The sequence below is a fragment of the Desulfobaculum senezii genome, assembly GCF_054657395.1.
Map to the genome: position 1 here is coordinate 1 of NZ_BAAHYU010000007.1, position 57671 is coordinate 57671.

Annotated in this window: 48 protein-coding genes and 3 pseudogenes; 12 read left to right on the forward strand and 39 right to left on the reverse strand. The window is 51.8% G+C overall.

Annotation, left to right across the window (positions count from 1 at the left end; all coding sequences use genetic code 11):
- Positions 1 to 647, forward strand: a 647-nt coding sequence (locus ACYQ2T_RS17745) for an integrase core domain-containing protein (protein ID WP_459902176.1), incomplete at its 5' end; no start/stop codon positions are given.
- Positions 648 to 685: 38 nt separating this feature from the next.
- Here ACYQ2T_RS17745 and ACYQ2T_RS17750 read toward each other — a convergent pair.
- The 6 genes and pseudogenes from ACYQ2T_RS17750 to ACYQ2T_RS17775 all read right to left on the reverse strand — a co-directional run.
- A pseudogene (locus tag ACYQ2T_RS17750) lies at positions 686 to 957 on the reverse strand (IS3 family transposase); the annotation flags it as partial.
- A gap of 65 nt (positions 958 to 1022) precedes the next feature.
- Positions 1023 to 2141 (reverse strand): PI-PLC domain-containing protein, encoded by a 1119-nt coding sequence (locus ACYQ2T_RS17755; RefSeq protein WP_459902177.1) that lies wholly within the window; start codon positions 2139 to 2141, stop codon positions 1023 to 1025.
- Between the two features lie 297 nt (positions 2142 to 2438).
- Positions 2439 to 3576, reverse strand: a protein-coding gene (locus ACYQ2T_RS17760) for an IS3 family transposase (protein ID WP_459902178.1) whose coding sequence is annotated in 2 segments (ribosomal slippage) — positions 2439 to 3318 and positions 3317 to 3576 — 1140 coding nt in all. Because the reading frame shifts where the segments join, the coding sequence is not laid out codon by codon here.
- Between the two features lie 14 nt (positions 3577 to 3590).
- Complete coding sequence (locus ACYQ2T_RS17765) at positions 3591 to 5165, reverse strand: LTA synthase family protein (protein ID WP_459902179.1); 1575 nt, start codon at positions 5163 to 5165, stop codon at positions 3591 to 3593.
- 334 nt (positions 5166 to 5499) lie between these two features.
- A complete protein-coding gene (locus ACYQ2T_RS17770) occupies positions 5500 to 5964 on the reverse strand; it encodes a transposase family protein (protein ID WP_459902236.1) in 465 nt (154 codons plus the stop codon).
- 373 nt (positions 5965 to 6337) lie between these two features.
- On the reverse strand, positions 6338 to 7843 hold the full coding sequence (locus ACYQ2T_RS17775) for a sigma-54 interaction domain-containing protein (protein ID WP_459902180.1): 1506 nt from the start codon (positions 7841 to 7843) through the stop codon (positions 6338 to 6340).
- 298 nt (positions 7844 to 8141) lie between these two features.
- Here ACYQ2T_RS17775 and ACYQ2T_RS17780 point away from each other — a divergent pair, with 298 nt between their 5' ends.
- The 4 genes from ACYQ2T_RS17780 (at position 8142) to ACYQ2T_RS17795 (ending at position 12450) form a co-directional block, all read left to right on the forward strand.
- A complete protein-coding gene (locus tag ACYQ2T_RS17780; protein ID WP_459902181.1) occupies positions 8142 to 10586 on the forward strand; it encodes a glycyl radical protein in 2445 nt (814 codons plus the stop codon).
- A gap of 150 nt (positions 10587 to 10736) precedes the next feature.
- Positions 10737 to 11630, forward strand: coding sequence for a glycyl-radical enzyme activating protein (locus ACYQ2T_RS17785; protein WP_459902182.1), 894 nt, complete (start codon positions 10737 to 10739; stop codon positions 11628 to 11630).
- A gap of 162 nt (positions 11631 to 11792) precedes the next feature.
- Entirely contained in the window at positions 11793 to 11960 is a 168-nt protein-coding gene (locus ACYQ2T_RS17790; RefSeq protein ID WP_459902183.1) for a hypothetical protein, read from the forward strand.
- A gap of 196 nt (positions 11961 to 12156) precedes the next feature.
- Positions 12157 to 12450: an ErpA-related iron-sulfur cluster insertion protein gene (locus tag ACYQ2T_RS17795; protein ID WP_459902184.1), complete on the forward strand. Its 294-nt coding sequence runs from the start codon at positions 12157 to 12159 to the stop codon at positions 12448 to 12450.
- Positions 12451 to 12617: 167 nt separating this feature from the next.
- On the opposite strand, the gene ACYQ2T_RS17800 is transcribed toward ACYQ2T_RS17795, so the two are convergent.
- Positions 12618 to 13373 (reverse strand): class I SAM-dependent methyltransferase, encoded by a 756-nt coding sequence (locus tag ACYQ2T_RS17800; protein WP_459902185.1) that lies wholly within the window; start codon positions 13371 to 13373, stop codon positions 12618 to 12620.
- A gap of 278 nt (positions 13374 to 13651) precedes the next feature.
- On the opposite strand from ACYQ2T_RS17800, the gene ACYQ2T_RS17805 reads away from it, so the two are divergent.
- From ACYQ2T_RS17805 to ACYQ2T_RS17820, 4 genes are all read left to right on the forward strand, one after another.
- Positions 13652 to 14791: an ABC transporter substrate-binding protein gene (locus ACYQ2T_RS17805; protein WP_459902186.1), complete on the forward strand. Its 1140-nt coding sequence runs from the start codon at positions 13652 to 13654 to the stop codon at positions 14789 to 14791.
- The gene (locus ACYQ2T_RS17810; protein WP_459902187.1) at positions 14788 to 15129 is read left to right on the forward strand and encodes a hypothetical protein; all 342 of its coding nucleotides are present in this window, start codon (positions 14788 to 14790) and stop codon (positions 15127 to 15129) included. Before ACYQ2T_RS17805 ends, ACYQ2T_RS17810 begins: the two co-directional genes overlap by 4 nt.
- Positions 15130 to 15195: 66 nt before the next feature.
- Complete coding sequence (locus tag ACYQ2T_RS17815; RefSeq protein ID WP_459897733.1) at positions 15196 to 16431, forward strand: ISL3 family transposase; 1236 nt, start codon at positions 15196 to 15198, stop codon at positions 16429 to 16431.
- On the forward strand, positions 16428 to 18329 hold the full coding sequence (locus tag ACYQ2T_RS17820; protein WP_459902188.1) for a sensor histidine kinase: 1902 nt from the start codon (positions 16428 to 16430) through the stop codon (positions 18327 to 18329). The genes ACYQ2T_RS17815 and ACYQ2T_RS17820 overlap by 4 nt, the downstream gene beginning before the upstream one ends.
- Positions 18330 to 18354: 25 nt before the next feature.
- Here the strand turns inward: ACYQ2T_RS17820 and ACYQ2T_RS17825 are convergent, their stop codons facing one another.
- The 17 genes and pseudogenes from ACYQ2T_RS17825 to ACYQ2T_RS17905 form a co-directional block, all read right to left on the reverse strand.
- Entirely contained in the window at positions 18355 to 20052 is a 1698-nt protein-coding gene (locus tag ACYQ2T_RS17825) for a glycosyltransferase family 2 protein (RefSeq protein ID WP_459902189.1), read from the reverse strand.
- Between the two features lie 324 nt (positions 20053 to 20376).
- Positions 20377 to 21239: pseudogene (locus ACYQ2T_RS17830) on the reverse strand (IS3 family transposase); the annotation flags it as partial.
- Positions 21240 to 21282: 43 nt separating this feature from the next.
- Positions 21283 to 22343, reverse strand: a pseudogene (locus ACYQ2T_RS17835) (IS3 family transposase).
- A 41-nt stretch (positions 22344 to 22384) separates the two neighbouring features.
- Complete coding sequence (locus tag ACYQ2T_RS17840) at positions 22385 to 23239, reverse strand: glycosyltransferase family 2 protein (protein ID WP_459902190.1); 855 nt, start codon at positions 23237 to 23239, stop codon at positions 22385 to 22387.
- Positions 23240 to 23690: 451 nt separating this feature from the next.
- A complete protein-coding gene (locus ACYQ2T_RS17845) occupies positions 23691 to 24710 on the reverse strand; it encodes an IS481 family transposase (RefSeq protein WP_459898083.1) in 1020 nt (339 codons plus the stop codon).
- A gap of 83 nt (positions 24711 to 24793) precedes the next feature.
- Positions 24794 to 25819, reverse strand: coding sequence for a glycosyltransferase (locus ACYQ2T_RS17850; RefSeq protein ID WP_459902191.1), 1026 nt, complete (start codon positions 25817 to 25819; stop codon positions 24794 to 24796).
- A 137-nt stretch (positions 25820 to 25956) separates the two neighbouring features.
- On the reverse strand, positions 25957 to 27627 hold the full coding sequence (locus ACYQ2T_RS17855) for an asparagine synthetase B family protein (RefSeq protein WP_459902192.1): 1671 nt from the start codon (positions 27625 to 27627) through the stop codon (positions 25957 to 25959).
- Positions 27628 to 27630: 3 nt separating this feature from the next.
- Positions 27631 to 29070 (reverse strand): MOP flippase family protein, encoded by a 1440-nt coding sequence (locus ACYQ2T_RS17860; protein ID WP_459902193.1) that lies wholly within the window; start codon positions 29068 to 29070, stop codon positions 27631 to 27633.
- Positions 29070 to 29759: a methyltransferase domain-containing protein gene (locus ACYQ2T_RS17865; protein ID WP_459902194.1), complete on the reverse strand. Its 690-nt coding sequence runs from the start codon at positions 29757 to 29759 to the stop codon at positions 29070 to 29072. The genes ACYQ2T_RS17860 and ACYQ2T_RS17865 overlap by 1 nt, the downstream gene beginning before the upstream one ends.
- Before the next feature lie 188 nt (positions 29760 to 29947).
- Positions 29948 to 31037, reverse strand: a protein-coding gene (locus ACYQ2T_RS17870; RefSeq protein WP_459902195.1) for an IS3 family transposase whose coding sequence is annotated in 2 segments (ribosomal slippage) — positions 29948 to 30788 and positions 30787 to 31037 — 1092 coding nt in all. Because the reading frame shifts where the segments join, the coding sequence is not laid out codon by codon here.
- Positions 31038 to 31157: 120 nt separating this feature from the next.
- Positions 31158 to 32498, reverse strand: coding sequence for an ANL family adenylate-forming protein (locus ACYQ2T_RS17875; RefSeq protein ID WP_459902196.1), 1341 nt, complete (start codon positions 32496 to 32498; stop codon positions 31158 to 31160).
- Positions 32498 to 33199: an SDR family NAD(P)-dependent oxidoreductase gene (locus ACYQ2T_RS17880; protein ID WP_459902197.1), complete on the reverse strand. Its 702-nt coding sequence runs from the start codon at positions 33197 to 33199 to the stop codon at positions 32498 to 32500. Before ACYQ2T_RS17880 ends, ACYQ2T_RS17875 begins: the two co-directional genes overlap by 1 nt.
- Before the next feature lie 3 nt (positions 33200 to 33202).
- Positions 33203 to 33514 (reverse strand): hypothetical protein, encoded by a 312-nt coding sequence (locus ACYQ2T_RS17885; RefSeq protein ID WP_459902198.1) that lies wholly within the window; start codon positions 33512 to 33514, stop codon positions 33203 to 33205.
- A 25-nt stretch (positions 33515 to 33539) separates the two neighbouring features.
- Positions 33540 to 34256, reverse strand: coding sequence for an acyltransferase (locus ACYQ2T_RS17890; protein WP_459902199.1), 717 nt, complete (start codon positions 34254 to 34256; stop codon positions 33540 to 33542).
- 143 nt (positions 34257 to 34399) lie between these two features.
- On the reverse strand, positions 34400 to 35569 hold the full coding sequence (locus ACYQ2T_RS17895) for a DegT/DnrJ/EryC1/StrS family aminotransferase (RefSeq protein WP_459902200.1): 1170 nt from the start codon (positions 35567 to 35569) through the stop codon (positions 34400 to 34402).
- 64 nt (positions 35570 to 35633) lie between these two features.
- Complete coding sequence (gene gmd / locus ACYQ2T_RS17900; RefSeq protein ID WP_459902201.1) at positions 35634 to 36782, reverse strand: GDP-mannose 4,6-dehydratase; 1149 nt, start codon at positions 36780 to 36782, stop codon at positions 35634 to 35636.
- Between the two features lie 138 nt (positions 36783 to 36920).
- Complete coding sequence (locus ACYQ2T_RS17905; RefSeq protein ID WP_459902203.1) at positions 36921 to 38672, reverse strand: ABC transporter ATP-binding protein; 1752 nt, start codon at positions 38670 to 38672, stop codon at positions 36921 to 36923.
- Positions 38673 to 38754: 82 nt separating this feature from the next.
- Between ACYQ2T_RS17905 and ACYQ2T_RS17910 the strand changes: the two genes are divergently transcribed.
- On the forward strand, positions 38755 to 39234 hold the full coding sequence (locus ACYQ2T_RS17910; protein WP_459902204.1) for a metal-dependent transcriptional regulator: 480 nt from the start codon (positions 38755 to 38757) through the stop codon (positions 39232 to 39234).
- Between the two features lie 129 nt (positions 39235 to 39363).
- On the opposite strand, the gene ACYQ2T_RS17915 is transcribed toward ACYQ2T_RS17910, so the two are convergent.
- The 8 genes from ACYQ2T_RS17915 to hutW form a co-directional block, all read right to left on the reverse strand.
- Complete coding sequence (locus ACYQ2T_RS17915; RefSeq protein WP_459902205.1) at positions 39364 to 39840, reverse strand: pyridoxamine 5'-phosphate oxidase family protein; 477 nt, start codon at positions 39838 to 39840, stop codon at positions 39364 to 39366.
- On the reverse strand, positions 39833 to 40354 hold the full coding sequence (locus tag ACYQ2T_RS17920) for a flavodoxin family protein (protein WP_459902206.1): 522 nt from the start codon (positions 40352 to 40354) through the stop codon (positions 39833 to 39835). Before ACYQ2T_RS17920 ends, ACYQ2T_RS17915 begins: the two co-directional genes overlap by 8 nt.
- Positions 40351 to 40869, reverse strand: a complete 519-nt coding sequence (gene hutX, locus ACYQ2T_RS17925; RefSeq protein WP_459902207.1) for a heme utilization cystosolic carrier protein HutX — start codon at positions 40867 to 40869, stop codon at positions 40351 to 40353. The genes ACYQ2T_RS17920 and hutX overlap by 4 nt, the downstream gene beginning before the upstream one ends.
- A complete protein-coding gene (locus ACYQ2T_RS17930; RefSeq protein ID WP_459902208.1) occupies positions 40862 to 42298 on the reverse strand; it encodes an ABC transporter ATP-binding protein in 1437 nt (478 codons plus the stop codon). Before ACYQ2T_RS17930 ends, hutX begins: the two co-directional genes overlap by 8 nt.
- Complete coding sequence (locus ACYQ2T_RS17935) at positions 42298 to 43074, reverse strand: energy-coupling factor transporter transmembrane component T family protein (RefSeq protein WP_459902209.1); 777 nt, start codon at positions 43072 to 43074, stop codon at positions 42298 to 42300. Before ACYQ2T_RS17935 ends, ACYQ2T_RS17930 begins: the two co-directional genes overlap by 1 nt.
- Positions 43052 to 43609, reverse strand: coding sequence for an MptD family putative ECF transporter S component (locus tag ACYQ2T_RS17940; protein WP_459902211.1), 558 nt, complete (start codon positions 43607 to 43609; stop codon positions 43052 to 43054). Before ACYQ2T_RS17940 ends, ACYQ2T_RS17935 begins: the two co-directional genes overlap by 23 nt.
- Positions 43610 to 43686: 77 nt before the next feature.
- A complete protein-coding gene (locus ACYQ2T_RS17945) occupies positions 43687 to 45795 on the reverse strand; it encodes a TonB-dependent receptor plug domain-containing protein (RefSeq protein ID WP_459902212.1) in 2109 nt (702 codons plus the stop codon).
- A complete protein-coding gene (gene hutW, locus ACYQ2T_RS17950) occupies positions 45792 to 47156 on the reverse strand; it encodes a heme anaerobic degradation radical SAM methyltransferase ChuW/HutW (protein ID WP_459902213.1) in 1365 nt (454 codons plus the stop codon). The genes ACYQ2T_RS17945 and hutW overlap by 4 nt, the downstream gene beginning before the upstream one ends.
- Positions 47157 to 47742: 586 nt before the next feature.
- Between hutW and ACYQ2T_RS17955 the strand changes: the two genes are divergently transcribed.
- A complete protein-coding gene (locus ACYQ2T_RS17955) occupies positions 47743 to 48471 on the forward strand; it encodes a sulfite exporter TauE/SafE family protein (protein ID WP_459902214.1) in 729 nt (242 codons plus the stop codon).
- Between the two features lie 86 nt (positions 48472 to 48557).
- On the opposite strand, the gene ACYQ2T_RS17960 is transcribed toward ACYQ2T_RS17955, so the two are convergent.
- From ACYQ2T_RS17960 to mntA, 3 genes are all read right to left on the reverse strand, one after another.
- A complete protein-coding gene (locus ACYQ2T_RS17960) occupies positions 48558 to 49541 on the reverse strand; it encodes an NAD-dependent epimerase/dehydratase family protein (RefSeq protein ID WP_459902215.1) in 984 nt (327 codons plus the stop codon).
- Positions 49542 to 49608: 67 nt separating this feature from the next.
- A complete protein-coding gene (gene hepT / locus ACYQ2T_RS17965) occupies positions 49609 to 50034 on the reverse strand; it encodes a type VII toxin-antitoxin system HepT family RNase toxin (RefSeq protein WP_459902216.1) in 426 nt (141 codons plus the stop codon).
- Positions 50034 to 50432, reverse strand: coding sequence for a type VII toxin-antitoxin system MntA family adenylyltransferase antitoxin (gene mntA / locus ACYQ2T_RS17970; protein ID WP_459902217.1), 399 nt, complete (start codon positions 50430 to 50432; stop codon positions 50034 to 50036). Before mntA ends, hepT begins: the two co-directional genes overlap by 1 nt.
- A gap of 969 nt (positions 50433 to 51401) precedes the next feature.
- Here mntA and ACYQ2T_RS17975 point away from each other — a divergent pair.
- Positions 51402 to 52418, forward strand: a complete 1017-nt coding sequence (locus ACYQ2T_RS17975) for a tyrosine-type recombinase/integrase (protein WP_459902218.1) — start codon at positions 51402 to 51404, stop codon at positions 52416 to 52418.
- A 57-nt stretch (positions 52419 to 52475) separates the two neighbouring features.
- Here ACYQ2T_RS17975 and rarD read toward each other — a convergent pair whose 3' ends face one another.
- The 4 genes from rarD to ACYQ2T_RS17995 all read right to left on the reverse strand — a co-directional run bounded on the left by rarD (position 52476) and on the right by ACYQ2T_RS17995 (position 57305).
- Positions 52476 to 53492 carry an EamA family transporter RarD gene (rarD, locus tag ACYQ2T_RS17980; RefSeq protein ID WP_459902219.1) on the reverse strand — a complete coding sequence of 339 codons (1017 nt, stop codon included), beginning with the start codon at positions 53490 to 53492 and terminating at the stop codon, positions 52476 to 52478.
- 337 nt (positions 53493 to 53829) lie between these two features.
- Positions 53830 to 54894, reverse strand: a complete 1065-nt coding sequence (gene corA / locus ACYQ2T_RS17985) for a magnesium/cobalt transporter CorA (RefSeq protein ID WP_459902220.1) — start codon at positions 54892 to 54894, stop codon at positions 53830 to 53832.
- A gap of 44 nt (positions 54895 to 54938) precedes the next feature.
- Complete coding sequence (locus ACYQ2T_RS17990; RefSeq protein WP_459902221.1) at positions 54939 to 56492, reverse strand: hypothetical protein; 1554 nt, start codon at positions 56490 to 56492, stop codon at positions 54939 to 54941.
- A gap of 3 nt (positions 56493 to 56495) precedes the next feature.
- Complete coding sequence (locus ACYQ2T_RS17995; RefSeq protein WP_459902222.1) at positions 56496 to 57305, reverse strand: ParA family protein; 810 nt, start codon at positions 57303 to 57305, stop codon at positions 56496 to 56498.
- Positions 57306 to 57671 lie beyond the last annotated feature (366 nt).

Below are 57671 nucleotides of genomic sequence, written 5' to 3' on the forward strand. Positions count from 1 at the left end.
TTGAGCAGAAGCAAGCTGGCGAACCCATTGAATTATCGGGCGAACAGGTCGCTTTCATTGAAAAACAAAATCCCGTTTTTAAAGAACGACACGTCGAGAGTTCTCGCCCTGGGGAGCTGTTGTGCCAAGACACCTTTTACGTGGGACGTCTCAAAGGGGTGGGGCGAGTTTACCTGCATGTCGTCGTCGATTCCTTCTCAAGCTATGCCTTCGGCTTTCTGCATACCAGCAAGCGCCCAGAGGCTGCCGTTTCCGTCCTTCACAACGACGTCATGCCGTTCTACGAGGAAAAGGAAATTGCCGTTTCCGCTGTCCTTACTGACAACGGCAGGGAATTTTGCGGAACCGAGACCCATCCATATGAACTCTATCTGTCCCTCAACGAGATTGAACACCGCCGTACCAAGGTGCGATCACCTCGGACAAATGGCTTTGTCGAGCGGTTTAATGGCACTGTGCTTGATGAGTTCTTTCGAGAAGCCTTCAGAACAACGCTTTATGAGACCGTAGAAGCACTCCAGGCCGACCTGGATACTTGGCTGACCTATTACAATACTGAACGCTCGCACCAAGGGTATAGGAACATGGGACGTCGTCCCATAGAAACCATTAACGAGTACCTCGAATCTGTCAGAGAAGAACGGTAGTAGGACTAATAAACCTTTAGCTCAATACCATACGTTTAGGCCCAGTCTGCGAGCGTTATGGGGACAAGTTCGGGGCCATTGTCCATCCGAGTCTTTTCTGGCAGGGCACGTTATGCGACAATCCGATTCATGATTCGTACGACTTGCGCTGCAGAATGATTTGTATCGGCTTCAATCGTCGTCAATGACATTGAACGTTCGAAACGTTTTGCTGCTAATCAAGGCATCATGCATAAAATCAACAGCCCAACCCTTGTTTGCGTCAGAAGGACGCTTCAAGATGTTTGGAATCTCGTAATGGAAGGCGCTTTCCCTCTTGTGATGATCTACTTTTCCAGAATTTATACTTTTTGTTGGGACCAATATACGGGTGGTTTAAAATGCTTTTTTGCCTTTTATAGGAGCTAAATAATCTGTGTACACTTCAGTTACACCGCGATTCTTTAGAGTTGATAGTTCTTCACAGGAGTTAACTGTATGGGCGTAAAGCCTTCTCGTGTTTTGCGATATAAGTGAGCAAAACTCTGCAGTGCATCTGTATTTAGGAACAGTTAGCGCGTAAAATTTGAAACTTTTAGCATACCTGTTGAGTAGATTGATGTCCTTAGCCCTTTTATATGCATATATTGTAAAAATAATTTTTTTGTATCCTAGTCGTTTTACAGGGCCATATTCAATAGGTGTATAAATTTGGGGAATAATACGTTCCGTTGCTTGTGAATAATGATCTGCAAAATATCGCAATGCGTCTATATTATCGTCTTTCACATCAGTTATGATTTGTATGTCTTTGTTCTTCTCTAAGAAAGAAACCACATCAAAGTATGTCATTGTTTCATACTTGCCACGCACCAAAAGATTTTTGAATTCATCTTCACTGAGTGGGGAGTCAATATCGAATTTAAATAAATGATTAAATGCACGATGCCAATCATGCAGCGCGACAAATTCCCCATCGGATGTTTTTGAAAAGTCAAGCTCAATGAGCTGGTAGTTTGATGCCGATTTTTCGAGCGCTTGAAGACTGTTAGAATAAGTAAGGCCGTCAATGGCTCCGCAAGCATGGGCAACTCTGTGCACTGTTCGAGAGTCAATATTTTTTTTCATTGCATGCGGTTCGTGAACCCCTAGCCGTTCGGAAAGTGAAGACGAGTTGTTGCACACAAATGGCAATGTGATAGCGTTGACTACAAAAAAAAGTGTATAACAAAAAACTACATCCTTCGCTGTTCTCTTTTTGTCGTTTGCCGGTTTAATAGAAAAGAGAGTTAAAAAGGATGCAAAAGAAGTAAGAAGGAAAATAATCGTAATGGTTTCAGTTCTGTTAAAGACATCTTCGAAAAAGAAAATGTATGACCAATAGAAGCTGTCAAAAGAAATTAAAAACTCGTATTGTGCGGCACTAAAAAAAGAAGCAAACAGTGCAATAATGATGATATACGTTTTTTTGATATTAGGACATATAGCAAAAACAGTTGAAAAAAGAATCGTCATTACGAATAAAATCCAAAAGTTCTGGATGTCAATAAGTGTAGTGCCGTTATGATGGGAGACACAAAGAAAAAAAAAGTAAAAACAGAAGATTGTGATATTGGATGTAAACAAATACATTAATTTTTTTTGTGCAGTTCAAATTGAGACATGGTAAAACTCCAGCTCGGTATTAAGGAGTAAATTTCAAAGCAATAACGATCAAGCGTTTATTATGCCCTAGCTTGGGAAAGATGTTCTGCTTATCATGCAACAGTGTGTGATCCTGCCACACTGTAAAGTCCCCTTTCTTAGGGCCAGCTAAAGGTAGAGACTCCTGGCAGTTTTCAGGGGGTTGCCCGGCGGACAGGGGCAGCCCCCAGCCCGCCGGGCAGCAAAATTTATCGGCGACATATTACCCAGAGATTCATGAGGACGTTCCTCGTTGTACTCACGGATAAAGTCTTCTGTAATGGCCCGAACTTCGCTCAGGCTGTTGAACACATACAAATCCAAGACTTCTTCCCTGTAGGTCCGATTGAACCCTCGATGTATGAGTTTTGGCTTGCTAGGCTGAATGAACTCCAGATTCACGCCATGCGATTCGGCCCAGGCCGTCATGACACTCCCCGAGAACTCCGGACCATTGTCCATTCGCAAGGTCTCTGGATAGCCGCCACGCACTTCGGCAACCCGATCCAGCACCCTTACCACCCGTCCTGTTGGCATATTGGTATCAATCTCCACGGCCAAGGCCTCTCGATTATAATCATCAGCATTGAACGTCCTAAAGACGCGACCACAGTAAAGTGTGTCCCGCATGAAATCGATCGACCAGCAATGATTTGGTGCAAGCGGCTGGGCTACAGCCGTCCGAGCGGTTTGCGGAAGCCGCTTCTTGGCCTTACGCTTCAGATTCATCTTCAAGAGGCAGTAAACCCTCCAAACCTTCTTGTGGTTCCAGGGTTTGCCCTGCTGTCGAAGGACGTTGAAAAGCTTGCTGCAGCCCCATGTAGGCTTTTTTTCGGCTAGTGCAGTCAATGCTGCGATGACATCACTGTCGTCTCGCGGATGCAGCTTGTAGGTGTAGTAGCTCCTGCTGATGCCCATGGCCGCGCATGCCTTGCGCACGCTCAACTCAAACGCGTTGACCATGTGCATGACACACTCCTTGCATTGAACTGGCCTTAGAGTTTTTTTCGATCACATCCTTGAGCGCCATGTTTTCTAGGCTGAGATCGGCGAACATTTGCTTGAGCTTGCGGTTCTCCGCTTCGAGATCCTTCACCCGTTGGATGTCGGATGCCTCCATGTCGCCATACTTTGACTTCCACTTGTAGTACGTAGCGCTGCTCACGCCGTACTCGCTGCAGACATCGACAACAGTCCGTCCGGTATGGGACTTCCAGCGACTCCAGAATGCTCCTGATAAGGTCGCACTATAGGCAGGGTATTTCAATTGCCTGTCCACAACTATGTAGCAGGATCAGCGTGCTCGTCCATACTGTCTATATAGTCATAAACAAATTTGACTAGGTCGCTAAAGTTAAGGGAACCTTTTCCTAGGTTGTTGTTTCTGCAATTACTCATTTGTCCTTTGCTTAGGTCTGTCCCTTTGCAGTATATTATAAATGGAACCATTCCATCTTCAGAACCTTCATATTGGATGCCAGAACTGTGATCACCATAAATGATTAGAACAGTTCCGTCTGGCAGGTCTGAGACATATTTCTCTAAGGATTTGTCCACATAGTTAATTGAATTAACATATCTGGGAAACATATCACTCATGTTGTCCACCAGCTTTCGCCTCGAATCTGGGAGGAGTCTCCACGGCCCATGTGAAGTTATAGTGATAATAAAATGTAAGTTTTTTCTTTTTTTGATGATTTTATTTAATGAGAACTGAAATAAATCGCCATCGAGTACATACCCCTTACATTTGGGCACGGCTCCATTTTTTATATCTTCAATGAAAAAAATTTCATCGAAGCCTGACTCAATAAAAGGTAGACGTCGATTATAAAAGTACCCGTAGTTCCCATGGAACACAGCTGAATGAAACCCTTTACTTTTGCAAACTCGCGGCAAAGTTTTAAGTGTTGAAAAAGGGTATCCTTCTACTTTGTATGGTATTCTCCCTCTTGTTGGCACTCGGCAAGTTAACATTTGAAAATCGGCCCCTGCTGATCCGAAGGTATGGCTTTGGAAGGCTTTGTAGAACAATGCCTTTTTGCTTATTTTATTTATAAAAGGAGTGACGTACTCCCCTTGTTGCGTTTTCTTAAAAAGAATGGAGTAATCCAAGCTTTCAACTTGAATTATGACGATGTTTTGGGTTTTAGGCGGGAAGGGATCTATGCCGGTTATTTTTGAACTTTCTTTGACTTCTGTCGACGCCATCACCAAATTGAGTAATCGCTCTGAATCTGCACAGTACACACCGTTAATAGCCCAAGCGGGAAGATAGCCATAAACTTCGCCAAAAATTTTCCAGCTTCCCCAGGAGCCAACAGAGCTAAAAGAAGGCATGAAGAGTAAAGAGATAGCAATGCAAGATCCGCATCCGTACGCAGCCCACCGCGAAAGTAATGGACTTGTTTCTACTACTTTGTTTAAATACAATTTTTTGTACAGATAAATTTTCAATACCAATAGAGTAGTCAAGCTCACAACAATCTTTGCATCAACTAACTGTAAGGCATAATCTAAAACAGCACCACCCTCTGAGGCCTGCGAGAAAACGACCTGTTCAGATAACGGATAACCAAAGTACTGGAAATACGTTATTAGTATTGTAGAATAGAGTAAATGTGAAAACATAAAGAAAAATACTAGACGTTTACGAAAAAAAGCCAACACAAAGAGGATGCAAAAGAAAGATATCCCCCAACGGATTCCATGCTTACCAATCCAAGAAAACCATCTGACGAACCTAGGTTCTAGTGTGTATTCTTGGACGAATGCAACTTCGAGCCACCAAATAATAGTTATGGCCAACATATAAAAAATATATTTTTTATTGCGTTTCTGTGATAACAGTCTCATAGATACTCCAAGGTGGAAAAGGTCTGTGAAGTATAGACCTCTATGCAGGTTGCCAAATTACAAAGTATGTGGAAGGTCCAATCTTATCCCTGCCTTAATACATTATAGGGTGATAATTGAAGGACATAGGGGTGTAAAGTCCAAATTTGAGAGGGGACTTTACATGCAAGTTGGGCGGATTGAATATGTAGAAGTGGTCCGGTTTGTTCGGACCATTTGGCGGCAAAACAGGTGACCTACTAGGTTAGTCCTCAGACAGATTTTGGGGTACAGTCTCACGATGGAGGCCCCATGAAAGCTACAGTGAAAGTCGCCCGCCAGCGTTTGAGCGTGCTTAAGCTTGCAGATAACGCCACAGCCTTTCGATCATGACGTTGTCCATCCAGCGGCCTCTGCCATGGATATATATAGACACAAGCATCGCGGAGTGTCCGGGTGAAATCATAGTGTAACCCTCCCGTATATTAGCCCCAGCAAAAAGTAGAGATTTCTGGCACGCGTATCTGCTCATGGCCTCTTCCAGAGCGGATGCGTAAAATTCGGCATCCATGGTGTTTGACAGGCGCCATGACAGCACGGCCCGACTATACCAATCCATGACGGCCATCAGGCCCATCTTTCGCATCTGCCGGCTCCCCAAGAATGACATTTCCATGAACAACTCATCAATACGGCGCATCAACCTAAGGTTGAATGGCGATTCGCCCACAGGTTGGTAGTAAAACGTCGACCGATTCAAATGCAGCAACTCGCACTGCCGTCGAATACTGAGCGCTGGATGGTCCTTTTCGACCAGCATACGCCTTTGTTCGCAGCTCAGATTTTGGCGAAGGCTTGTTGCGAAAAATCCTTCTCCACCGGCAGCTGGCCGATTTTGGCATGTAATTCTTTAATCTGAGTTTCATAGCTCTGCTGATCATTTTGGACCTTGCCAGAGAATGATGAGACCACTCCTTCTTTGGCTTACCTTTTCCGTTGGGAAATTTGATTGGGGTGAACTCAATACTTGGTGGACAACTCAGAAAGAGTTCCCCGGCCAACGTATCAAGCGCGACCCGAGCCTTGAACTCGGAGCTGAACCTTCTTCTCTTTTTGGACATGAACTGCCTCCTCGCGACAGCTTATGACCACCTTAGCGGCTGGTCCAGTTTTCTGAGTCCACTTCTCAACCTCTAGTCCTCATCCTCAATGCCCAACTGGCGCATCTTGTAGCGCAGGCCGGCACCAGTGATTTGGAAAATGCGCGCGGCTTTGGCTACGTTGCCGCCGGTGAGGCGCAGGACGTTACGGATGCACTGGGTTTCGTACTCCTGCACGCAGGCCTTTAGCGGGATGACGCTACTTTTCTTTACGGTGCTGTAGTCGAAGAAGGCGGGTTCCGGCTCAGGAGCCGGGGCCGGCTGGGGCTGCTGGGCCCCGCCGAGACTGGGGCCGCCTAGGGAGACGCCGGTGCGGTAGGCATCGCGGAAGTGTCGGGGCAGACAGTCGCGTTCAATGGCGGGGCGCTCACCAAGTAGGGCAAGGCTGCCCTCAATGACATGGAGCAGTTCGCGGATATTCCCCGGCCAGTCGTAGTCCTGCAGCATGTGCAGGACGTCGTCGGACAGAACAACGGGTTTGCCAGATGCCGGCAGGCTGGAGCGCCCAATAAAGGTTCGCGCCAAAAGCTGGATGTCGCTTTTGCGCTCGCGCAAGGGCGGTACGGCAATGCCCACGACGGCAAGGCGGTAGAACAGGTCGCGCCGCAGGAGGCCATTTTGAATGGCGGTGAACGGGTCCTCGTTCAGGATGCTGATGACGCGCACGTCCACGGGAATTTCCGAATGCGAGCCAAGGCGGCGGACGCGTTTCTCCTGCAGCACGCGCAGGAGTTTGGCTTGCAGGCCAAGGGGCATGGAGTTGAGTTCGTCAAGGAGCAGGGTGCCACCATCGGCTTCCTCGAACAAGCCGGGCTTGTCCGGGGCGTCGGTGTACGCGCCTTTGGCCGTACCAAAGAGGATGCCCTCCAGCAGATTCTCCGGAATAGCCGCGCAGTTCACCGGCACAAGGGACTTGCTGCGCCGATCGCTTTCCGAGTGGATGGCCTGCGCGAACACTTCCTTACCCGTGCCGCTCTCGCCCCAAATCATCACTGGCGAGGGCGTGGCCGCGGCGGTGCGGGCTTCGTCCAGCACTTCGCGCAGCGCCGGATCATCACCCACCAGACAGTCAAAGGTATAGCAGTCGGTATTCTTCCCGGAGCTGCGCGCCGAACCAGCACACCCCCGCGCTCTGTCGGCGACGGATGTGGTGCCTGTCCACAGCGTGAAAGCAATGACCCCGTCCTTCTTCCCCCGCCGGAAGAGTGGAATAAAGTCCGATACCGTGCTGGCCAAATAGTTGTTGGTGGTCTTGTAGTAATAGGACTTTTTGAGCAGGGGCTTGCCGTCTTCAAGGCATTCCATAGTGGGAATGCGCGAGAGCTCGTAGGGCAGGTAGAGGCTGGTGATGTGTTGCCCTTCGACATGGATGCGGCTGAACCCGTCCACGCGGCGCTGGATGGTGTTCATGTATTCACAGATGCCGTCCGCGTTCACCACGGCCACACCAAAGCCAAGATTCTCCCAAATGGTGCGCATGGCGGAAGTCAGGACGTCCCTGCGGGACACATTGGCAAAGGCGAGTGGGTCAACGTTCATTTTTCACAACCTCATTGCTGCATTTGTGGGTGGGGAGGGCTTTTGCCACCCTTTTGGCCCTAGCACAATGAAAGAATTGTTTGCTAAAAGAAAGAATTTTTTCGAATTAAAAACTTTTTTCACCCAAAAAGTAAAGCCTGCAAAATGTAAAATATCCTGTGAAGACAGTTGGTTAAGTGCACATCGTCACCGCTTGTGCCCTCTGGCACACCCCGTGCAAGTTCCAAATCGAACAAGCAAGAAAGCTCCGCAAGGATCATCACCTCAGGGATAATCTTTACAGCAACAGGAGACGGAAATGACGACGTGTACGTGTGATAAGCCTGCCGAAACCGCTGCCGCGGGATACGGCATCAATTGGGATACGGCCGACAGCCGCGTGAAGGAACTCAAAGACTTTTTGATGACCGCCCCCCAGGTCATGGACCCCGAACGCCTGCAGTTCCTGAACGAGGTGTACGAAGAGTTCCGTGGTGAATCCACCTACTACATTCGCGCCAAGCTGTTCGAGCGCGTGCTGACCAAGAAGAACATCTTCCTGGACGGCAACCCCATCGTGGGTACCCTCACCGGCGTCCGCGCCGGCGTGTACGCCTACCCCGAGTGGAACGTTGCCTGGATTAAGGAAGAAATGCAGATGGCCAAGATGGCCTCCCTTGGCGAGATGAAAATCCCCGCCGAGACGCAGGAACTTCTGGAAAAGACCTACAAGCGCTGGAAGGGCCGTACCTGCATCGACCTGAACAACAAGATGTTCAAGGAAAAGTACGGCATCAATCCCAAGCCGTTTGCCAAGGCCGGCATGTACTACGAGAACGTCAGCGTCGCCAGCGGCTCCGGCATTGCCGATTATCCCATGGTGCTCAACAAGGGCCTGCGCTGGCTCATCGACGACATCCGCTCCCGCTTCGAGAACTGCCCCACCACCTTGGAGAACAAGGAAAAGCACGATCTCTACCGCTCCATGATCGTGGCCCTCGAAGCTTGCATCAAGCACGCTCACCGCTACGCCGACCTCGCCGAGAAGACCGCCGAGGACGAGAGCGACCCCAAGGCCAAGGCTGAGCTGCTGGAAATCGCTGAAATCTGCCGCCGCGTGCCCGAGTACCCGGCGCGCAACTTCCGCGAAGCCATCCAGTCCTTCTGGTTCACGCACCTCGCCATCGAGATTGAGCAGATGGCCTGCGCCACCTCTCCGGGCCGCTATGGCCAGTACATGTACCCCTTCTACAAGAAGGACATCGAGGAAGGCCGCCTCACCAAGGAACAGGTGCTTACGCTCCTGAAGTTCCAGTGGATCAAGCACCTTGAGCTGGCTGAGTACCAGGGTAACTCCTACGCGCTGACCCTGTCCGGCCACACCGGCCAGAGCATCACCATCGGCGGCGTGGACGCCAACGGCAACGACGCCAGCACCGAGCTGGAGGAACTGCTTCTGGATACCCAGATTCAGATGAAGAACATCCAGCCCACGCTGACGCTGCTCTTCCATCCCAAGCTCAAGGACTCCTACATGAAGAAGGTTGTTGAGTGCATCCGTGGTGGTTCCGGCCAGCCGCAGATTCTCAACAACGACGTCGTCGTCCAGCGTAACCTTGCCCGCTTCTCCCAGTACGAAAACGGCATTACCCTTGAGGACGCCCGCAATTGCGGCAACTTCGGCTGCGTGTCCACCGGCGTGTGCGGCAAGGGCAGCTTCATCGCTCAGGAAGACCAGCCCTGCCTCGCCAAGGTTGTGGAACTGATGCTCCACAACGGCAAGTGCCCCGTCACCAAGAAGAAGGTTGGCGTCGAGTCCGGCGATCCCCTGACCTTCGAGACCTTCGACGACGTGTACGAAGCCACCAAGAAGCAGTTGGATCACCTGTTCAACATCTCCCGCAAGCACTCCGATCTCAGCCAGATGGCGCGTGTGCAGGTTGTGCCTAGCATCTTCCGCTCCGCCATGTACGATGGCTGCATTGAGAACGGCGTGTGCGAGGAAGCCGGCGGCTGCACTTACTCTCAGGTGAACCCCATCATGACCGCGGGCATCGACGCTGCCAACGCCCTGCTGGCCATCAAGCATCTGGTGTTCGACACCAAGCAGCTGACCATGCAGCAGCTGCTGGAGGCTCTGGAAGCCAACTTCGTCGGCTACGAGGACATCCAGAAGATGTGCTTCGAGGCGCCCAAGCACGGCAACGATGTGCCCGAGGTGGAAAGCGTGGTCCAGCAGTTCTACCGCGATGTGGACGAAATCCACCATTCGCAGGGCCCGGACTGCTTCGGCCACCGCACCCCGCTGGACGCGTATTCCCTGTCCTACCACAACTACTTTGGCTCCCTCATGGGCGCATTGCCCACGGGCCGCAAGTCCGGCGTGGCACTGACGGACGGCAGTGTCTCCGCTATGCCCGGCACCGACCATGAAGGCATCACCGCCCTCATCAAGTCCGGCGCGGAAGCCATCGACACCGTGCGTTACGGCGCGAACCACTTCAACGTGAAGTTCTCGCCCTCCATCATCGAAGGTCCGCACGGCATGAGGACGCTCGTGTCCCTGATCAAGACCTACTGCGACTACGGTGGATCGCACATCCAGTTCAACTGCGTCAGCTCCGAAACCCTCAAGGACGCGCAGGAGAACCCGCAGGACTACTCCGACCTCGTTGTTCGTGTGGCAGGCTTTAGCGCCTACTTCACACGCCTCGACAAGGGCGTGCAGAACGAGATCATCAAACGTACCGAGTACGCATCCTAGTACCGGAACCGGAAGCGCGGGCGGGGGGAAGACTCTCGCACCGAGGTGGGGATCCCGCCCGCGTTTCCACTGCTTCCTCATATGCGCCCCCGGGGGTGGGATAGAGACCCGGGGGCGCTCCTTTTTCATAACGCATCTGCGGAGACGATGATGAGTCAGGGAATTATTTACAATATTCAGCGAATGTCAGTGCAGGACGGCCCGGGGCTTCGGACCACGGTGTTTTTGAAGGGCTGCCCGCTGCGCTGTAAATGGTGCAGCAATCCTGAGTCGCAGCGCACGTCGCCGCAGATGCTGGTGTTTGAGAACCTGTGCACCCACTGCGGAGCCTGCAAGGACGCTTGCCAGCACGGCGCTGTCATCGAAAAGGACGGCGTGTTTGGCCGCGATATGAACGTCTGCACCCATTGCGGAGCTTGTGTGTCCAGCTGTCCGTCCAAGGCGCGCGTCATGTCCGGCGAGGAGATGAGCGTCGAGCAGGTCATGGACGTCATCCAAAAGGACGCCCTGTACTACGAGAATTCCGGCGGCGGTGTGACCTTTGGCGGCGGCGAGCCAACCTCCGGCGGACAGTTCTTCCTCGACATGGTGCAGGCCGTGCACGACGAGGGCTTCCACGTCACGGTAGATACCTGCGGCTACTGTCCGGAGGAGCGGTTCGACAAAACCATCGAGCTTGCCGACCTGTTCCTGTTTGACTGCAAGCATATGGACACCGTCGAACACAAGCGCCTGACCGGTGTGGACAATGCGCTCATCCTGCGCAACATGCGCGCGGCGCTGGAATCCGGCACGGAAGTGCGCATTCGTATGCCCCTTATGCCGGGCATGAACGACTCGGAAGAGAACATCGCCGCGATGGCGGAATTTTTGGCCGAATACGGCCGCACTGAGGTGGAAATTATGCCTTGCCACCTGTTTGGCAAGAGCAAATACCTCGCCCTGAACATGCCGCTTCCCGAACTGGCGCAGTATACGCCTGAGGAGCTGGCCGTGGTTCAGGAACGTTTTGTACGGCACGGGCTCACGCCCGTCATTGTGTAACCCATCATCATTCGACACAGACGGAGAAGAAACCACATGTTTACCGTTTCCATCCCCGAAGAGATGCTCGAACGCCTCCGCTCCATGCTGGAGGATGAGGACGACGGGACCTGTGTTCGCCTGCGCGAATACAAGGTCGGTGGCGGCTGACACGCCAAAGTTGTGCTCGGTCTGGGCATGGACGAACCCGACGAAGACGAAGACGTGCAGATTGAGGTGAGCGGCGTGCCGTTCACCGCAGAAGAGGATTTTCTCGACAAGTACGGCTCCGCATATTCCCTGAAGTTTAACGAGAACAAGGAAGTGGAGCTGACTGCGCTGGAAGCGTAGCCTTTTCCGCGTGCCTTGTCGGTTTGCTCTGTGCGCCCCTTGTTGTCTTGGCAAGGGGCGCTTTTTCTGGAGCGCCTCCCACCTCTTCGTTTTCCTCCCCGGGTTTGTGGCGGACATCTGTGTTGTACGTGATACGCCCCGCAGGCGGCACCAAAAGCGTCGACCTGCAACACCCTAAACAAGAGGAGGACCTACTATGTTTACCGTAAACATTCCCGAAGAGATGATTGAGCGCCTGCGCTCCATGCTGGAGGACGAAGACGAAGGCACCTGCGTGCGTCTGCGCGAGTACAAGTGCGGCGGCGGATGCAGCTCCAAGATCAAACTCGGCCTTGGTTTGGACGAACCGGAAGAGGACGAGGATAAAGCGGTCACCGTGGGCGACCTGCCCTTTATTGCCCACGAAGATTTCCTCCTCAAGTACGGCAAGACGTACTCCGTGGCGTTTGACGACAATAAGGAAGTCGTGGTCACGGCCGAGGAGTTTTAGGCACCACGCTTTCCAAGGGGAAGCATGACGCCACCCTCCATCACAAAGGCCCCCGCATGCGCGTGCGGGGGCCTTTTGCCAAAGAATATTCGATTGGGGAGTTAGATATATTAACCTTTGCAACTTCGCAAACTGGAATATATGTCGCAAACGTTGCCCGGACTTGCTTAAATTTGATGTCTGCAAAAAGTGCTTGCAGTAAGCGATTTGCCATACTGGTAAAACGCATCAACATAATCTTTGTTTTTTTGTGCGAGGAAGAAAATGGAAAAAGAAAGACTAGGGAAATAAGATGAAAGGATCCGGGCAATGCTTTTGGGGAATGGATAAAATTGAGAACCAGCAAAATCTACAACGCGCAAGGAGCCATTACTTGCAACTTCGATCATGCTCTTAGTATCGCCTTTTGAAAATGTTCTTATATGTGCTGAATAGGACTTTGCTTGCGTAGGATGTCGGCCGGCCATCAGCAGGAGTCTGTTATGAAATGAAGCAACGTTTGGGACGCCAATCAAAAGATGTCCATTCTTTTTGAGCACCCGACTCGCTTCGTGTAGTACAAAGAAAATGTCTTTAATATGTTCAAGGACTTGATTAATAATAACAATATCAAAATAGCCATCCTCAAATGGAAGAGAAGCGAATTCCAAGTCAACTTGGTATGTATTTATTCCTTTCGATTTGAGTATTTCGCATTGTTTTGTATCAAATTCGATACCGTGAAGTTGAACCTCAGGAGAATGTTTTCTGATAAGATCAAGGTCACGTCCAGCGCCAGCACCGATGTCCAATGCCCGACTTAACGGAGGTAATTCACCGATCATTTTTTGAATGACGTGAGCCCCATACTGTTCCTCGGCGGAAACCAATTTTAGGAGGGGGCTTTGTAGTCCGACTGCCCCCGAGATTCTTTTCTTTCTCATTTTTATCTCCTCGTCTTTTCGACAACTTACTAAGTTGTCTGGAGACTGGGGGTCAAGTGCTTAATCCTTGATAGATTCGCCTTTTCCGATTGGATTTGACAGAAGAAGGCTGAGAGGTGGGCATCTCTAGGAAGACAGTTAACGCAAGCGCCCTCGTAGAAGATATAACATTTCGTTAATTCGGTGAGCCTGGGGTCCCTTTCTCTACGTAAATTGGCAGAGGGCGGGTGTTCCGTGTACAGTCATACAAGGGATCTAACACGTCGAGGAGAACGAGTATGGGCGGACTACCATTTGCGCCGCGCGGCATCTGCTTTGCCGTCGCTTTAGCGCTTCTTTCCAGCCTCGTGGTGGCGTGCTCGGACTCGCCCATCGTGGTGGGCTTTTCCGGACCGCAGAAGGGGAAGTATTCCGATTTGGGCGTGCAGGGGCGCAACGGCGTCACGCTGGCCATTGAGGAAATTAACGCCGCAGGAGGGGTGGACGGTCGCGAGCTGAAGCTTATCACCCGCGACGATGCCAGCACCGATGAAGGGGCCATTCGGGCAGATAGGGAATTGCTGGACGCTGGGGTGGACGTCATCATCGGGCACATGACCAGCGCCCAATCCCTTGCCGCGCTGGAAGCGCACGGCGATGATGTCGTGTATATCTCCCCCACCACCTCTACGGACCGCATTCAAGGAATCAAAGACAACTTCTTCCGGGTGGTTCCAACACTGACGGACTTGTCCAAGAATCTTGCAAGCTACGCAGTGAAGCACCAGGGCAAACGCCGGGTCGCCTTTATCTGGGACACCTCCAACGCACCCTTTACCGAGCCGTATAAAGACACCTTTGCCGAGTATTTTCAGGGGCTGGGCGGCGAAGTCGTTGGCGCGGTGCCTGTGGACTCCAAGCGGCAAGTTGACTGGCAGGACGTGGTGGCAATTCTGGAGGACATGCGTCCCGATGTGGTCGTGGCCGTGACCGCCGCGCGCGATCTTGCGGTGTTTGCCCAGTATTGCCGGCTGTACAAGGCGCCATGGACCATCATGAGCAGCATGTGGGGCTTTACCCAGGAGCTGATCCAGACCGGGGGGAAGAGCGTAGAAGGTATCTTCTTTGCCGTGCATTTTTCAGAGGACAACCCTCACTCAGACTACGAAGCGTTCAAAGAGCGCTACCAAAAGCGCTTTGGATGGGAGCCGAACTTTGCCGCGGCCTTTGGCTATGAGGCTGTGCAGGTGCTTGCTGAAGCCGTCCGCCGTAATGGCGGCAGTACGCGCGGGCTGGAAGAAATTATCCCCGGGATGACCTTTTCCTCTGGCATTATGGGGCCGTTTGCCATTGATGAATATGGCGATGTCCAACGGACCGGTACCATCGTTGTGGTCCGGGATGGTCAGTTTGTGACAGTAGATGGAGGCGCGCAATGAGTCGGGCTTCGTTGACGGCAGTCTTTCGCAAAAAGCTTATTCAGTGGATACTTATCCCTGGGCTTTTGCTCACTGCGTTGGCGGTGACGCTTGTCGCGGTGAATCAACTGCGCATTGTGGAGCGCGAAACGCGCCAGCTGGCACGCTCTCTGTCCAAGAATGTCGGTTTTTATATGGATGGCGCTGAAGATGTGCTGCAAACCGTTACCCTGCTCACACCGCGCGATAAGGAAACAGGTCTTGAGGACGCCTTTGAGGGACTGGGGCGTTATTTTGACCGCTTTGAACGTCTTATTTTTGGTTCACCTCCCAATTCCGGGGGAAACATAAAAAATTGAGGACAACGGAAACCCTCAGTAATCTCGACAGTTGCACAACAGACGAGAGCTACAAGGAGGGCACCGTTGTCCAAGGGCAAGATTACCCGGTTGTTGGGAGACTGGAAAGGGTATCGTGTTGGAACTGTTCAGCGCCTTGAAGCCAGCGAAGCTCGGAAGCACCCCGAAGTCTGGATCGAGTTGATTCCAATCAGGCGAAGGCGAATGAGATGCAGCGGGTGCGGCAGGCTTGTCTGCGCAGTTCACGACTATGTCGAACGCTGGGTTCGTGACTTGCCTGTATTCGACGCGGCAACGCATTTGCTCGTTATCCGGCGTCGGGTCCATTGTCCCGTCTGTGGACCAAAGCTGGAGCAGCTTCCTTGGCTCGACAGGTATTCGCGTGTCACAAGGCGGCTGGCCGAGTCCGTTGTTCGGCTCTGCCGCATACTTCCCATTAAGCACATCGCGGAATGCTACGGCCTGAACTGGAAGACCGTGAAGACAATCGACAAGCGGTACCTAACGGAAAAACTCAATCCCATTGACTTGAAAGGCGTCAAGGTTGTCGCAATGGATGAGTTTGCCATCCGCAAAGGACATCGCTACGCCACGATCATCGTCGAGCCCTACACCAAGCGGGTTCTGTGGGTAGGAAGAGGCAACAGCCGGGAGAGCATCCGACCATTCTTTGAACTGCTTGGCCGTGATGGTTGTGCCCGAATTGAGGCCGTTGCAATGGACATGAATGGTGCGTATGCCGCCGAGGTGAAGGCGCAATGCCCGAAAGCCGAGATCGTCTACGATCTATTTCATGTCGTTGCCAAGTATGGCCGAGAAGTAATCGACCGCGTCCGAAACGATGAGGCCAAACGCCTCAATCATGACAAAGACGCCCGTAAGGTTGTCAAAGGCTCACGATGGCTGCTCCTGCGCAACAGGCGGAATCTCATGCGACAGGAAGATCGAATCCGGCTCTATGACCTGCTTCGAGCCAACAAAAATTTGATGAAGGTTTATATCCTCAAGGAGGATTTGAAGCGACTCTGGGACTACCGATACTCCAAAGCTGCCAAGCGGTTTTGGAAAGGTTGGTACCGCCGCGCCATGCAAAGCCGAGTCGAGCCGCTCATTAAATTCGCTAAGCGCCTCAAACCCTACATCTCGGGCATTATCTCACACTGCCGATATCCGCTACACACCAGCCTACTCGAAGGGATCAATAACAAGATCAAGGTGATCAAACGGATGGCCTACGGCTTTCTCGACGACGAGTACTTCTTTCTCAAAATCAGAGCAGCCTTCCCCGGAATTGGGAGATGAACCTTATTTTTTTGGACAGTGACGGGAACATCGTGGCCGTGGCGCCGCGCGGCATCCGCGGGGTGGATTTCCCTATCCATCTGACGCAATCAAACACCCAGCGCCATGTGCTGACCTCCCCCATCATCTCCCCGCATTCCGGCAAGCTGGTGGTTTTTACCAGCATCCCGACGGATGCGGGGGGCAAGGTGGTGGCCGAACTCAGTCTGGATGCCCTCCAGCAGTTTATTTATGGATTTGTGTCCTCGGAGCGGACCATTATCCTCACCGACGCATACGGCAACCTCATCGTGCACCCGGACCAGGAGTTGGTGCGGGTGCAGTACAATATTGGCTCGCTGGATATCTTCACCCAGCCCCCGCAGTCCAATGAGGCGCAGTTTTATACTGCGGGCGACACCCTCTATTTTGGGACACTGACGCATATCCCGGGGACGGGGTGGCGGCTGTTGGTTGCCACCAAGGCGCGGACCATTTTCCGGCCTGTTGTGGTCTTTGGCGTGCTCATCGCCTTTTTGACGTTCTGTGTCTTCATGATGGTGCTTGTCGCTTTAACCAAGGAATTCCGCACCAATGTCATTGCGCCTATGCAGCGGTACAGTGAGGGCCTCACCGCGGTGGCCGAAGGGGAATACCCCACGCCGCCGGCGCAGGGGAGCGAGTATTCAGAGCTCGCGGAATTTGACAAGGTCTTTGGTCGCATGTCGGCCAAAGTGCGCGAGCGGGAACAGGAACTCCGCGTCTCGCGGGCGTTTTTCCAAAGCGTTATCGACTCTATGCCCTCGGTGCTCATCTGGGTGGATGAGGAGCATGTGGTGCGGCTGTGCAATACGAGGGCGCGGGAGATCTTCGGCGAGAAGGCCGACATGACCAAAGGTCCCCGCCCGCTGGAGGCCTTCTTTGCAGATCAGCCGGATATCGTTTCTGTGGTACACGGCGCAACCAAAGAGCAGGAATGTCCCTGTACGCTCAAGCGGCGTAGCGTAAACAGCGACCTTTTGACGCTCTATGATGTGACAGTGTTCCCTCTCGTTGGCGGGGAGATGGGCGGGGTGGTTGTGCGTATGGACGACGTAACCGCACAGGTCCGCATGGAAGAAATTATGGTCCAGACCGAGAAAATGATGTCCGTAGGCGGACTCGCTGCTGGAATGGCTCACGAAATCAACAACCCACTTGGGAGCATCCTGCAGGGAGCGCAAAATCTACGGCGGCGGTTTTCGCCTGATATCAAAGCGAACATTCAAGCCGCTGAAGCCGTAGGATGTCCTTTGGAGACGATGCAGTCCTACCTGGAAGCGCGGAAGATTCTGCGAATCGTGGACGGCATTGCCCAGTCCGGCAAACGCGCGGCGGACATTGTGGCTAATATGCTGGAGTTCAGCCGGCCGGGAAAGTCTGAAAAAAGAGCCATCAGCGTGACGCAGCTTGTGGAGGCGTCCCTTGACCTCGCCACCAAGGATTATGACCTCAAGAAGAACTACGACTTTCTGCGCATCACCATCGTGCGGGAGTTCGCCGAAGGACTGCCAGATATAATTTGCTCACGGACTGAAATTGAACAGGTGCTATTCAATCTGCTGAAAAACGCGGCGCAGGCCATGGCGGACGAAGAGGCACCAGACAAAACCCCAACAGTCACCATCCGCACTCGCAAGGACCCCGGCGGCGTCGCCATCGAAATCGAAGACAACGGCCCCGGCCTCCCCCCCGACCTCCGTCGCAGAATTTTCGAACCCTTCTTCACCACCAAACCCACCGGCATAGGAACAGGCCTCGGCCTGTCCGTGTCCTACTTCATCATAACGCAAAACCACGGCGGCTCACTCTCCGTAGATTCCAGCCCTGGGCATTGGACGCGGTTTAGTGTGGTGTTGCCTGTGGGGGGCGAGATATAAGACACTTATGTCATTACATAGTAGATCATTCCAGAGGATGGCGACCCAATAAGCCACTTAATCGGCCAGAAAACATTGCCCAACGATATTTACATCCAAGGGCTCCTCTCCTAATGGATTCGAAGGGAAGTCTCAGTAGTGGGTAAAAAACATTAGATAGCTTGAAAAGCAAACTAAATTTATGCTTCCTTAAAAGATGCATTCTTCCTGCGGCATACAGCTTGACCTTTCTGTCAGAATAATTTGCGTCAAACGGGGAGGGGTGAAGGACGCGAATTTTAGAACTTCTATGAATCTCCGAGTGTTGATAGACAGAAAGAAGAAAATCGGTATCCTCTCCGCACCCAAACGGGAGGCCGGAACCTGGTCCTAATTCAGGATCAAATTGTATTTCTGCGAGGCTTTCTCGACGATAAAATTGGATACATGTCCCAGCATGGTAAAAAAGCCCACGCCTTGACATGACTCCATCCTCTACCGAGGGCAAAGCATGATCCAGGGTAGGAGTCCATACCCCAAGCAAAGCTCCACAACTGGGCGTACTTTGAAAATATTTAACGACAGAAGACAGTGTGTCTTCTGTGTACCAACAATCATCATCGGGGAAAGCAACGATGTCAGCAGTCGATTTGTCTAACAAAGAATTACGTGCAACTGAGACGCCTTTTTTCGGAAGTCTAAGATGCTCAATGCGTAAATCGGGAAAATCATCTAGGAGGTCTTCTAGGTACCCATTAGAGTTTTGATCGCCTATGAAAATTTTTATATTCTTATAACTCTGATGTCTTATAGAACGCAGCAGGCGTCTTAATTCCCGTTTTCGCCCAACCGTCGCTACAAGCAAATCTACCTGTGGAGAGCGTGATAAGCGTGGCATATTAACGTTGTGCAGCGGAGCAGTCCAAAGTCTTTTCCGACCGTGTAAAAGGCGAGGCATATCAGCAATTATGAGGCCAGCTTTTTGTCCAAAAAAATGACTAGCAGCTAAGCAAAACCATGTCCTTACAAGTCGGAGAAAAGGTTTAATAGGGAAATCATTGGGAAAATAGAAGCGAGAACAACGTAGCAATTCCTTTTCACTTCGCACCATAGATTTTAAATCACCACTTACCCCACCTACAAGCATATTTGAAAAAACACAGGCCCCGATAAGCACATTGTGTTCTCGAAGCGTTCTGCACAGGAACTCGTAGTCACCTGCAATTGAGTATTTAGTAGAAAATTTATTATCCTCAAAAAGTGAACGCTTATGGAAAAGGCCAGGATGAGGTATACTCATCCCCTGGGCAAGAGACTGCCAAGGTCTTACCGCAGGATTGAGGTTATCAAGAATTTGACCTGTCTGACTGATAAGATGGACTGGAGTTGCATAATATTCATAAGCCTTAGAGAGACCTTTCAGAGCCTCGATACATTGCTCCAAATTATCCCAAATCAATGTGTCTCCAGCCCCAACAAACACAACCCAATCACCTGAAATACGCCTTAACGCCTTATTCCAAGCATCGTAAATTCCATCATCTGGACAGGATTCGAACTTAATCGGCAAAAACGGTAAAAAGTTAGCTACAACATTGTCTATTTCGTCTGAAGAGCAACCATCTTGGATAACGATCTCATATACAAAAGAAGAAGTAGCGGGAAAGCATGAAAGGGTTTTGTATAAAAGATCTGAAGAGTTTTTGGTTGCTATAACAAAAGAAAGGCTAGTAAAACTTGACATAGCCAGAACATCTCCAAGACGCGGTTAAAAATCTGACCTACTAGGCTAGTCTTCATACAGATTTTGGAATACAGCCTCTCGACAGAAGCCTCATGAAAGGTGCAAGACGCCCGGTAGTTCTCCCATTGTTATGAGGCCTGAAAAGTAGAGACTATACACCCATTCTCAGTTTCTGCATTGGGGTGATGCTGTAAAGTCTCCTTTCTTAGGGCCAGCTAAGGGCAGAGACTCCTGGCAGTTTTCAGGGGGTTGGCCCGGCGGACAGGGGCAGCCCCCAGCCCGCCGGGCAGCAAAATTTATCGGCGACATATTACCCAGAGATTAATGAGGTCGTTCCTCGTTGTACTCACGGATAAAGTATTCTGTAATGGCCCGAACTTCGCTCAGACTGTTGAACACATACAAATCCAGGACTTCTTCTCTGTAGGTCCGATTGAACCGCTCAATGTATGAGTTTTGGGTTGGCTTGCCAGGCTGAATGAACTCCAGATTAACGCCATGGGATTCGGCCCAGGCCGCCATGACACTCCCCGAGAACTCCGGACCATTGTCCATTCGCAAGGTCTTAGGATAGCCGCCACGCACTTCGGCAACCCGATCCAGCACCCTTACCACCCGTCCTGCTGGCATATTGGTATCGATCTCCACGGCCAAGGCTTCTCGATTGTAATCATCTACAGCATTGAACGTCCTAAAGACGCGACCACTGTAAAGTGTGTCCCGCATGAAATCGATCGACCAGCAATGATTTGGCGCAAGCGGCTGGGCTACAGCCGTCCGAGAGGTTTGCGGAAGCCGCTTCTTGACCTTGCGCTTCAGATTCATCTTCAAGAGGCAGTAAACCCTCCAAACCTTCTTGTGATTCCAGGATTTGCCCTGCTGTCGAAGGACGTTGAAAAGCTTGCTGAAGCCCCATGTAGGCTTTTTTTCGGCTAGTGCAGTCAAGGCTGCGATGACATCCCTGTCGTCTCGCGGATGCGGCTTGTAGGTGTAGTAGCTCCTGCTGATGCCCATGGCCGCGCATGCCTTGCGCACGCTCAACTCGAACGCGTTGACCATGTGCATGACACACTCCTTGCGTTGAACTGGCCTCAGAGTTTTTTTTCGATTCCATCCTTGAGCGCCATGTTTTCTAGGCTGAGATCGGCGAACATTTGTTTGAGCTTGCGGTTCGCGGCTTCGAGATCATTCGGTAGTCCTCCCATTTTTAGGAGGGCTGAAAAGTAGAGGCTATACAGCCATTCTCAGTTTCTGCATTGGGGTGATGCCGCCAATGCCCATGTTGGGCCTTTCGTTGTTGTAGGTCCAGAGCCAGCGTGTAGCATAGTCTTGGAATTCCTCGATACTCGCTAACAGATGCTGACTCATCAGTCATAACGAACAGTGCAATTATACCGCTCGACGTATGCATTGTGCGGCGGCTGACCAGGCTGAATCTATTCGAACCGGATTCCCTGTTTTTCAGCCCAATGCTGCAGCTTCTGCTCACATATACCGGCCCGTTGTCGCAGCGAATTGCGTCCGGCTTGCACCGCCATTCAATGATCTGTTCCAGACTACGGATGACGCGCTCCGTCGGTAGTGAGAAATCCACCTCGATGTCTAATCCCTCGCGATTGAAGTCATCAAGGACATTAAGGAGCCGAAAAGTTCTGCCATTCTCAAGTTGGTCGTGCATGAAATCCATGGACCAGACCAGATTTGCTTCTTTCGGTTGGGTCAGCGGTTCTGGTTTCTCGCATTTGAGGCGTTTCTTAAGCTTGATGCGCATATTCAAACCCAGTTGGCAGTAGAACCGGTACACCCGTTTATGGTTTCAGCCAAAGCCCTGCACGTTGCCCAAATGTAGTAAGAACAGCCCGAAGCTCAAGTTTCACTGATTGCGTGTCAACCAGATGAGCCTGTCAGCAATCAAGTCGTTTTCAAGAGTTAGCCCGGGTGATATCAACCGCCTCACAGGCTTGGCTAATGTTGAGTTTGTCCATCACGGCTTCTTTGTCCATCTCGCGGCGACGAGACGCCCTTAAAAATTTTTTGCAAGCGACTCAGCAACAACTTCCGCTTTCATCTTCTCTTCAGCATAACTGCGCTTAAGCAAGGCGTTTTCTCTTTCAAGCTCCTTCATTCGAGCCTTCAGAGATGCCATCTATCCCGCCGTACTTAGCTCGCTACTTGTAAAACGTGGCACTGTTCATACCGCGTTCACGGCAAAATTGAGCACCAAGGATACCATTCTCGGCCTGCTTAAGGAGCCCCAAGATCTGCGAGTCAGAGTAACACGATTTCTTCATGTCGAATCTCATCGGTTAGGTTCACGAGAAAATTATACTTTTCAGAACCACTCTTTTCCGGAGGGGAGACCAAACGAAAATATTTTCTTAAAACGGCTTTTCAAAAACATCAAAGCCAAGCGGAGCACATAACGCGGGACCAGCGACCGGTTCCGCAGTGGTATTAGATGCTTATTGGCGCTATAAAAAGCACACATAGACTTAACCAAGGCAAAATACTGTATACCCTTTGAATAAGAGTCACTAATTTGGTCGCCACCATGCATATAGTATTTGCAATAACAACCTGGCACATAAGCCCATGTGGTTACAGTCAGGAAATATTTGAACATAAAATCCATATCTTGATTGCGTTCCAATTCAGTATTCCACTGTAAACCCTTTATGATAGAACTCTTTCGCAAAAGTGGAGCCATAATAGAGACACTTTTAAAACGCTTCATATAAGTAAAAATATCCCCATCATTGGTAACTTTTTTTAAAGTTCGCCCATTACTATCGACATACGCAAAATCACAAAGCGCAAATGAATCTTCCGAATTTTCAAGGCTAGAAATCTGATCCGAAATTTTGCAAGGTTCTAACACATCATCAGAATCCAAGAACTGTATATAGTCTCCAGAAGCATGGGCCATTCCTAAATTACGTGCAGAACAGGCTCCAAGATTTTCCTGCGCCAAATACAACAGGGACTTACTGGAACTTTCAAATCTATCTTTAAAAGATTTTACGACACCACCTGTTCCATCAGTCGACCCATCATCCACAACAATGACTTCAATATGAGGATAACGTTGAGACAGACAAGAGTTTAAGGTTCTTCCTATAACACTGCGCCTGTTAAAAACAGGGACAATAACACTGACCAAAGCGTAATTTTTTGTCACCACCGACATACCTACTTTACGTAATACAACACTTTAGAGTTCACAATTTAAAAGGAGATTGCGAAACTAGAGGTCCACATAAAATTCAAAACTCAGTAGCAGAAGCAATCCCTAGACACTCAGGTCTAAAGTCGTCAATGACATTAAACGTTCACAACACTTTTCGCTGACCAATGCGTCACACATATTTTACGTTAGGAGGGACCTCAAGGGGCTTGGGGGTATCAAGGGACAGGGTATCTTTCCTTTGCGACGTGAATTTAAATTGAACCAACAGTAGACGCAAAAGACCCGTTTGTGATTCCAGCAAAGACTGTTTTTCGTATCACGTAGGGAATTTTGCCTAAACCGTACCAGAGATATTTCACGGCCAGCCGCAGAAGCGCTTCAATCAACGGCGAATCGTTAGTGGAGAGGGCTTATACGCATAACCTGATGGGCGATGTCCTACACTGTCCTACTAACGTTCTTCTCTGACAGATTCGATGTACTCGTTAATGGTTTCTATGGGACGACGTCCCATGTTTCTATACCCTTGGTGTGAGCGTTCAGTATTGTAGTAGGTCAGCCAGGTGTCCAGGTCGGCCTGGAGTGCTTCTACGGTCTCATAAAGCGTTGTTCTGAAGGCTTCTCGAAAGAACTCATCAAGCACAGTGCCATTAAACCGCTCGACAAAGCCATTTGTCCGAGGTGATCGCACCTTGGTACGGCGGTGTTCAATCTCGTTGAGGGACAGATAGAGTTCATATGGATGGGTCTCGGTTCCGCAAAATTCCCTGCCGTTGTCAGTAAGGACAGCGGAAACGGCAATTTCCTTTTCCTCGTAGAACGGCATGACGTCGTTGTGAAGGACGGAAACGGCAGCCTCTGGGCGCTTGCTGGTATGCAGAAAGCCGAAGGCATAGCTTGAGAAGGAATCGACGACGACATGCAGGTAAACTCGCCCCACCCCTTTGAGACGTCCCACGTAAAAGGTGTCTTGGCACAACAGCTCCCCAGGGCGAGAACTCTCGACGTGTCGTTCTTTAAAAACGGGATTTTGTTTTTCAATGAAAGCGACCTGTTCGCCCGATAATTCAATGGGTTCGCCAGCTTGCTTCTGCTCAAGCTTAAGCCAGCGGTCGTACTTGGTGCCCATGCCATTCTTGATCAAGATGTTTTGAATGGTAGGGGAGCTCACCGAAACACCGATGAGTTTGAGCTGATTGGAAAGGCGAACGCACCCCCAAGCAGGATGAGCTAGGCTCAATTCCAAGATTTGCTCGACCACCTCCTCGGAGGTGGTGAAAGGGTGGGACTTCGGAATAGGCGGCAGATCTTTGAGCCCTTCAAGGCCGTGAGTCTGGAAACGCCGCTTGTACTCGTAGAATTGACTACGATGCATACCGCGTCGCCGGCAGGCTTCACTGACGTTTCCCAAGCTCTCTGCAAGCTCAAGCACACTCATACGCTGGCGGGCGACTTTCTCTGCAGCTTTCATGGGGCCTCCATCGTGAGACTGTACCCCAAAATCTGTCTGAGGACTAACCTAGTAGGTCAAATAAGGACTTTTTCAACACGCTGTTAATCCAGCTCCTGGTAAATTTCACCCAGCCGCTTCCCCTGGGTCACAGCATCGTATTCGGACTCAATGTGCTTGCGAGCATAGGCAACCCGCTGCTTCCACAGCTCAGGAGCGATCAGCCATTTCTTTAAAATAGCAACCACACCGTCCACATCTCGTTCTTCGGTCAACCAACCCTCTTCTCCATAATTGAGCACCGAGGGGATATCGCAATGGGTTGTGCTGATTACGGGCATGCCGGTGGCGGCCATTTCAATAATCGATACGGGAGCACCGCCTTCGGTGTCTCCGGATGCAGCGGTGACGCTGGGGGAAACGAAAAGGTGATTGTTGTACGCTTCGTGAATCATGCGGGCATGGGGCTGGTATCCGAGAAATGTGACTCTGGAACTCAGCGCATGGCGCTCAATGGCGCTCAGGATCTCCTGTTTTTCCTTGAGACAAACCTTAGACCCGGGTGGAGCATCACCAATGATGGTCAGATGCACATCATGGTCTTTGGAAATTCTCCCCAGAGCTTCCACAGCATAGGGCAGCCCCTTTTTCTCGGTAAACCTCCCGGCCAGCAGAACGCGGAGCGGTTCACCCTGTTTCCAGGCTCTCGGCTGATAAGGATATCTGTCCAGTTCGATGCCCAGGTGCTGAATCCTGATTTTGTCCGCCGGGCAACCGAGAGATTCCAAGCAGCCCCCCATATGCGGGCCTTCACACAAAAAGCGGTCCACGCTTTTGAACAGATCTGCGTACCTGTCGCGCCAGACCTGCTGCACGGGCAATCTACTGATATCAGCTCCGTAAAATGTAACCACATGCCGCGTCCCGCTTTTTTTTACCAGCGGCATATCCGCCCAGCCCTGATCGCCGAAATGAGAATGCACGATATCCGGCCCGATCAGCCTGGCCTTTCCCGCCATGTACGGCAGATTAGTTCTACCGCCCATTTGGGACCAGACCTTGCGCCATGCCTTTTGGGTAAACTGCATCCAGGGGGAGGCTTCCTGCTCAAAGCAATGAATATTAGCCATGGGAAACTGATCTAGATTCTGTGTTCGGGTGCAGAGGATATGCTGCTCAAAAGGAGCAGGAAGATATTTGCACTGGGTGTGCATCCAGGTTTGAGTCTGAGGGAGCCAAGTGGAGGAGGTATGGAGTATTTTCAGACTCATGACTCCAGCCCGTGACGAAATTTTTTATTGTAAACCTGCTGGAGCCAAAGTTCGAAAGTCAGATAGCGACATAAGTTGTCAGATTTATTTGCACCATTCATGTGCGATTGCAAATCAGATTCAACCTTTTGGGGATCAATAAATTCAGAATATAATGCATCTCTATCATTCAAAAATGAAGTAAAAATATCCTTGCCGGAATTAGTCCTGATCCAATCCGAATAATTTGAATAGCTCTTTGTTCCAGATGAAAGCCCAGTCATTCGCCCCAGCTTTCCTTTTACTCTGTTAAAAAAGGAATGAATCATAACCTTTTTTGGAGAAATGTTAATAGGAAAGCCTGTGTTCTGCCAGGGGATATCTTTGTAGTAATTACTGAAGCTCATTAAAAGCATTTTATTGTAAATATATGAATTTTGGCGAAGAGATTCAGGGATCGAAACAGTAAGCTCCATTAAAGCATTATCGAAAAAAGGAATCCTGCAATTCATAATCTTACTTACTGTAATAGGACCAAAAGCAACGAATTTTTTCCCCCTATTTTCAAACTTCTGAATTGTACTCCAACGAGAATCATTAAAATAAGATCCGCCCAGAATAGCATCGCCTAAAAACCCGTTCAAAGAAATATTCATCCTTTGAGATTGGCTTAGCAAAGATTCTATGCCATGCATATGCAACAAATCAAACTGCCCGTCTGTCCACCATACGCCTTCAATTCTAGGCAAAATCCAATTTTGATCATCAATAGTTTCGACATGATGAACAGCGCCTTTCATCCTGGCAACGTGACTTGCAATGCGAACATCATCACAGCCGGATTTTCCAAAAGTGACCGCATGAATCGGGTGCCCTGTATCCGGCATGGCTGCCAAAATGGCCCGGGAATCCAGGCCACCACTTAAGGTAAGTCCGACTTTTTCACCGGATCGACATCTTTTCTTGACGGATTCAATAAACAGCCTGCCAAGTTCTTCTGCAAGCTCCCTTTCATCAATTCTACCCTCCAAGGGTTTAATCTCATCCCACCACCAATATCTTTTCTGAGTCGTCGATTGTGTTCGTAAATCATAGCGAAGAACGGTACCCGAGGGCAAAAGCTCCACTTCATTGAACCATGTTCTGTCTTCAAGAAGATAGCCGATTGAAAAAAAATCATGAACAGAATCTGTGTTGACTGTCGGAGTAATCCACGGACAGGCTAAAAAGGCTTTGACCTCTGAAGCCCAAGACAAAACACCCTTCGTATTCGACCAATACAAGTGCCGCAGACCATATCTGTCCGTAAGCAGAAAAACCTGCTGCTTCTTTTTGTCATAAATAACAGCAGAAAAGATACCGTCAATTTTTTTCAAAAAATCAAGGGTGTCATGGGCAGTATATAATTCAAACAAAATTTCTGGATCTGTCTTTGAAGAAACAAAGTTATCCAGCAACTCATCTTGATTATAAAATTCGCCGTCAAGCCATATAAAAACATCATTATATATATATGGCTGCGATTCTTTTTGAATAATGTTTGTATGTGATCGAGTACATCCCACCAAACCATCATAAAGACATTCATCATCTTTATAAGAATCCTTAAGATGCAAAAATTTTTGCATCTGAATCAGAATCGATGCCCCCTGTTCAAAATCTCCGATAAACCCTGCAAGTCCAGGCATTGACTATCTCACAACCAAAAAGGATTTGATCTCAATGAAAAATGATTTTTCTATCAGATAATATGAAATAATATAGCTCAAACTCCCCACCAATATGCTTAACATGAATACAATTGGCATTGAAAAATTTTCAAAAATTATTTTAGTCATGATTACTGAAAACGACATAATAAGAGAACAAAAAAAAGAAGTTTTGAGTGAATTAAAATAGTGTTTAAAATTTAGACTGATAATTCTATTTACCATCGGTTGGATAATCCAAAAAAAAGGTATCTGCAAAAATAATATCGCCCAAGCAACACCAACAACACCCCATTGCAAGCCTATAAATACCGCAATACACACACAAAGAACTACAAAAATATTCCAATAAAAACCAATATCAGCTCTTCCTTTTGATAACAGGACAGCTCCCATCGGATTTCCTAAAGATTTGAATATACCAACAATACAAAAAATTTGGAGAATTGAAACTGTCGGAGTCCATTTTTCACCGTACACCAAGGGGATAAACTCAGAAGAGACTAACAACATGCCGATTATCATTGGGAAAGTAATTGTAGATATATATTTAAGTATCTTGCAATATCCTTTTTGAATTTTTAAGTTATCAGACTGAACTTTTGAAAAAGCAGGAAACGCAACTCTAGTAATAATAGGGTTTATTTTGGTCAGAGGAAAAATCATTATATTATACGCAAGGGTGTAGTATCCAAGCGCAACAGGTCCAAGAAAACGCCCTATAATGATATAATCTATATTCGCACTGAGATAATTCACAGCACGCTCACCCATCTGAAACCCGCCAAAAGCAAGATAAGACTTTATTTCATGAAAATTAAAATGAAGTTTAGGCAACCATTCGTTTTTAAAAACAAAAAACAAGAATACTACCTGAAAAACACTTCGTACAAACTGCCCAAAAACGAGACTTAAAACCCCATATCCTAAAGCGGCTAATATGATAGCAGTGACCGAGTAAACCAGCGTGGAAAAAATTTCAATTTTTGATAATATTTTAAAACGCAATTCCTTGCGCAAGAGTGTGGTAAAAATCTGACCCAGTGGGGTTATCAAAAAAATGAAGGCAGAATATATCAAATAATCGTTAAGAAGTTTTTCTTGAAAGTACCCGGAAATAATCGGACGCAGCGTTAGAATAAATAAAAAAATTATTATTCCAAGACAAATATTCAACCAGAAAAAACTTGATAGATGCTTGTCCGTAACATCCTGACGATAGATAACAGCATTGCTCAACCCCATATCAGCAAACGCCTGAGCAAAGCCGATAACAACCATTATCATCCCCATCAAGCCGAAGTCTGAAGGGGAAAGTAATCGAGCTAAAACAGCTACTGTAATAAACTGTAAAGCGGTCACAGCCCCCATCGAAAATCCTGACCACTTCACACCAGAAACAGCTTTTTGCTTAATAGACACTATTGTATCTCCGATTTTCTGGCGATAACAGTGTATCCCGCTGTTTCATTTTCATTCCGATCTAGTTTATCCAAAGCAGGGGCAATAAATTGTCCAATGTTCCAAAAAACAATCAGCAACGCTCGAATGATAATTTTCAATATTTTTGGGCCCCGGATATATCTGCAAGTCTGATAATTGAGTTTCAATACAAACATAGACCAGAATCCTGTATTGGCGGTGACATCAACACTGTCAAACCCTGCCTTACTGAACATGTACTTCAAACCATATCTGGTATAACGAAAGTAGTCATAAGGGGCTTCATGTACATGCCACTGGAAAGGAACCTGCAAAAGCATTGCCCCACCAGGTTTTAAAATCCTGAACGCTTCGTTTAAAAAATTCTGAGGTTCGGATAAATGTTCCATCACTGACACGGTAAAAACAGTGTCCGCACACTCATTTTTAATCATATCAAGCGGCTTATTCAAATCAGCAACAATATCTGCTTTCAAGGAATGAAGTGTATTAGACCAATCAACACCGGTATATTTATCAGCGTGTTCAAGGATGAATTTTTCATACGGTCTTTCACCACAACCAAGATCATAGACTATTCCATTGATATTCTCGGCCCATGTTTTCAACCACCGATTTCCTATTTTAAAAACTAGCCAGTTATATTTTGTATAGTCTATTTCATGCATTTGACACCTTTGCGCACTAATAACAAATTATATTTTCTCAAATATCCCCCCACTGCACAAGCCCGTTGGGGGGGCATCCGCCCCAACCTGGACGCCTATTGACAGTCAAAAATTCCACTAAAGGGTTCAAATTCGCTATAAAGCCCCCTTTTCTTAGGGCCAGCTAAGGGTAGAGCCCCTGGCAGTTTTCAGGGGGCTACCCGCCGGGTAGCAACATTTATCGACGACATATAACCCAGAGATTCATGAGGACGTTCCTCGTTACACTCACGGATAAAGCCTTCTCTAATGGCCCAAACTTCGTTCAGGCTGTTGAAAAAATACGAAATCAGTATTTCTTCTCGGTAGGTCCGATTGAACCGTTCGGCGTATGAGTTATGGGTGGGTTTGCCAGGCTGAATTAACTCCAGATTCACGCTATACGATTCGGCCCAGGCCGTCATGACACTCCCCGAGAACTCCGGACCATTGTCCATTCGCAAGGTCTCAGGATAGCCGCCACGCACTTCGACAATCCAATCCAGCACCCTTACCACCCGTCCTGCTGGCATATTGGTATCAATCTCCACGGCCAAGGCCTCTCGATTGTAGTCATCGACAGCATTGAACGTCCTAAAGACGCGACCACTGTACAGTGGGTCCCGCATGAAATCGATCGACCAGCAATGATTTGGCGCAAGCGGCGGGGCTACAGCCGTCCGAGCGGTTTGCGGAAGCCGCTTCTTGGCCTTACGCTTCAGATTCATCTTCAAGAGGCAGTAAACCCTCCAAACCTTCTTGTGGTTCCAGGGTTTGCCCTGCTGTCGAAGGACGTTGAAAAGCTTGCTGCAGCCCCATGTAGGCTTTTTTTCGGCTAGTGCAGTCAATGCTGCGATGACATCACTGTCGTCTCGCGGATGCAGCTTGTAGGTGTAGTAGCTCCTGCTGATGCCCATGGCCGCGCATGCCTTGCGCACGCTCAACTCAAACGCGTTGACCATGTGCATGACACACTCCTTGCATTGAACTGGCCTTAGAGTTTTTTTCGATCACATCCTTGAGCGCCATGTTTTCTAGGCTGAGATCGGCGAACATTTGCTTGAGCTTGCGGTTCTCCGCTTCGAGATCCTTCACCCGTTGGATGTCGGATGCCTCCATGCCGCCATACTTTGACTTCCACTTGTAGTACGTGGCGCTGCTCACGCCGTACTCGCGGCAGACATCGACAACAGTCCGTCCGCCTTCCACTGCCTTCAGGATCATGACAATCTGGTACCCGCTGAACTTCGACTTACGCATTCAAAACTTCCGCCCCACTCTGGGCCAGAAGTCTCTGCTTTGCAATGGACCTTTTTTACGGGGACTTTACAGAAAAAACAAACAATATCATGCAAATTAACTCATCGAAAATTTTAACTTTTACTTTCTTCTTATTTTTTTAAGATTACTTCCCAACTCTATTTTTTCTACAAAATTAATCTTAGCCGGAATCTTATATTGTTCAAGATGGCTTTGACAAAATCGTCTGATTATTTTTTTTGCATCCTTCCTACTCACTTCTTGATTCAAAACAACATCAGTTGTAACGTGATGTCCGGTAATTGCATTTGATTGCCCATAGACCATGCAATCAGCTATTTCTGGAATCTGGATAAGAACATTTTCTACTTCTACAGGAAGAACTTTTTCGCCGCCCACGTTGATAATTTCCTTATTTCTTCCAATAATACGCATATAATTATCATCGACCTGCTCGACCATATCCCCGGTCCTGAACCAGCCGTGTTCATCAAAGGCATTATCATCAACGTTCAGGTACCCCAAAACCTGTGTGCCGCTTTTTAGCCACAATTCTCCATCAACAACTTTATGTTCTACATCTGGATCATCAATTTTAAAAAAGGGGCTGTCTGAGGCCTTGCTACTGGTCCTGGCAATACCTGTTTCGCTAGTTCCAAAGGTTTGCAACAGTCTGATTTTGGGAAAGACCTGCTTGATCCTGAACAGAAGACTCTCCGGCATTCCCTCTGTGCCATAGGTGATCAGGCGGAGCGATTTAAGGTTATAGCGGTTATGCGCTTCACTAATCAATAATAGGTTCAAAAAAGAAGGAGAAGCGGGAAGAACTTTAACCTTATATTTTTCCACAAGTTGGCAAATATGTTCGGCATCTCGATTTTCCGGCAAAATCAAATGCCCCCCCATACTTAACGCATTAAAAAGCGTATTGATTCCACCGATGTGATCAAACATCAGAAAAATTAAAAAAACAACAGGCTTTTGCCTTCGGTCCTGATAAAAACCAAGAAGGGTATCCAGGTCATGGATCATGGCTTTGGGCTTGCCAGTGCTTCCGCTACTAAAAAGCACCAGCCCGGCCCGATCTGTACTTTGCAGCTGCTTCAAGAAATCATGATTGCCGGTTCTTTCAACTCTGGTAATAAACCATTTATCTGAATCAGGGCTAATGACAAAATGTGAAAAGGATTCTTGAACCCTGACCTGAATTTCTTCTTTCTTTTGAATCGTAATGGGAACGAGAATACATTTTTTGAGCGCAAGAGCAATAAACGCAGCTATGGCATGAAATGAATAATCTGAACAAATGGAGACAACACTTCCGGCTGGAATACTATCAAATTTTATGGTGAGCTGTTTGATTTCACATGCCAAATCATTATAGCTGTAATCACCACCTCTATCTGAAATACTAGAACGCTCACCAACCAGTTTGAATTTTTCCAGCAACCAGTGTTTCATTACCCAACTCCTCCAAGATAAACGACCTGTCCGGTAATAAAATCGCTTTTGTCATTGATAAAAAAATCAATGACATTTTTAACGTCTTCAAATTTGCCCATTCTTTTTATGGCCTGTTTTTCAACAAGTTCCTGCATTTTCTTTTGGGGTACCGCCCGGGTAAGATCTGTATCAATAGGAGTAGGACCAATAGCATTGACAGTTACTCCGAATTCACCAAGCTCATTGGCTGTTACAGCAGTCAAGGTTTCCAATGCAGCTTTACTGGATGCATATACGGCCTCTCCTTCAAGGCGAAGAGGCTTTGCTACTGTAGAGAAATTGACAATCCGGCCATATTTTTTACGTATCATCAGTTTGCCTACTTCACGCAAAAAATAAAAACTGCCCAGAACGTTTACCGAATAAATTTTTTGGGCAGTACTACTCGGTGTTGTCAGGCAATGGTTCATGGCCGCCATGCCGGCATTGTTCAGCAGAATATCAATGCCGCCCAATTTATTCCTAACAGCTTTAACCATTCGACTGACAGCCACATCATCGGCAACATCCACTTCAAAATGCGTATAATTTTCATGAACCAAGTCTGAAGTTGAGCGGCTGCAACCAGCAACAACATGCCCTTCAGCAAGATAACTTTCGGCAAGAAATCTTCCAATCCCCTTGGTTGATCCAGTAATGACAATATGTTTGCTGGACATGGGCTACCCTTCAGTTACAGCTAAAAGCTTATGGATATAACTTGAAAGGGAGGCAATACTACGGAAAGGAGAAGCCGTCTGACTCATCGCTTTTTCGTCGGCGAGGGTAAGCTCGACACCATACGCTTCATCTATAGCTTCTTCAAGCTCAGTGATAAAAACAACCAACCCCAGACTATCCAACCCGGCATTCGCACCATAAAGCCTGGTGGAAGGTTCAGGATTTAAAAGTAATCGAATATTATTTTCTTGAGCGTAATATGCTACAGTATTAATGACAAAATCAATCACGTTGTCTTTACTGATTTCTTTCACAATAAGCTCCTATTACTAATTTTGATTATTTTCGTGTCCATTGATTGTAGTATTCTCTTAACTCAGGATATTTTTTTAAGAAAGCAGCATCAATCTTTCTTGTATCACCTGTAATCACCGCAGGATTTCCAGATATTATAGAAAAATCTGGGAATTCACCCCCACCAACATAGCTATTAGCTGTTACTAAACATCCCTTGCCTATTTTTGTACCTGGCATAATGATTGATTTTGCACCTACAAAGGAGTATTTTCCTATTGACACTTCACCAGCAAAATAGGCCTTCCGCTCATCTTCTGAGTCGAACCCATAACTTTCTCCGTATAACCTTATTGCAATATGCGCTGAATGAGTAAATATTCCGACCCATCCTCCGATTTGACAACCTTCTTCAATCAATATTTTTTTTGTTCCATCAAGTATTGTGTAATGCCAAATGAACACATTTTGTTCAATTTCAATATTCCCAGGACAATAAAATATAACAGTATTGCTATATCGCGTTCTTAATACATTATTACCCTGTTTATCTTCATACTTACCGTAGACCATGGTTGGCGGTAAAAATTTTTCTCTATTACAAATATAAAACATTTTATGAAAAGGAGTTAAAAATTTTTTGCCCAAATGTTTTATAATTTTAGGAAGCATACCTAAATTCTCCGAAATTTCTGTTGAGAACACTTGCTCAAGTTTTTTTGGTTTTTTGCACATTGCAATACAAAAAGGATATGAGGCCACTACACTTCCTAAATCTCTAATTCCCCTCCGATCCTCTTCCCCATCTCCCGAACATTACTCAGTGGAAAGACTAGCGGCAAGAGCCAAGAATATTCCCTAACAATAAGTTCCATACGACACAGTCATTAAAAAGCCCTGACAACTTACGCGAGCACAGTCTTCACCGCCTCAACCACATCCTGAATATCACCCTTCGTCAACTTGGCAGAAATCGGCAAGCTCACGGTCTGCCTGCCAATCCGCATGGCGTTAGGAGTATCTTCTGGCTTCCAGCCGAAGCGCTGTTGGTAATAGGGATGTTCCGGGATACTCAGATAGTGCACGCCGGTTCCAACATTATGCTTGTTCATCTGATCCAAGAATTGATCCCGGGTTATGCCTGCCCGCTCCTCGTCAATAAGCAGAGTGTAGAGATGATAGGCATGGCGGGTATCCGGCTCGGGATTTGCAGGCATGCTCACTGGTAGCGCTGCAAACGCTTCATTATACGAATTCCAAACCTGCTGCCTTTTCTCCCAATACCCGTCGACCTTTTTCAACTGGTGAAGTCCAATGGCGGCTTGAATGTCCATCATATTGTATTTGAACCCGGCCTCGGTCACCAAATAGTGCTTGTACCCTTCGTCCGAGAATCGTTTCCAAGCATCGCAGCTCATGCCGTGCAGGGCCAGTACCTTGAGACGGCAGGCATACTCTTCATTATTGGTCAGAATCATCCCGCCTTCACCGGTGACCACGTTTTTGGTCACGTAAAAGCTCAGTGCGGAAAGATCGCCAAAAGAGCCCGCTTTTCGGCCGTGGTACTCGGTCTCGATAGCATGCGCACAGTCTTCAATGATTTTCAGATTATGGTTGCGGGCAATGGCGCAGATACGGTCCATATCGCATGAACGTCCGGCAAAATGGACCGGGAGAATCGCCCTGGTCTTAGGCGTAATTTGGGCTTCAACAGCCGCCGGATCGATGTTCATGGTCACAGGGTCGACATCAGCCAAGACCGGCGTGCCCCCGGCATGGATGATGGCATTGACCGTGGCGCAAAAGGTGAGCGGAGTGGTGATGACTTCGTCGCCGGGCTGGATACCCGCAGCCAGTATGGACAGATGCAAAGCCGCTGTGCATGAGTTGACCGCCACGGCATGGGACATTTTTTTGTAGACCTTCATGTCTGCTTCAAACCTAGCCACCTTGGGACCGGTGCCAAGCCAACCGGTTTTCATGCTGGCTACGACTTCATCAATCTCATCCTGCTCGATGAGGGGCGAACCAAAAACAAGAAAATTGTCTTTACTGCGAACAGGCTTGAAAGACATAATAGACCTCAACTTCAGATTTGCTCTCATTAAAATATTAGGAAACCACGCCCCAAAGTGGGCATCACTCACCATGCCCAAACACCTTAAACCCCGCCACCTTGCACACCGCATCACGCATACTCAGCGCAAGATCCTCCCGCGCCATTTCGGCGACCATGTCTTCAAATCTGGTTTTCGGTGTCCAGCCAAGCTGCTTTTGGGCCTTGGCAGGGTCTCCGAGCAGGGTTTCGACCTCTGTTGGGCGGAAGTAGCGGGGGTCGACGCGGATGAGGGTGTCGCCGGGCTTCACGGGGCAATCGAGGCCATTACGGCCGCCTGCGGCTTGGCTGAGCTGGGCGGTATCGACTTCGGCTACGATGCCAATCTCTTCGACGCCGTTTCCCTGCCAATCGAGTGTCAAACCGACTTCGGCTGCCGCGGCGTTCACGAAGTCACGCACATAGAACTGCCGCCCAGTGGCGATGACGAAGTCATCAGGCTGGTCTTGCTGGAGCATGAGCCACTGCATTTCGACATAGTCTCGGGCATGACCCCAATCGCGCTTTGCGTCGAGGTTGCCTAGATAGAGGCAATCCTGAAGGCCCAGCATGATTCTGGACAAGGCGCGGGTGATTTTTCGCGTGACGAAGGTTTCGCCGCGTATGGGGGACTCGTGGTTGAACAGGATGCCATTGCATGCGTACATGCCGTAGGCTTCGCGGTAGTTCACTGTTATCCAATAGGAATAGAGCTTAGCGCAAGCGTACGGGGAGCGGGGGTAAAACGGAGTTTTCTCCGTTTGCGGCACTTCCTGTACAAGGCCAAACAACTCTGATGTGGAGGCCTGATAAAAGCGAGCTGTCTCCGCGAGGCCTGTGATACGGATGGCCTCAAGCAAGCGGAGCGTGCCCAGCGCATCGACATCGGCAGTATACTCCGGCGACTCAAACGAGACCTGGACGTGGCTCTGCGCCGCAAGGTTGTACACCTCATCGGGCTGCACTTCCTGCATGATACGGATGAGATTGCTGGAATCGGAGAGGTCCCCATAGTGGAGAAAGAAATTGCGCTCCCCGTTGTGGGGGTCTTGGTAGAGATGGTCGACCCGGTCCGTATTAAACAGCGAGGCGCGGCGCTTTATGCCATGGACTTCGTATCCCTTCCGCAGCAAAAATTCAGCGAGGTAGGCCCCGTCCTGACCGGTGATTCCAGTAATGAGTGCTTTTTTCATCGTGCTTTTCTGAGGAGGTTGCAGGGTCGTATTCTGTCATCAATACATATGAATCTCTCTATGTGTGCCCTCGTTACCACTCCTTACCTCGAATTCAAAGGTAAAAATCTCTACCACTCCGCCAGCTAAGGACTCCCTTCACCCCTGCGCCGCCCACAAATCCCCGAGCGCTCCTCCTCTGCCCACCAGCTCCTCAAACCGTCCATGTTCCGCCACGCTTCCGCCGCTCATGACCACGATGTGGTCGGCGGTGCGGATGGTGGAGAGGCGGTGAGCTATGGTTATGGTGATGCGGTCTTGGCGCAGGTGTTCGATGCGGTCTTGGATGAGACGTTCGGTGATGACATCCACAGCGGAGGTGGCTTCGTCGAGAATGAGGATGGCGGGGTTTCTGAGGAGGGCTCTGGCGAGGGAGAGGCGTTGGCGTTGGCCGCCGGACAGGCGCTGGCCGCTGTCGCCGATGATTTCATCAAGGCCGTTTGGAAGCGTATCGATAAACTCGTCCGCTCCGGCGAGGCGTGCCGCGTTCTGGATGGCCTCCATATCGGCATCCGGCGAGCCGAGCCGCAAGTTCTCGGCAATGGTGCCGTGAAAGATGAAAGGGTCCTGCGAGACGTAGCCAACATGCTGGCGCACGGACGCCAGCGTCAGGGACGGCATGGGCATGCCGTTGATGCGGATTTCTCCGCTCTTTGGGTCGTGGAACCTGAGGAGCAGTTTGATAAGCGTACTTTTCCCCGCGCCCGTGGCGCCGGCAATGCCCAGCATTTCGCCTTTTTTCACCGAGAGGCTCACCCTGCTCAGCGCCTCGCCACGTCCCGGATAGGCAAAGCTCACGTCCCGCAATTCCACACATTCCGGAACGCCGACGAGAGGCACGCTGTCCGCGCTGTCTTTGATAGCTGGACGCGTGTCGAGCAGGTCCGCGATTCGCGTTGCCGCCGCGCGCGCCCGCTGGAGCTGGTTCACGATGAAGCCGAGGCCAAAGACCGGCACAATGAGGCGCATGGCCATGAGGACAAACGTTGTGTAGTCGCCAATGCTCGGGCCGCCCTCAAGGGTCGTCATCCAGCCGCCCACACCGATGAGGCTGGCGTAGGACAAGCCCGCCACAAGATACACCACGGGGATAAACCACGCCCGTGTCCGCGCCGCGGAGATGGCGGAATCGCGGTAGCGGGCGGACTCGCTGCGCAGGCGCTCGGCTTCGTGGCGCTCGGCGTTGTAGGCCTGCAGGATGGGAAGTCCGTGCAGGCTGTTTTCCAAAATGCTATTGAACGCTCCGATTGCCAAACGGGACTGCATATATTTCGGACGCACGCGCGTGGAAAAAATTCGAATAGCGATAAACGCCAGCGGAAGCGGCGCGGCAAGCAGCAACGCCAGCCGCCAGTTGAGCCACGCCAGATAGCCAAAGGTCCCGGTAAACGCCACCACGATGCGCACCATATTCACCGTCGTCTGGGCAAAAAAGCTCTCAAGCGAGTCCACATCCACGGAAATAATGGACAGGATGTCCCCCCTGCGGCGCGTTTCAAGCCGCCCCATATCCAGACTCTGCACGTGCTCGAAAAGGTGCATACGCAAGTCGTGGCGGATTTTCTGCGCCATGCTCCCGAGGAGATAGTCACTCCAGCTTTGAAAGACAGCCATACCGCCAAAGGCCGCAAGAATCATAACCGCAAACATGGTAAAGCTGGCGGGGGTTCCCGTGCCCTGCACGGCACTATCCATGACCGGCCCGACGATGGCGAGCGGCGCAAGATCGCACACCCGCGCGGCAACACTCGAGGCCGCGCCAGCGATGAGCCGGGGCGTATAGGGTTTGAAAAACGGGAAAAGTGTCGATATGGACACATCAGAGGGAGAGGGCTGCGTGGTGTCGTTCATGTGGTCTGCTTCCAAGTTCTTCTGTTAAGCGCCCGCCTTTCGGGCTATGAATCCGTCCGCAGCAAAGCCAAAGGAGCCTGCCTTGTCCGAGAATGCGCCTGTATTGACCTCCACGCAGGAGGATTATCTGGAATCCATCTTCAAGCTGGAGGAAACCCTCGGCGCAGCCCGCTCACGGGATATTGCCGATGATCTTGGCGTATCGCGCTCCTCAGTCACCAGCGCCCTCAAGGGCCTCGCCGCGCGGGGGCTTATTGAATATGAGCCGTACAGCCTTGTCCGGCTGACGGAAAGCGGCGCGGTCATTGCGCGGGACATCGCGCACCGGCATTTCATTCTCAATGAATTTTTCCACCGCGTTCTACAGCTTGAGCCGGGCCATGCCGACGCCGTGGCCTGCAAAGTCGAACACGCCGTGGACGCTGCCGTCATCAAACGGCTGGGTCAGTTTGTGCTGTACATCGAGCGCAGCGATCTGCCGTGGGAGCACTGGCAGGACGAATACGCCCGCATCATGGCGCAAGATCCACATCCGGGAAAACGCGACGAGGACGAAAGCTAAGAGCTTCCGCCCAAGGGTACAAAACCTGCCCCCTTTTTGACCAGCGCCATAGCCGCCCGGCTTCAGGCGCAAACAGGCTCGCGAAGAACTCTGCTTCGCGAGCCTGTTTGTATTCGATGGCAAACGGCTTTACCCGTTTGCCGCCGCATCCAGGGTACTCCCTGTTAGGGTTTCGCCCTCCACGGCGCTGCACCGGCCAGTGATCTCCGACACCCGCACACGGAAAAGTGGCGAACGGTCCGGCATCGCGGCAAAACGCTCCCCTGCCGCGCTGTAGTCCTGCCCCATAATCTCGCCAAGGGCGGTAAAGCCGTCCCGTATGGCCTGCGGGTCATGCTCAAAAGCCCCCGTCCCATGGCAGGACACCCCGGCCCACCAAGACAGGTTTCGGCTGGTCAGGGTAAACTTGAGCAGTACCTTAGGATTTGCCTGCACATTCGCCCATGTTCCGCCGCGCGGATTGATCATAAAGCAATAGTCATCCCCATCACGATATGGCGTCGCCTCCACGGCATAGGGCACACCGTTTTCGGAGCACGTGCAGATTGTCGCCCAGTTGCAGCGGTCGAGGATAAGGCGCATCTCATCGGCGGTCATTTCACGCATGGGCCATGGCCTCCTTGGCGCTTTGGAAGATGTCCACAAAAGCCTCGCGCGCATTGGCAAGATCCCGTTCATCAGGGTGCTTCTCAGCTTCCTTGATACGGGCAATGCGCTCCGGCGTCATGGGGTGCACGTCTGAGGCCATTTTCTGCATGGCTTCAATAATTTTGGGGTCAATGCGGCCTTGGCAGAGGAACGAACCATGGACGGTATTCCCCCCCATCAGTTCCTCCCCCTTGCGGATGCAATCCTTGGCGTGGTCGGAATCCGGCTCCGCGCCAAGGGTACCGAAGAGCCCGACATGAGCGCCCTGCACCGTCGCCATAAACTTTTGCGCGCGGGAATCCGGCATACCTTTGTCCACCCAGTAGCCGATAGCCACAAAGTCGAACCCGGCAGGGGCAGGAGCGTCGGCCACAGGGGCAATGGTCTTCGGCTCGGGAAGCGCCTCGTACACAGCGCGGGCCACACGCTCGGTGTTGCCTGTCAATGAAGAATACACGACGAGGGATTTCATTGGCACACCTCCTCACGCAGCGTCATATAGGCGTCCTTGACGCCAGGAAGAATCTCCCGTTTTTCGCGACCCGCGTACACCGCAAACATCTGGCGGCCCTCAGTGTCGAAAAACTGTACGGACAGGCTTTCTAAGCCAAAAAACGGTTTGGTCAAAAAGCAGATGGCCGCAAGCTCATCCACCCGCAGATGTCCGCCCAGCGGATTGTCCTTTTCCATAAGGTTAAAGAACCCATGGCCAAAGAAGCCTTTCGGGAGCTTTCCTTTCACCTCGGCGATTGCCGAGGGCCCGGAGAGGATGAAGGTGGTGCGCTCCCATGTGGTCATGGCTTTCCACACGTCTTCAAAGCGCTCTGCCGGGGCAAAGGTGCGCATCTCCAGCGGCAGGGCCGTGCAGGCCTCGGCTTCACTCAGGCCGTAGGTCTTGGCCAGTTCATGGAGCATAATGCTTGGGTTTTCAGCAACGGCGTCGTGAATCTGCCGCCGCGTGTCGTCCGAGACGGAGGCGTTAAACATGGCAAGTCTCCTGGGTCGTAGTCGGTGTTGGTGCTGGCGCGGCTAGGGGCAAACGCAAAGCGTAATCGCACACGTCGCCCAGCAGTTCGAGATCGTGGCTGATGAGCATAACGCACACGCCCCCCCGCGACGCCGCCGTCACGGCGTCGGCAATGAGGCGCATATTTTCCCCATCAAGGCCGCTTGTGGGTTCGTCGAGAATGAGAATATCCGGGCGGCTGGCCATGCCGCAGGCAATGACAAGGCGCTGTTTCTCCCCGCCGGACAGGGACTGGGGGTGTCGGTCCTTCAAATGAGTGATGTTGAAGCGCCGCAAAAGATCCTCGATGAGGCGGCGGCGTTCTGATTTGGGGACATCCTGCGCGGAAATATCCAGTTCTGCCCACACGGTCTTCATATGCAGTTGGTGGTCGGTGTTCTGCAGAACAATGCTCGCCCGGGCCAACACGTCGCGCGCGGCGCACGGTATGCCGCCAATGGAGATGCGCCCTGCTTTCGCGGCGCTGAGGCCTGTCATCAAGCGGGCAAGGGTGGTCTTTCCAACGCCATTGTCACCGAGGATGCCCGTCACCCCACGCGGCATGGCAAGTGAGCAGCCCCCGTACAGCTCGGGACCATTGCGGTAGGCAAAGTGCAGCCCCTCCGCGCAGACAAACGGCTCGCCCGTGCCCGCGTCGGGGAGCGCATCCCGCGCGTCCGCCACCTGCGCACGGCGCAGGCCATAACGGGACACAGTCTCGTCATCGAGCCCGACAAAAGAGCACTCCGTGGCGATGGTTCCGTTTTGCATGATGGCCACGCGGTCGGCCACGCCCTCCAGCCAATACAGGCGATGGTCCACGATAAGAATGGCCATGCCTGCGGCCTTGAGACGCGCAATCTTCTCCGCAAGGGCGCGGGTGGACTCCGGATCAAGGTTTGCCGTGGGCTCATCCAAAATCAAAATCCGCGGACCAAGGGACATGATGGAGGCAAGGGCCACCTTCTGCTTCTGCCCTTCGGAAAGATCATGGACCGACGCTTCACGAAGATGCGTGATATCAAATTCCCGCGTTGCCGCATCAATGCGGCGGCGTACGTCCTCCGGCGCCGCGCCCTGCCACTCGTGGGCAAAGGCTATTTCGTCCTCAACATTCAGGGCAAAAAACTGCTGCTCCGGATCCTGAAATAAGGTGCCCACGTCCTGCGAAATGCGGTGGAGTTGGCGCGAAAGGTTGTCCTCGCCCGCAACAGTGACGGAGCCTGAAAGCGTCCCCTGAAAGGAATGCGGGCACAAACCATTTACGACACGTATCAGCGTGGACTTGCCGCAACCGCTGGCTCCCGTGCACAACACGGCCTCGCCGGGGCGAACATGCAGGGACACTCCGCGCAGGGCAGGCGCCGCCTGAAATGGATACGTGTAGGTGACATTGCTGAGTCGTATCATCAGAACATGGCTCCAGATGGGCTGCCCATAGCAACATGCAGGACCACGCCCGCAACAAGGAGCAGCGCGGCAAGAACGGCGGCAATGCCGTCACGCCGGGAAAAGTGCGATGTTTTATACGGCGTAATGCGCCGCCGGGTGCCAAGGCCTTTCAGCTCTGCCGCAATGGCGAGCTCGTCCGAAGTCCGCAGCGCGCGAAACAGCATGGGCGTAAGGATGAGGCGCAGGGTCATGCGTGGGCGGGTGATGAGCAAAAGCGGCGTCAACCGGTGTCCGCGCGTCCGCATGGTTTCAGCGATCTGTTTCATGTCCGTAAGGAAGGACGGAATAAAACGGATCATCACTGCCGTGGGGATGGAAATACAATACGGCAGGCGCAGGCTCTTCAGTGCGGTCAGAATACTTTGCACGCGGGACGAAAGCGCCAGCCCCATGACCACATTGGCCATAACGAGCGAGCGCAAAAAGGGGATAACCATCTTCGCCGGTTCCGCCGCAGGAATTTTGGGCCACAGCCAGTGCATGCCCATGATAAATCCGTACGCCACAACGCTGAGCACGATGAAAAGCCCATAGCAGATGGCCACAGCGGTATAGCGGCGTAGCGCCAACGCATAGAGCGTACTCGCCGCAACAAGAAGCCCGAGGGAAACAGGATCGCTCAGCACCAGCACGGCAACGGAGGAGGCGAGGCTCAGTCCCATCTTGGTGCGTGTGTCCAAACTGTGGATGACAGAATGGTGCGGGCCGGGGCTAGGCGCGGACAATACCTGCATGGCGCAGCTCCTTCACAAAGGCGGTTCCAACAAACAAGCCGGCAATGGCGCCAACGTACCCGATACCCACCATAATGCCCGTCACAATCAGCATCTGCGGTTGTTCCCGCACATAGAGGTAGGACACCCCAACAGCGAGAAGCTTGGACACAATGTCATATATCGCAACGCCCAGAACGATATTTCTATTGCGGCCATAGCCGCCAAAAAGAACGATGCACCCTTCTGCCATAAGCCCGGCCACCAGCATCACGGGGAGCAGGAAAAACCCGCCTCCCATCAGCAGCATGGAGAACACCGCCCCAACCACCATAAAGAGCGTCAGCGCGCCGAACTTGCGGACCTTGAAAAGCAAAACGATGATGAGGGCCGTAAACACCACATTTTTAAGCATGAGGGACAACGGATTCATCCCTCCGCCAGCAAGGGCCACAAGCAGGCTTGAAACCTTGGTAATGGCCGCAAAAATGCCAATGACCACAAGCTCGCGGACTTCCCAGTAGTGCTTGGCTGTGTCGACTGAATGTGTGTTCATAAAAGTGTCACCTCCGTAGGCCGGGCCGTACAACCCGGCCTACGGATGGGTGTATTGGTTTTGATTCTCAATTTCAACTAAAAGGACGTGCCTATCTTCACCACAGCATTCATCCCGGCTTCGTCGATGGAGGACGAGGCCATGGAGTATTTGCGGTCAAAGATGTTGTTCAGGCTGACGTTGACGAAATGCTGGCGCTCTTCGCCAAAGGCGCAGCCCATGGAGAGATTGAGGGTTTCCCACGGGGCGTATTTTTCCACCGTGTTTTTAGAAAGATCCTTATCTTTAGCCTCAACTGCGCCGCGAGCGTACAAATCGCCATACACTCGCATACCGCGAGCGGTGAAGTCGCGGTCATACCGCAGGCCAATGCGACCGCTGAATTCAGGATGCCCAGTCTTAAAGGTGGAGGCGTCGTCCGTAACAAACTGACGCTTCATCCACGTCCCCTGCGCGTAGGGCGTCAAGTGCCATGGGTCATAAGTATATGAAGCTTCCAACTCTACGCCGTAGGTTTCGGCTTCATCCACGTTGTCAAATTGCAGGCCCCCGGGGACACGCGCCGTGGTGATGTAGTCCTCGGCTTCAGAGAGGAAGGCCGCAACATCGACCATAAGTGCGCCATCGGAATACCGCGCACCGACTTCATAGTTGTTCGACGTCTCGGGCGAGAGATCGGGATTCGGTGCTGTCGTAGAACCGCCATGAGATGTCCCCATATAGAGCTGCTGCAGATTCGGCGCCTTATACCCCTGTGAAAACTGTGTCCGCAGGGCAATATTCTCTAGGCCTCCGTAAATTAATCCGGCGCTAAACACGGGATGTGACTCCGAGCTGTCTTTTTCCTCAAGGTCAGGATCGTCGGTATCCACCAACTCGGATGCCACCCACGTCTGCCGGGCACCTAACGTCAGCGCAAAATCAGAAGGAAGGGTCCACTCATCTTGCACAAAGAGCGCGGTGGTCTGCATCGTTGCGTCGTAGTCATATTCAGAGCGGATTTTTGTCGAGGGGCCCATTGGAGGCTGTATCGTCGTAAATTTATCCGTCGTCGCATCCAAGGAGTCACACAACGCTTCCATTCCAACGATAAAATAATGGTCTTCATGCGGAGTCCAATCTGTCTGAAGCGTCCCCCCGGTCGTTCTTTGCTTGTTTTCCGTCGTTATCCGATTGGACACATCTGTAAATATACTTGGTGCCTTAATCTCTCGAGCATCAATACTATTCTTCATAAGCTTCCGCGTGTTTTGGTGGAATCCATCAACACGGATCCGAACCAGAGCCTCTGTCACATCGTGAGCCTCGACAAAGGCGTGGACCTTCTCCCGTTCCCACCTGGGAACATCAATGTTGAAAAACAAAACACTTTCATCAATCAAATCTTCAGGCGTCACGGAATTGATGTTGCTCCAATAGCTCTCATACCCGCCACCAACGGTCACCTTGTCCCAGTCATAACTGAGGAAGGCGCTCAGGTCGCGGTTCATGAAAGATGAATCATCAAGGGTATCATCCGCCGTACGGCGGTCACCGTGGTCCGTCCAGGTGCCAGAAAGGCGATAGTTAAAGCCCTTGGAGGAACCAAACAGAGACAGATAGGACGCCACCCCATCGGTGGACGAATCATACGTCAGGCTCGTCTCCCCCTGCAGGGGCCGATCGCCTCCTTTCTTGGTGATGATGTTCACCACGCCGCCGATAGCCTCGGAGCCATAGAGGACGGACGCCGGGCCCTTGATGACCTCGATGCGTTCAATACGGTCCGCACCGATGAGGAGCGCCGCGCCGTCCATGCTTTTCTGTTCAGATATTTTTTGACCATCAATGAGAATAAGCACGCGCGAGCCGCTCTCGCCGCGCATCATAATGCGTTTGGCCCCCGCCAAGGACTGGTCAAAGACTTCAACGCCGGGGATATCCTGCAGCAGGTCGCCTACGGTGTTTGCCGGGGAACGGCGAATGTCTTCCTGCGTCAGCACGGAGACCGACGCGGGGACGTCCTTCAAATCGCGTTCGGCCTTGGTGGCCGTCACAGTCATGCCTTCCAGTTGCACAGTTGGTGTCTTCTCCTGCTCTGCCGCCATGGCAGGGACGCAGGACAGGATAACGAGACCCGCCGTCACAAGCAGCGCGCGCAGTGGCGCAGCAGAGGCGGTGCGGTGTGGGGATGAGTTGGGAGTCACGAAGCTTTCTCCTCTTCACTAGAGAGATGAAGATAATCAATTATGAGCTGGGCCATGGTCACCTGCCAAAATTCTCCGGCGGTGGTGAGCTCCAGCCATCCATTACGACAGCTAACCAGCCCCGCCCGCTCCCACTGCTCGGTTAATGGCGCAACAAGGGCAGGTAGGGGCATGCCGAACTCCTCACCAATACGGGCAAGATTCACACGACAGAGTTCGAAGGCTGCGGCAAGGGTCTTGTCCAGTTTCGCGTTGGGGGCAGGACCAACCAACATGTCGATGGGCTTTTGCCCACTGGCTATGGCCTCGTGCCAGCCTTCGTAATCGCTCTTGACAAAGTGGAAGTGGCCAAAAAGATTCCCGCCAGCGCCGGGGCCAAAAGGCAAACAATGCGAAGGCCCTTTCATCATATGATTGTAGATGTTGCGCTCTCTGGTATCGCGCCCCCAGTGGCTGGCCGAAAGCCTGCGGTAATGGGCCTGCTGCATAATGCGCCCCCCTTCCACAAACATAGCGGCCTGTTGAGGGATATTCGCGGCAGGGGGCATGTCGCCCTTTTCTATAGCGTCATGGAGTGGGCTGCCCCTGAACACGTTCAGTTGGTAGAGATCAACGCCATGCAAATCGAGAGCAAGGAACTGCTCGATGTCTTTGCGCCAATCGTTCAGGGACTGACCGGGAAAGCCGTAGATAAGGTCGATAATAACCGCAGCTTGGTCCTGATCCCGCAAACGGATGAGGCTCTTGATGATGGTGTCCCGGTCCGCGATGCGGCGCATGGAGCGGCGCAGTTCGGTATTGAAAGTCTGCACGCCAAGGGAGAAACGGTTGGCCCCGGCCTCAAGGCACGCGTCCATTTTCTCCGGGCTGAAATTATGAATGCGTCCTTCCACGGTGATTTCGCAGTCATTGGCAAGGGGGAGCGCGTCGCGCACGCCGCGCACCAAGCGCCGCAGGTCCGGGGCTTCAAGGGCGGTCGGTGTGCCGCCACCAAAGTACACCGCATGAATAGGCGCCGTGTCCGAAGGTGCAGCCTCACGCCACATGGCAAGCTCCCGCAGGAGGGCATCCGTGTAGCGCGCGCTCTCTCCCGAGCGGTACGCGCGATTGTAGAACCCGCAGTACAGGCAGTGCGTTTCGCAAAACGGCACATGAATGTAGGCCGCGGTCTTGCCTGTGCGCGGATGCGCCATAAGCCCAGCGAGTACCTCGGCGCGTTGCCCCTCCGGGACAGGGGTCCCGCCAAATCCAGCATGGATGGCGAGCTTCGCATCAAAGGCCTGCGTCAGCGGGTCGACGCCTTCGTTGGCGAAAAACTTCTGGCGCTGCTCAGCAGAAAGCGCATTGCGAAACAATTGCACTTTGCCGCCATGAGTATGACTTTCATTATCAACACCAGTGTGGTTTGAGACATCACGCATATGTGAATCCATCACCCCTCCGGGTTTGTCTAAATCGCTTCGGCATCCCACTGAATATGAGACGCCCTGAGTACGTCGGCGTAAATAAAGTTTGAACGCTTAAACTTTTGATGTCACTACTGCCGCTCATGGCCTCTTGTCAACAGGAAAATGGCAGAATCTGTGACCTTGCGCCTGTCCTGTGTGAACGCGCCTCCCCGCGGAAACTGGCGTGGGCAATTCGACGCGATACCGCACGGAAAGGTTGCTCACAGCTCTGGGGAAAAGCCTCCGGAGCGCTGCACCTCAATCCGTTCACGGAATCCTCTCTCTCCATTTGTTCTTGGCCTGCCCTCAGAACGAAGAAGCAAATTCTTCGGACTTTCAAAGGATTACTGGGTGACCAAAATGCCTGAAGCGCCGCGATGGCACACAATCGCCCCTGCTCCGGGTTGCAAGGGACGCACTTCTGCCGTAGGGCTTCGAGTCCCCCGCGCGCCTCACTGCGCGGGGTGTAAGAACTCCTCAAAGAAAATATGGAAGAGAAATGTTTGGATTAGAACTCGCTCCGCAGGAGCTCCTGCTGGCGTTTTGCATAGTGATGTTTGGGGCGCTGAGTCAGGGTGTGGCAGGGTTTGGCCTTGCCCTGCTTATTGGCCCTTTGTTGGTGATGGTGGATCCCATGTTTCTGCCCGGCCCCGTGGTGCTACTCGTCAGCCTTGTCTGCGCGCTGATAGTCTTTAAAGAACGCAGTGCGGTGAACGTCACCAACGTTAAGCGGACCTTGGTGGGCTACCTTCTCGGCACCGGCCTTGCCGCCGCCCTGCTCACCTCGCTGCCCGCGCGCGAGACCGCGCTCTTGCTGGGCGGACTTATCCTCGTTGCCGTGGGCATTAGCGCCGCAGGTCTGTCCGTGCCGCCCAACCGTCGCGTGCTCTTTTCTGCCGGCATCATCGGCGGATTCATGGGCACAGTCAGCGGCGTTGGCCTGCCGCCCCTCGCCCTAGCCCTGCAAAACGAACCCGGCCCGCGCCTGCGCGGCACCCTCGCCTGCGTTGGCCTGCTCTCCATCATCATGGCCGAAATCGCCCTTGTCTCCATCGGCAAAATCGGCCGGGACGAAGTCCTCCTCGCCTGCATTCTCGCGCCGGCGGTGGTCATCGGCTTCCTGCTATCCACCCTCATAACCCGCCACCTCGACAGCGGCTTCACCCGCCCGCTGATTTTCCTGCTTTCTGGGATCAGCGCGGTGACAAGCATCATCAAACATTTCTAGCAGGCTCAACATCGCCCAAAAGAAGGCCGCCCGGCAATGCCGGGCGGCCTTCTTTTGGTGAGAAGATTGCGCTTACTCGCACCTCTTTAGGCCAACGAGGCGGCAGGGGCCGCCCCCATATAGGCAGAAAGGGTCTGGTGGAGGCCTTTCTCCAAAGAATAGTTGACGAAAGGACCAATTGCCTTTTCCAGTTGAGTAATATCAGCAACTGAATGCTTTATATCCCCAACACGCGGAGGACCAAAAAGAACTTCCTTCGTATTTCCAGTCAAAGCCCCAACGGTCTCTGCAAGCTCTACAATCGAAGTTCCCTTACCTGTTGCGACGTTAAATATGCCTGGCACGGGGGATGTCCCCCCATAACCAAGCCCTGCAACAGCAAGATATGCTCGGATGACATCTTCAATATAGATAAAGTCTCTGGTCTGCTTTCCGTCACCCAAAACGGTCATAGACTCCCCTGCAAGGCTGCAGTCTATAAACTTTGAGATGACGCCACTATATGGGCTAGAGGGATCCTGACGGGGGCCATAGATATTAAAAAAACGAAGGGAGGTGCCAAATGAAGCATCGTCAATACACTTCGAAATCAAATACTTAGCCTCTCCGTACGGGCTCGCGTGTTCGACAAAAGGCGTGGCCGCATTCTCGGGAATCGGGACCGAAGCGGCCTCTCCATACTCAGCTGCTGACCCTGCGAAAACGAACGTCTCAAAATTCAGCGTTTGGGCTTCTTCGTACAGATTGCGAGAGGCCTTAAGGTTGACCTCGAAAGTTTCTTCAGGATGCTCTACGGAATACGGGACACTCACAATCGCCGCGAGGTGATATATGATAGAGAGTTCCGGGTGATCTTCGCGTAAACGCTTTAAAAGCTGCGAAGCTCGAATGTCCTCCTCATAGAAGACGAACCTCTGGTGCTCTTCGAAATTCGCCATATTCTGGCGGTACCCAGAGAAGAAATTATCCACCCCAACAACGCTATGTCCACGTTGTAACAATGCTTCCACAAGATGACTTCCGACAAAACCGGCACAGCCGGTGACCAGACACGTCGCGTGTTTCTCCACGAAGCCTCTTCCTTCTTTGTGTCTAAATTAAAAAAACTTGGATTCTATCTCGCAAGAAAATTTCGTACTACAAATCTTTCCCCCGCTCCATCCATCCCCGAACTTCCTTCCCGAAAGCCGTAAAATCCTCAAGGTGCGTCCTCGCCACAGCGTACACCGCGTTCCAATCGAGATTGGTGTATTCGTGTACGGCGACATTACGTAGGCCGACGCTTCGGGCCATGTTTTTGGCAACCTCTTTAGAGAGGACCTGCTGCTGGTGAAGCATAATGAAGGCCTCGGCCATGGTGGTCGGGACAGCGTCGGATTCGGCGAGGATATGGGTGGCGATGTCGATGCTGATTTGCACGGCGCGTTGCAGGTTCAGGACAATGATATCCTGCAAATCGAAATCGGCTTCGAGCGCGTCTGCGCTTGCCGGCGTCTTCTCTCGGACGCGCTGGATGCAGCGCTGCAGCGATACGAGCTTCTGCCCTATAACGTCTGTATCCATCAAAATCCCCGCTGCAAGCTGTTCTGGACGATCGTCCGGCGCATGGGCTCCATATCGGCATAGTCGAGAAGCATCCGCTTCATGAGTCGTGCATAGGCTACGGTGGAACGCTTAAGAGCCACGGTCCCCTTTGTCAGGATCTGACGGAGAATGAGACCATGGGCGGTGTGGAGGTCGAGAACGTCCACCTCACGGCCAAGGGCAAGGCTGAGTTCTAGAATGATGTCCAACCGAGCTTCAAGTGAAAGCGGCTTATCGGCAAGAATCGCCACATCCACATCACTGTCCGCCCGCATGGTCCCTGCGCTGGCGGAGCCATAGACGATGCCAATGTGAATATCCGGATACACCGCGAGGCACTCCGCAACTGTCGTGATGATGGGTGATGTCTTGATCATGAGAATACGCCTTTGCTCCTCTATCGGGAAACATATCAGCCTCTTCACCGGAAGGCTAGAGCGTCCCTTTACGCAAATCCACCTCTCCCCCTCACCCTAAGCGCCTCTCAGAGAAATACCCTTCACCCAGCAAACCGGACCCATAAACCGGACACAGGCACCGTATTCATTGTCCGGTCTTGTTCGCCGGATAAGATAGCGATTCAGAAGTACAGCTAATGAGTAATCTGACAACTAAAATGAATAATATAAGCTTATTAGAACGTCTTTCATCAAAAAACTTGAAACAGAAGAACTCCAACACAGGACATAGATACCGGACACACATACAGGACACACATACCGGACAGCCAACTATCAGCCACCGCTCATGAGCACAGACATATCCGGTCTACCTGTCCGGTACACTATCCGGTTTCTCTCACTCCCATTCCAACATGCTCCTTCAAACAGCCCCACGCCCATCTTCGCTTCGCATCTTCCCTGCCCTCCACATCCACCTCAGTGCCCCTCAAGCAGAAACCTCTCATTTGCACACCATATTATGCGAATAAATGTGGATTTATTCGCATAAAACGCGTTTAGTGCGCTTAACGGTTGTAGAAAGACATCACGACGGCGGATGCAGGCTGGCACTTCATCGAGGCTTCCCTTCAGCCAGAGGATGGAGGGAGGCATTCAAGCGAAGCCGCTTCGAGCCCTCACCCCCACACCCTGAAGCTCAAAGAGGAGTCAGAACCTCGAATCAACATGCGACGCACTCCGCCCGCCCGTAGAAGCTCTGAGACGCGAGGAGAAACAGCAAAGCTGCCGTTCCCTCCCTCTGCTTCCAAAACCGTACACCGCAACCCAAACCGCTGGGCACATTCCATGACGCACCCCCTCCCCCCACAGTCTCAAGGCGTCCGCCTCTGGACAGACGAATTCGTTCCTCTGAAGGCGCGGGACATCGTCGCGCTATTTGATGACATGAATCGTAAGGGCATCCCCGTGCGGGATTACCTCGCGACCTCTGTCCGCGTCGACGTCAATACCGCCGCCATTCTCATCTGGCTCGCCACCAAGGTATTCCCCCGCACCGGTTCCATGAAGACTATAACGACCTACAGCTTCAATATCTGCGACGTCCTCAATGATTGCCGCGCGCGGTTTGACGCACTCTCCAGCGACGCCATTGCCGCTTATCTGCGCCGACAACGAAGCAAAGGCATCAGTGCGGCAACAGTGACCAACCGTCTGGCCACGCTTAAATCCATGCAGGGATATTGGCACAATGAGGGGTGGCTCAGGCGCAATCCCGCCGCCAACATCCCCGCCCCCAAAGACCGCAAGCGCCCCGGTCATCACACGAAGATTCTTGAGCTGGAGGAAATGCGGCAGATTATGACGTGGGCCGAGGAGAATGGCGTTTCACCCCGCGACGTGCTCCTGCTTAAAACGCTCTGGTACACAGGCATTCGCGCAGCAGAAGCCGTCCGGCTGACATGGGGGGACATAGAACGGCGGGGCAGAGCAGAGAGTGCTTATTCGCTGCTCGTGATCCGGGGCAAGGGCGCCAAGGAGCGCGAGGTCTACGTTCCTGATCCGCTCATGGAAGCGCTCATGGATTATCGCTTTGACGTCTTCCGTGCGGCCCCCTACAGCCCCGCACCGGGGCTTGCATCCTTTCCTGTCTTTGGAAGCCGTAGACGCCGCGCTGGGGAGCTTATTTCGCCCATCACATCCAAGCACGTGTGGCGTATCGTCAAGCATATCGTGCACAGCGCCCTTGGAGACAGGCTCCAAGGCCGGCGTATTGGTCCGCACAGCTTCCGTCACACCAACCTCACCATGCTCCGGCAGCATGGCGCCTCACTTGAGGACGTCTCCCGCCACGCCGGGCACAACGACATCACAACCACGCAAATCTACGACGAAAGCCCCTACCTGACGCCTCGGTACCCCGGCCGCGTCCTCAACAAGATCAGCCTCAACACAAAACCATAAATCCAAACAAAACAGCCCGCCGGGTGGAACCTGACGGGCTGTTTTGGAAGTCTTGGTTTAGCTGTGGGCGTGCGCCGACTTTGGCGGATGCAGCCGGCGGCGATTGCGTCGGCGTTCCCTCATGCTGTCGAAGGAGTAGAGAATAATGCCCGTCCACGTCAGGGCAAAAGTTTGCGCCGTGGAAAGGCTCAGTGTCTCATCGTACAGCAAAACGCCCATCAGAAAGATAAGCGTCGGCGACAGGTACTGAATGATGCCAAGAGTCGCCATCCGCACATGCGGCGCGCCAAGGGCGAAAAGAAGCGTCGGCAAACCAGTGACAACGCCGGTGCCCATGATGAGCAGCACCGTCGGGGCATCGGCTCCGCCCCACACCTCAAAGCCCGTGGCTTTACGATACGCCAGATATGCGAGGGCCAGTGGAAGCAGCGTAAAACTCTCAACCAACATGCTCGGCAGCGGCTTGGCCGTCACTTCGCGGCGGATAAGGCCATAAAAAGCGAAGGACGCGCCAATGACGAGAGCCATAACCGGCACGGTTCCAAGCGTGAAAAAGCTGGACACCATCGCCAAACAGGGCAGCACCACCGCAAGGCACTGGAGCACAGAGAGACGCTCACGCAAGATGAGACAGCCGAGGCCAATTGTCATAAGCGGTGTGAGGAAATCGCCCAGGCTCCCTTCCAGCACGCGGTTGGAATTCACCGCGATATAGAACGTCTGTGCATTCAGGGCGAACATCACCGAAGACAGCGCAAGGCGCACTGTGGTTTTGCGATCCTTCAGGATTGCACGGACCTCACCGAGACGCCCTTGCAGAAGCAGCACGATAAAAGTGAACACAACAAGCCATATCAAACGGTGGGAAAGCACCGTGTAGATGTCAATATGGGACAAGCTTTTCCAATAGGGAGCTAGGGTTCCCCAAATGAAGTACGCCCCGAGCAATGCTATAAAGCCCGTGGTCGCCTTCTTCGAATCTGTCTGAATCATCGCTACACCGTACCGGACACAGTATCCGGCAACACTCCGTAACATGTGAATGGATGTCCCCAAGGCGGATTGGGGCGGCATGGAAAATAGACAGATTTCCCCCAATGTAAAGCTGTTTTTTCAGGAAAATGAATTTTCCATTTTAGCCAAGTATACCAGCATATTGATCGTGATCACCAATTGCCGAAAAACAGACAAAAACACCACGGAATCGCAAAGTGGGAACCACTCAACGATAGGCTCCTCATTTGGGCTAAAAACGTACGCGTCCTACGTCAAAAAATGATGAGAATTCGGTGGGAGGTGGGAAAAGAAATATCGACCATAAACAATGAGCGCAGCAGCCCTCGTATGCCCTCACAGTGAACGCACAGCCACCACGGGACATCCTCTCATCAAAGAGGGAGGAAGCGGGGCTCTACAGCCACTTTCGATAGCGGAAATACACAAGCATTCCGGCGGCGACCGTACCCATGATGCCCAGCAGAATAAAATACCCATACCGCGTGTGCAGTTCGGGCATCACGTCGAAGTTCATGCCGTAGACCCCGGCAAGAAAGGACAGGGGGATGAAAATAGTGGAGAAGATGGTCAGGAATTTCATGACGTCATTCAGGCGGTTGGCCACAGCCATATTGTAGGCGGCCAAATGGTCCCCCAGCATTTCGCGGTAGACTTCAACCACGTCCACGGTTTGCTCCGCCATGTCGCGCAAATCGCGCAGATAGGGGATGACGGACTCCGGGATAAAGTCGCTGTCGCTGCGCAGCATCTTGAGCACAAGCTCACGCGCCGGACGCACGGCTTTGCGGACATAGGCCATCTCACGCCGGGCGGTTGTCAGCGTCTCCAGCAGTTCCGGACCGGGATCGCTAAGGACCTCGTCTTCGAGATCCTCAATGCGCTCGCCAAGAGTCTCCACCACCCTCAGCGCGTTTTCGAACACACAGTCGAGGAGAGCGTACAACAGGTATGCGGCCCCAAGACGGCGCAAACGGCCAGAAGGCCTGCGGATGCGCTCCCGCACAGGTTCGAAGACGGTCCCGGGACGCTCCTGGAACGTCAGCACACACGTTGGGGTCAGCACGGCGCTGAGTTGCTCCGCCCGGACGGTGAGGCCGTCCTCAGCCAGGGAAAGCATCTTAAGCGACACAAAAAGCACATCCGGAAAGGCCTCAAAGACCGGACGCTGCCCCGTATTGGCAATGTCCTCAAGCACGAGAGGTGGAATAGCAAATGCCTCTCCCATCTCGCGAAGAAGCTGGGCGTCATGGACGCCGTCCACATTCACCCAGCTGGTGGATGGCTTAGCCACGTACTGCGCAAGCTCGCCCGGCCCCTCGGGAACCGCCTCGCGCACGCCGACTTCGTCAAAATCCATCACCCGAAGGCGCGGCGTCTCAATCTTGCGTTCACCCACGAAAACAATAGCGCCGGGAGATTGTCCCGCCTTATGTCGCCGCTTTTTGAGAAACCGTGCCATGCGTGCTCCTTGGCGTGGCTTACGGCACGACCACGTGCTCTGGCTTAAGAGTTCTTGGTGCGCTTATACTCGCGTAAAATCCACGGCTCCTGCGGTGTGGTTCCGCCACCGGGTTGGCGCTTGAGGATGTTTTCCTGCTCCTTTTCGGGCAGCTGCCTGTACCACTGCATTGCGGCGTCCGTGGCGTCCTGCTTTTCCCTCTGCTCGGCGGCTTTGCGATACTTGGCAATGCGCTGGGCTTCTTCAGCTTGCTCACGGGCGTATTGTTCCTGTGGACTTTCGTAGCCGTCAGGACGGGCGTAGTACCCCGTCTTTTTGAGGGCCCCAAAAAGCCACGCCACAGGATTGGCTACGGTGGTCCCGCTTTTGTCCGAAAGCTGTCCCTTTGTGGCCAGTTCCCATTCTGCGTGATTGAGGGCTTGCCGTAAGGGAGCAAAGTCGATGCCTCGGCCTTCGAAGACCTGCCTAAGCTGACGCATCTGGTTTCGGGTCCAGCCTGCCTTGGCGAGATGAGGCCATGCCGCGGCGATGGTCTCGGAGCTCATTCCCCATGTTGTTGCGTCTTCATGTTCGCTTTCGGCTTCTTCCGGCTCTTCCCTCTGCAAGTAAGTTTCTTTCTTACTTACTAATAGGGGGGACTTGGGGGGGCGGTCACCTTGTCCGGTTAGGTGTCCGGTCTTATGTCCGGTATCGACCTGTTTGACACTATCCGGATGGGTGTCCGGTGTTCTGTCCGGTATGTTGCCCGATATGAAGCCCGGTACAGGGTCCGCAGATATGGTTTTCATGAACTCGGCGCACAGGGATTTATCCAGCCTGATCTGGATGCCGGAGCGCTTGGTGCTCTGGAGTTTGGTCAGGACGCCCTTTTTCTCCAGCGCCGTGATGGAGTGGCGGATATAGTCATAGTTCGTGGCAAAATGTTTAGCGATGGCGCTGAGCGTTACGGTGATAATGCTGTCGCCTTTCTCTTTGGATATGGCGATGAGCAGGCGCAAAATTTCAGCTCGTTTGCCGGAAATACGCAGGCGCTGACGCGGTTCGAACATGGCCAGCAGAGAGGAGGAATCCTGCTCGGTATATGTGTCCGGCGTGGCATCCGGATTTGTATCCGGTTGGGTGTCCTTTATCGTGTCCGGTGTATGTGTCCGGTTGTGCTTTTGGGAAGTGTCCGGTGTTGTGTTCGGAGTGCTGTCCGTATGCGATACCGGACTGTCCTGAGGACACACCGGATACTGTCCGGTTTTTTCTCCGGATACAGTCCGGTCACCTGTCCGGATTGTATCCGGTGTTGACTCCGGACTGTCCGGTATGGTGTCCGGATATGCGTCCGGTGTCCTTGGCGCCGGTTCAGCAACGGGAGCCGCGCTCTGCGCTGCCGGGGCGGGAGTAGTGTCTGTGGCGTCCTCCGAAATATCGTGGGTAAACTTCTGGTACGGATTATCCTCAAGGTCCGCCAAGAGCTGAGCGGCCATTGGGTCTTCCTTGGGCGAAGCTTTCTTGCGCTTGGCGGAGCGCTGGGCACTCTTTGCCTTTTCCTGCGCGGCGACTTCCTTCGCCTGCTTGATCATATCGGAGTAGGAGGAGCCTGCGGCCATGGGTTACTCCTGCGCGCGTTGGAGTATTTCTTTGGTGACGGCCTGATAGTCCGCCGCACCGTTGGACTTGGGGTCGTCGTCAAAAATGGTCTTCTGCCGCGAGGTGGCGCGATTGATGGCCGTATTGTTGCGGATGGCGGCGTCGAAGATGGCGTCGCGGAAGAATGTGGATATGGCGGTGCTCATGGATTCGGACAGCTTGGTGCGCTTGTCGATCATCGTGATGAGCGAGCCGATGATATCCAGATCGGGGTTGAAGGATTCCTTGATGAACTCAATGTGGCTCAGGAGCTGCTGCATGCCTTTGAGCGCGAACCAGTCCTCGGACTTAACCGGAATGAGGTAAAAGTCGCTGGCGGCAAGAGCGTTGTTGAGGGCAACGTTGATATTTGGCGGGCAGTCGATAAGGATGTAGTCGTACTGCTCGTGCACCTCGGGCGTGAGCTTGCTCTTGAGGGCGATAAAGGCGTTTTTGGCTTCCACGCCGCCGCTGTCCAGCCCGAACATGTCCATATTACTTGGCACGAGGGAGAGGCGAGGGTAATCACTCTTTTCAGACTGGCGCGGATACTTGGTGGGGAAAATGCACAGCCCCATCTCGGTCTTTTCGTCCCGGATGATGTTGGCAAACGTGAGCGGGTAGTCAAAGGGTGACATGGTGCCAAGGATCAGCGTGGCGTTGTGCTGGGGGTCGGTGTCGATAACCAGAACACGCTGGCCATGGTACTTTGCCAGGCAGTGCGCGATGTTTATGACGCTCGTCGTTTTGGCGACGCCGCCCTTCTGGTTGCAGAACGAGATTACGGTGGCCATGCGGGAATTCCTCTCTTTTTGTATTGATACGGATATGTTCCCCTAAAAAGGGTGAAAGTCAAGGGCTATGCTTTGTCTTGTCAAGCGGTTTTTTGCATGGCTCTATCTTTTCCACTTCATGGGGAAGCTGGGTGGGGGGACTCTCCCCGGTTTGAAGAATCAGTGATTTCGGGATGTTGTGTTCGTGTTTTCGGTACGCAAAATCCGTATTGCTTGAATTTCAGGAAGAATTGCGCGGGGAGCAAAGCGGGGAGAATTTTTCCCGGAAGTCATCCACCATAGGGATAAGGTCGTGGTTTTGTGCCCTTTCGGATCGAGCCTCTCCTGTGGAGAGGCAGGCCAAGCGTACAGGCTGGAGCGCAGCCG

What these genes read in the sequence shown, in the direction of transcription:
- ACYQ2T_RS17855 (WP_459902192.1), bottom strand. Translation starts at nt 27,627, where the DNA reads ATGCCTGGACTTGCAGGGTTTATCGGAGATTTTGAACAGGGGGCATCG.
- mntA (WP_459902217.1), bottom strand. Translation starts at nt 50,432, where the DNA reads ATGATCAAGACATCACCCATCATCACGACAGTTGCGGAGTGCCTCGCG.
- ACYQ2T_RS17955 (WP_459902214.1), top strand. Translation starts at nt 47,743, where the DNA reads ATGTTTGGATTAGAACTCGCTCCGCAGGAGCTCCTGCTGGCGTTTTGC.
- ACYQ2T_RS17845 (WP_459898083.1), bottom strand. Translation starts at nt 24,710, where the DNA reads ATGAAAGCTGCAGAGAAAGTCGCCCGCCAGCGTATGAGTGTGCTTGAG.
- ACYQ2T_RS17795 (WP_459902184.1), top strand. Translation starts at nt 12,157, where the DNA reads ATGTTTACCGTAAACATTCCCGAAGAGATGATTGAGCGCCTGCGCTCC.
- ACYQ2T_RS17940 (WP_459902211.1), bottom strand. Translation starts at nt 43,609, where the DNA reads ATGAACACACATTCAGTCGACACAGCCAAGCACTACTGGGAAGTCCGC.
- ACYQ2T_RS17880 (WP_459902197.1), bottom strand. Translation starts at nt 33,199, where the DNA reads ATGTCCAGCAAACATATTGTCATTACTGGATCAACCAAGGGGATTGGA.
- ACYQ2T_RS17920 (WP_459902206.1), bottom strand. Translation starts at nt 40,354, where the DNA reads ATGAAATCCCTCGTCGTGTATTCTTCATTGACAGGCAACACCGAGCGT.
- ACYQ2T_RS17975 (WP_459902218.1), top strand. Translation starts at nt 51,402, where the DNA reads ATGAATCGTAAGGGCATCCCCGTGCGGGATTACCTCGCGACCTCTGTC.
- ACYQ2T_RS17995 (WP_459902222.1), bottom strand. Translation starts at nt 57,305, where the DNA reads ATGGCCACCGTAATCTCGTTCTGCAACCAGAAGGGCGGCGTCGCCAAA.
- ACYQ2T_RS17825 (WP_459902189.1), bottom strand. Translation starts at nt 20,052, where the DNA reads ATGTCAAGTTTTACTAGCCTTTCTTTTGTTATAGCAACCAAAAACTCT.
- ACYQ2T_RS17755 (WP_459902177.1), bottom strand. Translation starts at nt 2,141, where the DNA reads ATGACGATTCTTTTTTCAACTGTTTTTGCTATATGTCCTAATATCAAA.
- ACYQ2T_RS17865 (WP_459902194.1), bottom strand. Translation starts at nt 29,759, where the DNA reads ATGCATGAAATAGACTATACAAAATATAACTGGCTAGTTTTTAAAATA.
- ACYQ2T_RS17780 (WP_459902181.1), top strand. Translation starts at nt 8,142, where the DNA reads ATGACGACGTGTACGTGTGATAAGCCTGCCGAAACCGCTGCCGCGGGA.
- ACYQ2T_RS17990 (WP_459902221.1), bottom strand. Translation starts at nt 56,492, where the DNA reads ATGGCCGCAGGCTCCTCCTACTCCGATATGATCAAGCAGGCGAAGGAA.
- ACYQ2T_RS17930 (WP_459902208.1), bottom strand. Translation starts at nt 42,298, where the DNA reads ATGATACGACTCAGCAATGTCACCTACACGTATCCATTTCAGGCGGCG.
- ACYQ2T_RS17770 (WP_459902236.1), bottom strand. Translation starts at nt 5,964, where the DNA reads ATGCTGGTCGAAAAGGACCATCCAGCGCTCAGTATTCGACGGCAGTGC.
- ACYQ2T_RS17875 (WP_459902196.1), bottom strand. Translation starts at nt 32,498, where the DNA reads ATGAAACACTGGTTGCTGGAAAAATTCAAACTGGTTGGTGAGCGTTCT.
- ACYQ2T_RS17850 (WP_459902191.1), bottom strand. Translation starts at nt 25,819, where the DNA reads ATGGCTAATATTCATTGCTTTGAGCAGGAAGCCTCCCCCTGGATGCAG.
- rarD (WP_459902219.1), bottom strand. Translation starts at nt 53,492, where the DNA reads ATGCCGCCCCAATCCGCCTTGGGGACATCCATTCACATGTTACGGAGT.
- ACYQ2T_RS17905 (WP_459902203.1), bottom strand. Translation starts at nt 38,672, where the DNA reads ATGAACGACACCACGCAGCCCTCTCCCTCTGATGTGTCCATATCGACA.
- ACYQ2T_RS17805 (WP_459902186.1), top strand. Translation starts at nt 13,652, where the DNA reads ATGGGCGGACTACCATTTGCGCCGCGCGGCATCTGCTTTGCCGTCGCT.
- hepT (WP_459902216.1), bottom strand. Translation starts at nt 50,034, where the DNA reads ATGGATACAGACGTTATAGGGCAGAAGCTCGTATCGCTGCAGCGCTGC.
- ACYQ2T_RS17935 (WP_459902209.1), bottom strand. Translation starts at nt 43,074, where the DNA reads ATGCAGGTATTGTCCGCGCCTAGCCCCGGCCCGCACCATTCTGTCATC.
- ACYQ2T_RS17800 (WP_459902185.1), bottom strand. Translation starts at nt 13,373, where the DNA reads ATGAGAAAGAAAAGAATCTCGGGGGCAGTCGGACTACAAAGCCCCCTC.
- ACYQ2T_RS17810 (WP_459902187.1), top strand. Translation starts at nt 14,788, where the DNA reads ATGAGTCGGGCTTCGTTGACGGCAGTCTTTCGCAAAAAGCTTATTCAG.
- ACYQ2T_RS17775 (WP_459902180.1), bottom strand. Translation starts at nt 7,843, where the DNA reads ATGAACGTTGACCCACTCGCCTTTGCCAATGTGTCCCGCAGGGACGTC.
- corA (WP_459902220.1), bottom strand. Translation starts at nt 54,894, where the DNA reads ATGGCACGGTTTCTCAAAAAGCGGCGACATAAGGCGGGACAATCTCCC.
- ACYQ2T_RS17895 (WP_459902200.1), bottom strand. Translation starts at nt 35,569, where the DNA reads ATGTCTTTCAAGCCTGTTCGCAGTAAAGACAATTTTCTTGTTTTTGGT.
- ACYQ2T_RS17820 (WP_459902188.1), top strand. Translation starts at nt 16,428, where the DNA reads ATGAACCTTATTTTTTTGGACAGTGACGGGAACATCGTGGCCGTGGCG.
- ACYQ2T_RS17765 (WP_459902179.1), bottom strand. Translation starts at nt 5,165, where the DNA reads ATGAGACTGTTATCACAGAAACGCAATAAAAAATATATTTTTTATATG.
- ACYQ2T_RS17785 (WP_459902182.1), top strand. Translation starts at nt 10,737, where the DNA reads ATGAGTCAGGGAATTATTTACAATATTCAGCGAATGTCAGTGCAGGAC.
- hutX (WP_459902207.1), bottom strand. Translation starts at nt 40,869, where the DNA reads ATGTTTAACGCCTCCGTCTCGGACGACACGCGGCGGCAGATTCACGAC.
- ACYQ2T_RS17840 (WP_459902190.1), bottom strand. Translation starts at nt 23,239, where the DNA reads ATGTCGGTGGTGACAAAAAATTACGCTTTGGTCAGTGTTATTGTCCCT.
- ACYQ2T_RS17915 (WP_459902205.1), bottom strand. Translation starts at nt 39,840, where the DNA reads ATGCGTGAAATGACCGCCGATGAGATGCGCCTTATCCTCGACCGCTGC.
- gmd (WP_459902201.1), bottom strand. Translation starts at nt 36,782, where the DNA reads ATGAAAAAAGCACTCATTACTGGAATCACCGGTCAGGACGGGGCCTAC.